This is a genomic window from Streptomyces sp. NPDC007896 (assembly GCF_042959425.1).
Lineage (GTDB): Bacteria > Actinomycetota > Actinomycetes > Streptomycetales > Streptomycetaceae > Streptomyces.
Genome location: NZ_JBIBKX010000013.1, coordinates 170,788 through 225,778 on the forward strand (window position 1 = coordinate 170,788; position 54,991 = coordinate 225,778).

General features: G+C 70.7%; 53 protein-coding genes, 2 pseudogenes and 1 riboswitch (2 of these 56 running past the window's edge). Of the genes and pseudogenes, 24 read left to right on the forward strand and 31 right to left on the reverse strand.

The annotated features are described in order from the left end of the window. A protein-coding gene (locus tag ACFZDJ_RS35665; RefSeq protein WP_391065417.1) for a glycosyltransferase 87 family protein crosses the window boundary here: on the reverse strand, positions 1 to 509 show its 5' portion. 580 nt of this gene lie to the left of the window's left edge; 509 of the gene's 1,089 nt are visible here — the first part of the coding sequence; the start codon lies at positions 507 to 509; the stop codon falls past the left edge of the window. 162 nt (positions 510 to 671) lie between these two features. After that, positions 672 to 866, reverse strand: coding sequence for a hypothetical protein (locus ACFZDJ_RS35670; RefSeq protein WP_384917187.1), 195 nt, complete (start codon positions 864 to 866; stop codon positions 672 to 674). A 431-nt stretch (positions 867 to 1,297) separates the two neighbouring features. Here ACFZDJ_RS35670 and ACFZDJ_RS35675 point away from each other — a divergent pair, with 431 nt between their 5' ends. Beyond that, positions 1,298 to 3,262 carry a HelD family protein gene (locus tag ACFZDJ_RS35675; protein WP_391065419.1) on the forward strand — a complete coding sequence of 655 codons (1,965 nt, stop codon included), beginning with the start codon at positions 1,298 to 1,300 and terminating at the stop codon, positions 3,260 to 3,262. A 78-nt stretch (positions 3,263 to 3,340) separates the two neighbouring features. On the opposite strand, the gene ACFZDJ_RS35680 is transcribed toward ACFZDJ_RS35675, so the two are convergent. Further along, positions 3,341 to 4,045 carry a copper homeostasis protein CutC gene (locus tag ACFZDJ_RS35680; protein WP_391065184.1) on the reverse strand — a complete coding sequence of 235 codons (705 nt, stop codon included), beginning with the start codon at positions 4,043 to 4,045 and terminating at the stop codon, positions 3,341 to 3,343. A gap of 437 nt (positions 4,046 to 4,482) precedes the next feature. Between ACFZDJ_RS35680 and ACFZDJ_RS35685 the strand changes: the two genes are divergently transcribed. Genes ACFZDJ_RS35685 through ACFZDJ_RS35695 form a run of 3 tightly spaced genes read left to right on the forward strand, consistent with a single transcriptional unit; the run spans position 4,483 to position 7,549 of the window. Beyond that, a complete protein-coding gene (locus ACFZDJ_RS35685) occupies positions 4,483 to 5,166 on the forward strand; it encodes a hypothetical protein (RefSeq protein ID WP_390930637.1) in 684 nt (227 codons plus the stop codon). 29 nt (positions 5,167 to 5,195) lie between these two features. After that, on the forward strand, positions 5,196 to 6,425 hold the full coding sequence (locus ACFZDJ_RS35690; RefSeq protein WP_390930932.1) for a Cmx/CmrA family chloramphenicol efflux MFS transporter: 1,230 nt from the start codon (positions 5,196 to 5,198) through the stop codon (positions 6,423 to 6,425). Between the two features lie 20 nt (positions 6,426 to 6,445). Beyond that, entirely contained in the window at positions 6,446 to 7,549 is a 1,104-nt protein-coding gene (locus ACFZDJ_RS35695) for a GNAT family N-acetyltransferase (protein ID WP_391065187.1), read from the forward strand. Positions 7,550 to 7,582: 33 nt separating this feature from the next. Here ACFZDJ_RS35695 and ACFZDJ_RS35700 read toward each other — a convergent pair whose 3' ends face one another. Both ACFZDJ_RS35700 and ACFZDJ_RS35705 read right to left on the reverse strand, forming a co-directional pair. Then, positions 7,583 to 7,849 carry a DUF4031 domain-containing protein gene (locus ACFZDJ_RS35700; RefSeq protein ID WP_391065190.1) on the reverse strand — a complete coding sequence of 89 codons (267 nt, stop codon included), beginning with the start codon at positions 7,847 to 7,849 and terminating at the stop codon, positions 7,583 to 7,585. Further along, positions 7,846 to 8,241 carry a hypothetical protein gene (locus ACFZDJ_RS35705; RefSeq protein ID WP_319748735.1) on the reverse strand — a complete coding sequence of 132 codons (396 nt, stop codon included), beginning with the start codon at positions 8,239 to 8,241 and terminating at the stop codon, positions 7,846 to 7,848. The genes ACFZDJ_RS35700 and ACFZDJ_RS35705 overlap by 4 nt, the downstream gene beginning before the upstream one ends. Before the next feature lie 55 nt (positions 8,242 to 8,296). On the opposite strand from ACFZDJ_RS35705, the gene ACFZDJ_RS35710 reads away from it, so the two are divergent. The 4 genes from ACFZDJ_RS35710 to ACFZDJ_RS35725 all read left to right on the forward strand — a co-directional run bounded on the left by ACFZDJ_RS35710 (position 8,297) and on the right by ACFZDJ_RS35725 (position 12,403). Next, entirely contained in the window at positions 8,297 to 9,220 is a 924-nt protein-coding gene (locus ACFZDJ_RS35710) for an SIS domain-containing protein (protein WP_390930645.1), read from the forward strand. Positions 9,221 to 9,391: 171 nt separating this feature from the next. Beyond that, on the forward strand, positions 9,392 to 10,342 hold the full coding sequence (murQ, locus tag ACFZDJ_RS35715; protein ID WP_391065193.1) for an N-acetylmuramic acid 6-phosphate etherase: 951 nt from the start codon (positions 9,392 to 9,394) through the stop codon (positions 10,340 to 10,342). A gap of 16 nt (positions 10,343 to 10,358) precedes the next feature. After that, a complete protein-coding gene (locus ACFZDJ_RS35720; protein ID WP_391065196.1) occupies positions 10,359 to 11,819 on the forward strand; it encodes a PTS transporter subunit EIIC in 1,461 nt (486 codons plus the stop codon). After that, positions 11,816 to 12,403, forward strand: a complete 588-nt coding sequence (locus ACFZDJ_RS35725; protein WP_384917167.1) for a hypothetical protein — start codon at positions 11,816 to 11,818, stop codon at positions 12,401 to 12,403. Before ACFZDJ_RS35720 ends, ACFZDJ_RS35725 begins: the two co-directional genes overlap by 4 nt. 4 nt (positions 12,404 to 12,407) lie before the next feature. Here the strand turns inward: ACFZDJ_RS35725 and ACFZDJ_RS35730 are convergent, their stop codons facing one another. The 4 genes and pseudogenes from ACFZDJ_RS35730 to ACFZDJ_RS35745 form a co-directional block, all read right to left on the reverse strand. Further along, a complete protein-coding gene (locus ACFZDJ_RS35730) occupies positions 12,408 to 13,766 on the reverse strand; it encodes a phosphoribosyltransferase family protein (RefSeq protein ID WP_391065199.1) in 1,359 nt (452 codons plus the stop codon). Further along, positions 13,753 to 14,941 (reverse strand): annotated as a pseudogene (locus ACFZDJ_RS35735) (CapA family protein). Before ACFZDJ_RS35735 ends, ACFZDJ_RS35730 begins: the two are co-directional and overlap by 14 nt. A 9-nt stretch (positions 14,942 to 14,950) precedes the next feature. After that, a complete protein-coding gene (locus ACFZDJ_RS35740; RefSeq protein WP_391065422.1) occupies positions 14,951 to 16,492 on the reverse strand; it encodes a subtype B tannase in 1,542 nt (513 codons plus the stop codon). Positions 16,493 to 16,755: 263 nt separating this feature from the next. Further along, a pseudogene (locus ACFZDJ_RS35745) lies at positions 16,756 to 16,950 on the reverse strand (hypothetical protein); the annotation flags it as partial. A 119-nt stretch (positions 16,951 to 17,069) separates the two neighbouring features. Between ACFZDJ_RS35745 and ACFZDJ_RS35750 the strand changes: the two are divergent. Continuing rightward, positions 17,070 to 17,909 (forward strand): Scr1 family TA system antitoxin-like transcriptional regulator, encoded by an 840-nt coding sequence (locus ACFZDJ_RS35750; protein WP_391065202.1) that lies wholly within the window; start codon positions 17,070 to 17,072, stop codon positions 17,907 to 17,909. Beyond that, a complete protein-coding gene (locus tag ACFZDJ_RS35755) occupies positions 17,893 to 18,096 on the forward strand; it encodes a DUF397 domain-containing protein (protein ID WP_391065205.1) in 204 nt (67 codons plus the stop codon). Before ACFZDJ_RS35750 ends, ACFZDJ_RS35755 begins: the two co-directional genes overlap by 17 nt. On the opposite strand, the gene ACFZDJ_RS35760 is transcribed toward ACFZDJ_RS35755, so the two are convergent. The 7 genes from ACFZDJ_RS35760 to thrC all read right to left on the reverse strand — a co-directional run bounded on the left by ACFZDJ_RS35760 (position 18,093) and on the right by thrC (position 26,206). Then, the gene (locus ACFZDJ_RS35760; protein WP_390930654.1) at positions 18,093 to 18,443 is read right to left on the reverse strand and encodes a MerR family transcriptional regulator; all 351 of its coding nucleotides are present in this window, start codon (positions 18,441 to 18,443) and stop codon (positions 18,093 to 18,095) included. The genes ACFZDJ_RS35755 and ACFZDJ_RS35760 overlap by 4 nt on opposite strands. 321 nt (positions 18,444 to 18,764) lie before the next feature. Further along, entirely contained in the window at positions 18,765 to 20,333 is a 1,569-nt protein-coding gene (locus ACFZDJ_RS35765) for a carboxylesterase family protein (RefSeq protein WP_391065208.1), read from the reverse strand. A gap of 155 nt (positions 20,334 to 20,488) precedes the next feature. Then, positions 20,489 to 21,613, reverse strand: coding sequence for an NADH:flavin oxidoreductase (locus tag ACFZDJ_RS35770; RefSeq protein ID WP_391065211.1), 1,125 nt, complete (start codon positions 21,611 to 21,613; stop codon positions 20,489 to 20,491). A gap of 190 nt (positions 21,614 to 21,803) precedes the next feature. Continuing rightward, complete coding sequence (groL, locus tag ACFZDJ_RS35775) at positions 21,804 to 23,426, reverse strand: chaperonin GroEL (protein WP_384914414.1); 1,623 nt, start codon at positions 23,424 to 23,426, stop codon at positions 21,804 to 21,806. Positions 23,427 to 23,832: 406 nt separating this feature from the next. Continuing rightward, on the reverse strand, positions 23,833 to 24,039 hold the full coding sequence (locus ACFZDJ_RS35780) for a cold-shock protein (RefSeq protein ID WP_019057200.1): 207 nt from the start codon (positions 24,037 to 24,039) through the stop codon (positions 23,833 to 23,835). Between the two features lie 460 nt (positions 24,040 to 24,499). Beyond that, positions 24,500 to 24,775 carry a MoaD/ThiS family protein gene (locus tag ACFZDJ_RS35785; RefSeq protein WP_168492915.1) on the reverse strand — a complete coding sequence of 92 codons (276 nt, stop codon included), beginning with the start codon at positions 24,773 to 24,775 and terminating at the stop codon, positions 24,500 to 24,502. Between the two features lie 102 nt (positions 24,776 to 24,877). Then, positions 24,878 to 26,206, reverse strand: a complete 1,329-nt coding sequence (gene thrC, locus ACFZDJ_RS35790; RefSeq protein ID WP_390930661.1) for a threonine synthase — start codon at positions 26,204 to 26,206, stop codon at positions 24,878 to 24,880. A gap of 17 nt (positions 26,207 to 26,223) precedes the next feature. Further along, positions 26,224 to 26,371, reverse strand: a riboswitch (SAM riboswitch). 179 nt (positions 26,372 to 26,550) lie between these two features. Between thrC and ACFZDJ_RS35795 the strand changes: the two genes are divergently transcribed. Further along, positions 26,551 to 27,495 carry a glucosyl-3-phosphoglycerate synthase gene (locus ACFZDJ_RS35795; RefSeq protein WP_101404345.1) on the forward strand — a complete coding sequence of 315 codons (945 nt, stop codon included), beginning with the start codon at positions 26,551 to 26,553 and terminating at the stop codon, positions 27,493 to 27,495. 113 nt (positions 27,496 to 27,608) lie between these two features. Then, positions 27,609 to 29,006, forward strand: a complete 1,398-nt coding sequence (locus ACFZDJ_RS35800; protein ID WP_391065214.1) for a trehalose-6-phosphate synthase — start codon at positions 27,609 to 27,611, stop codon at positions 29,004 to 29,006. Between the two features lie 109 nt (positions 29,007 to 29,115). On the opposite strand, the gene otsB is transcribed toward ACFZDJ_RS35800, so the two are convergent. The 3 genes from otsB to ACFZDJ_RS35815 form a co-directional block, all read right to left on the reverse strand. Next, on the reverse strand, positions 29,116 to 29,991 hold the full coding sequence (otsB, locus tag ACFZDJ_RS35805; protein ID WP_391065217.1) for a trehalose-phosphatase: 876 nt from the start codon (positions 29,989 to 29,991) through the stop codon (positions 29,116 to 29,118). A 94-nt stretch (positions 29,992 to 30,085) separates the two neighbouring features. Continuing rightward, on the reverse strand, positions 30,086 to 30,313 hold the full coding sequence (locus ACFZDJ_RS35810; RefSeq protein WP_101404342.1) for a DUF3263 domain-containing protein: 228 nt from the start codon (positions 30,311 to 30,313) through the stop codon (positions 30,086 to 30,088). Between the two features lie 34 nt (positions 30,314 to 30,347). Next, complete coding sequence (locus ACFZDJ_RS35815; RefSeq protein ID WP_391065220.1) at positions 30,348 to 31,565, reverse strand: extracellular solute-binding protein; 1,218 nt, start codon at positions 31,563 to 31,565, stop codon at positions 30,348 to 30,350. 209 nt (positions 31,566 to 31,774) lie between these two features. Here ACFZDJ_RS35815 and ACFZDJ_RS35820 point away from each other — a divergent pair, with 209 nt between their 5' ends. The 3 genes from ACFZDJ_RS35820 (at position 31,775) to ACFZDJ_RS35830 (ending at position 34,953) form a co-directional block, all read left to right on the forward strand. Beyond that, on the forward strand, positions 31,775 to 32,731 hold the full coding sequence (locus ACFZDJ_RS35820) for an ROK family protein (protein ID WP_391065223.1): 957 nt from the start codon (positions 31,775 to 31,777) through the stop codon (positions 32,729 to 32,731). Then, complete coding sequence (gene nagA / locus ACFZDJ_RS35825; RefSeq protein WP_391065226.1) at positions 32,731 to 33,876, forward strand: N-acetylglucosamine-6-phosphate deacetylase; 1,146 nt, start codon at positions 32,731 to 32,733, stop codon at positions 33,874 to 33,876. The genes ACFZDJ_RS35820 and nagA overlap by 1 nt, the downstream gene beginning before the upstream one ends. A gap of 147 nt (positions 33,877 to 34,023) precedes the next feature. Continuing rightward, positions 34,024 to 34,953 (forward strand): hexose kinase, encoded by a 930-nt coding sequence (locus tag ACFZDJ_RS35830; protein WP_391065229.1) that lies wholly within the window; start codon positions 34,024 to 34,026, stop codon positions 34,951 to 34,953. A 77-nt stretch (positions 34,954 to 35,030) separates the two neighbouring features. Here the strand turns inward: ACFZDJ_RS35830 and ACFZDJ_RS35835 are convergent, their stop codons facing one another. From ACFZDJ_RS35835 to cdgB, 3 genes are all read right to left on the reverse strand, one after another. Further along, complete coding sequence (locus tag ACFZDJ_RS35835; RefSeq protein WP_391065232.1) at positions 35,031 to 36,011, reverse strand: CBM35 domain-containing protein; 981 nt, start codon at positions 36,009 to 36,011, stop codon at positions 35,031 to 35,033. After that, a complete protein-coding gene (gene iscB, locus ACFZDJ_RS35840) occupies positions 36,008 to 37,471 on the reverse strand; it encodes an RNA-guided endonuclease IscB (protein WP_391065234.1) in 1,464 nt (487 codons plus the stop codon). The genes ACFZDJ_RS35835 and iscB overlap by 4 nt, the downstream gene beginning before the upstream one ends. 457 nt (positions 37,472 to 37,928) lie before the next feature. Continuing rightward, the gene (gene cdgB / locus ACFZDJ_RS35845) at positions 37,929 to 39,650 is read right to left on the reverse strand and encodes a diguanylate cyclase CdgB (protein WP_390930676.1); all 1,722 of its coding nucleotides are present in this window, start codon (positions 39,648 to 39,650) and stop codon (positions 37,929 to 37,931) included. Between the two features lie 418 nt (positions 39,651 to 40,068). Here cdgB and ACFZDJ_RS35850 point away from each other — a divergent pair, with 418 nt between their 5' ends. Next, a complete protein-coding gene (locus ACFZDJ_RS35850) occupies positions 40,069 to 40,578 on the forward strand; it encodes a flavin reductase (protein ID WP_390930678.1) in 510 nt (169 codons plus the stop codon). 32 nt (positions 40,579 to 40,610) lie between these two features. On the opposite strand, the gene ACFZDJ_RS35855 is transcribed toward ACFZDJ_RS35850, so the two are convergent. From ACFZDJ_RS35855 to arfB, 3 genes are all read right to left on the reverse strand, one after another. After that, on the reverse strand, positions 40,611 to 41,585 hold the full coding sequence (locus ACFZDJ_RS35855) for a sigma-70 family RNA polymerase sigma factor (RefSeq protein ID WP_390930680.1): 975 nt from the start codon (positions 41,583 to 41,585) through the stop codon (positions 40,611 to 40,613). Positions 41,586 to 41,669: 84 nt separating this feature from the next. After that, positions 41,670 to 41,957: a hypothetical protein gene (locus ACFZDJ_RS35860; protein WP_054235132.1), complete on the reverse strand. Its 288-nt coding sequence runs from the start codon at positions 41,955 to 41,957 to the stop codon at positions 41,670 to 41,672. A 97-nt stretch (positions 41,958 to 42,054) separates the two neighbouring features. Beyond that, positions 42,055 to 42,483 (reverse strand): alternative ribosome rescue aminoacyl-tRNA hydrolase ArfB, encoded by a 429-nt coding sequence (arfB, locus tag ACFZDJ_RS35865; RefSeq protein ID WP_391065237.1) that lies wholly within the window; start codon positions 42,481 to 42,483, stop codon positions 42,055 to 42,057. A 204-nt stretch (positions 42,484 to 42,687) separates the two neighbouring features. Between arfB and ACFZDJ_RS35870 the strand changes: the two genes are divergently transcribed. The 4 genes from ACFZDJ_RS35870 to ACFZDJ_RS35885 all read left to right on the forward strand — a co-directional run bounded on the left by ACFZDJ_RS35870 (position 42,688) and on the right by ACFZDJ_RS35885 (position 45,169). Next, on the forward strand, positions 42,688 to 43,263 hold the full coding sequence (locus tag ACFZDJ_RS35870; protein ID WP_101404331.1) for a TerD family protein: 576 nt from the start codon (positions 42,688 to 42,690) through the stop codon (positions 43,261 to 43,263). Positions 43,264 to 43,467: 204 nt separating this feature from the next. Next, positions 43,468 to 44,103: a hypothetical protein gene (locus ACFZDJ_RS35875; RefSeq protein WP_391065240.1), complete on the forward strand. Its 636-nt coding sequence runs from the start codon at positions 43,468 to 43,470 to the stop codon at positions 44,101 to 44,103. Between the two features lie 4 nt (positions 44,104 to 44,107). Beyond that, positions 44,108 to 44,929 carry an SgcJ/EcaC family oxidoreductase gene (locus tag ACFZDJ_RS35880; RefSeq protein ID WP_391065243.1) on the forward strand — a complete coding sequence of 274 codons (822 nt, stop codon included), beginning with the start codon at positions 44,108 to 44,110 and terminating at the stop codon, positions 44,927 to 44,929. 24 nt (positions 44,930 to 44,953) lie between these two features. Then, positions 44,954 to 45,169, forward strand: a complete 216-nt coding sequence (locus tag ACFZDJ_RS35885) for a hypothetical protein (RefSeq protein WP_391065246.1) — start codon at positions 44,954 to 44,956, stop codon at positions 45,167 to 45,169. Position 45,170: 1 nt separating this feature from the next. On the opposite strand, the gene ACFZDJ_RS35890 is transcribed toward ACFZDJ_RS35885, so the two are convergent. Continuing rightward, positions 45,171 to 46,589: a M1 family aminopeptidase gene (locus ACFZDJ_RS35890; protein ID WP_391065249.1), complete on the reverse strand. Its 1,419-nt coding sequence runs from the start codon at positions 46,587 to 46,589 to the stop codon at positions 45,171 to 45,173. Between the two features lie 196 nt (positions 46,590 to 46,785). On the opposite strand from ACFZDJ_RS35890, the gene ACFZDJ_RS35895 reads away from it, so the two are divergent. Further along, entirely contained in the window at positions 46,786 to 47,286 is a 501-nt protein-coding gene (locus ACFZDJ_RS35895) for a hypothetical protein (RefSeq protein WP_075027404.1), read from the forward strand. A 32-nt stretch (positions 47,287 to 47,318) separates the two neighbouring features. Here ACFZDJ_RS35895 and ACFZDJ_RS35900 read toward each other — a convergent pair whose 3' ends face one another. Then, a complete protein-coding gene (locus ACFZDJ_RS35900) occupies positions 47,319 to 48,020 on the reverse strand; it encodes a pentapeptide repeat-containing protein (protein WP_391065252.1) in 702 nt (233 codons plus the stop codon). Positions 48,021 to 48,200: 180 nt separating this feature from the next. Here ACFZDJ_RS35900 and ACFZDJ_RS35905 point away from each other — a divergent pair, with 180 nt between their 5' ends. Next, positions 48,201 to 49,181, forward strand: coding sequence for a zinc-binding dehydrogenase (locus tag ACFZDJ_RS35905; protein ID WP_391065255.1), 981 nt, complete (start codon positions 48,201 to 48,203; stop codon positions 49,179 to 49,181). A 57-nt stretch (positions 49,182 to 49,238) separates the two neighbouring features. Further along, a complete protein-coding gene (locus tag ACFZDJ_RS35910) occupies positions 49,239 to 50,747 on the forward strand; it encodes a DHA2 family efflux MFS transporter permease subunit (RefSeq protein WP_391065258.1) in 1,509 nt (502 codons plus the stop codon). Here the strand turns inward: ACFZDJ_RS35910 and ACFZDJ_RS35915 are convergent. The 3 genes from ACFZDJ_RS35915 to ACFZDJ_RS35925 all read right to left on the reverse strand — a co-directional run bounded on the left by ACFZDJ_RS35915 (position 50,736) and on the right by ACFZDJ_RS35925 (position 53,350). After that, on the reverse strand, positions 50,736 to 51,218 hold the full coding sequence (locus ACFZDJ_RS35915; RefSeq protein WP_390930696.1) for a GNAT family N-acetyltransferase: 483 nt from the start codon (positions 51,216 to 51,218) through the stop codon (positions 50,736 to 50,738). The genes ACFZDJ_RS35910 and ACFZDJ_RS35915 overlap by 12 nt on opposite strands. 61 nt (positions 51,219 to 51,279) lie before the next feature. After that, complete coding sequence (locus tag ACFZDJ_RS35920) at positions 51,280 to 52,686, reverse strand: FAD-dependent oxidoreductase (protein ID WP_390930697.1); 1,407 nt, start codon at positions 52,684 to 52,686, stop codon at positions 51,280 to 51,282. 10 nt (positions 52,687 to 52,696) lie between these two features. Next, the gene (locus ACFZDJ_RS35925; RefSeq protein WP_390930699.1) at positions 52,697 to 53,350 is read right to left on the reverse strand and encodes a rhomboid-like protein; all 654 of its coding nucleotides are present in this window, start codon (positions 53,348 to 53,350) and stop codon (positions 52,697 to 52,699) included. A 35-nt stretch (positions 53,351 to 53,385) separates the two neighbouring features. Between ACFZDJ_RS35925 and ACFZDJ_RS35930 the strand changes: the two genes are divergently transcribed. Continuing rightward, the gene (locus ACFZDJ_RS35930) at positions 53,386 to 54,327 is read left to right on the forward strand and encodes an aminoglycoside phosphotransferase family protein (protein WP_391065261.1); all 942 of its coding nucleotides are present in this window, start codon (positions 53,386 to 53,388) and stop codon (positions 54,325 to 54,327) included. Positions 54,328 to 54,350: 23 nt separating this feature from the next. Here the strand turns inward: ACFZDJ_RS35930 and ACFZDJ_RS35935 are convergent, their stop codons facing one another. Continuing rightward, positions 54,351 to 54,991, reverse strand: the 3' end of a protein-coding gene (locus ACFZDJ_RS35935) for an aKG-HExxH-type peptide beta-hydroxylase (protein WP_391065264.1). It continues 1,087 nt past the right edge of the window; 641 of the gene's 1,728 nt are visible here — the last part of the coding sequence; its start codon lies beyond the right edge, outside the window; it ends in the stop codon at positions 54,351 to 54,353.

Consider the following 54,991-nt stretch of genomic DNA (forward strand, 5'->3'; position numbering starts at 1 on the left):
AGCAGCAGATACGCCACGAAGACGGCGGGAGTCAGTTTCACCCCGGCCGCGATGCCGAGGGCGATGCCCTTGCCCGGGGCGCCGGGCGGCCGTGTCAGGTCCCAGAGGATCAGGCAGGCGACGGCGAGGTTGATCTGGCCGAAGAGCACGGTCTGGAAGACGGGTTCGAGCCACAGGGCGAGCGCGGTGGCGGCGCAGAGCGTGGGCAGCCGTGTCGGCAGGCCCGCGAGACGGCAGGAGAGCCGGACCAGCACGGCCAGCAGGGCCACGTTCCCGGCGACGAAGGCCGCCTTGAGGACGGCAGGCGGGAGCCAGGCCAGCGGGACGAAGAGGACCGCCGCGAAGGGCGGGTACGTGGCGGGCAGCTGCCACTCGGTGACGGTGAACCCGTAGAGATCCGTGCCGTGGACGACGGCCGCACCCTCGGCCCGGTAGACGAGCGCGTCGGCCATCGGGGTGCGCCGGAGGAGACACAGCGCGGCGAACGCGGCGAGGGAAGTGGCAAGCAGAAGGAAGGGAAGAAGCGACGCGGGGAAGCGGGAGCCGGAGAAACGGAGGACGGAGAAACGAGGGACGGAGAACGGGAGGACTTCGTCGAGTGAGCGATCGGTCACGTTCCGCTGAAGCACGGAGTGACCCTAGTGCCGGGACAGTTCAACCCGGCGAACGGCTCACCGGCGTCGTACGCCCGCCTCCTCCTCGTACTCACCGAGGAGCACCACGCCGAACGCCGCGCCCACGAAGACCTTGACGGCGCGCAGGGCGTCGCCGACACGGTGGTGGTGGTGAACGGGGGAGAAGGCGGTTGCGCCACGAGCGGCGGGACCGCGCCCGGAAGGGCCTGGGGTGAAGGTTGCTGCGCTCATGTATCCATCATGGAATCCGTGACCCCATATGGCGTCGGCCTATGGACCGAACCTCGGCGACCCCTCGTACGCCTGCAGGCCTCTGCGTGTACGCCTCACGACGGACGGCGACCCCTAGGGATATGGGGGTCGCATCCCTGATGCCGCGCATGACGCCGCGCACGACGCGGCGAACGACGCGGCGAACGACGCCGCGGAAAAGGGTTGGCCCGGACCTCCTCCCCTGACCTAGAATCTCCGCTCTTGCCCGCCTCCCTCGACGGAGTGCCGCCGCCCGGACGGAAACCGGACGGCATCCAACGGCTCGACCGCCGTACCCACTCACACGCAGCAGGTCTTCCGGAGGCTCCACGTTGTCCACTCCACCCGCCCAGGACCCCCTCTCCCGCGAGCGCGCCCACCTCGGCGAGTCCCGCGCGGCACTGCGCGCGATGCGCGAGGACGTGGAGAACCTCGACATCAAAGACGTCACCGCGAACTGGGTGAACGCCGCGGTCCTCCAGCACCAGATCGACGAGCGGATCAAGGCCCTCGCCGACCTCAGCCACACCCCGCTGTTCTTCGGCCGCCTCGACTATCTGCACGCACCCGGCGCCGACAAGGCGGAGGGCGCGGACGGCGAGCGTTTCTACATCGGGCGCCGGCATGTGCACGACGCCGAGGGCGACCCGATGGTCATCGACTGGCGCGCGCCGGTGTCACAGCCGTTCTACCGGGCCTCGAAGAAGGACCCGATGGACGTCGGGCTGCGGCGCCGCTTCGGGTACACCGGCGGCGACCTCACGGCGTACGAGGACGAGCACCTGTCCGACCCCTCCGAGGCCGCGGCGACCAGCAAGCTGCTCCAGCAGGAGATCGAGCGCCCGCGCGTCGGCCCGATGCGGGACATCGTGGCGACCATCCAGCCCGAGCAGGACGAGATCGTACGGTCGGGTCTCGCGGGCTCCGTCTGCGTGCAGGGCGGCCCCGGCACCGGAAAGACGGCCGTCGGCCTGCACCGCGTCGCCTACCTCCTCTACGCCCACCGGGAGCGGCTGGCCCGCACCGGCACCCTGGTCATCGGGCCGAACAAGTCCTTCCTGCACTACATCGAGCAGGTGCTGCCCGCGCTGGGCGAGCTAGAGGTCAAGCAGGCGACGGTCGACGACCTCGTCGCGCATGTGGAGGTACGCGGGACGGACGACGCGACCGCCGCCGTCGTCAAGGGCGACGCCCGGATGGCCGAGGTGCTGCGCCGGGCCGTCCGCTCGCATGTGACGCTCCCGACCGAGGGCGTCGTGGTCGTGCGCGGCTCGCGGCGCTGGCGCGTCCCGGCGTACGAACTCGAGACGATCGTCGGTGAGTTGCTGGACCGCGACATCCGCTACGGCGCCGCCCGCGAGGCCCTTCCGCAGCGGATCGCGCACGCCGTGCTGGTCCAGATGGAGCGCTCGGGCGAGGCACCGGACGACCGGGTGCAGGACGCCGTGGCCCGCAACACCGCGGTGAAGGCGGCCGTCAAGGCGATCTGGCCGCCGGTCGACCCCGCCAAACTGGTCCTGCGGCTGCTCACCGACGCCGACTTCCTCGCCGTCCACGCGGAGGGGCTCCTCGACGAGGACGAGCAGAAGGAGATCCTCTGGGCGAAGCCGGTGCGGTCGGTGAAGTCGGCCAAGTGGTCGCCCGCCGACGCCGTGCTGATCGACGAGGCCACCGATCTCGTCCAGCGCACCCACTCCCTCGGGCATGTCGTGCTCGACGAGGCGCAGGATCTGTCGCCGATGCAGTACCGGGCGGTGGGGCGGCGCTGCACGACGGGTTCGGCGACCGTGCTCGGTGATCTCGCACAGGGCACGACCCCCTGGGCGACGCGGAGTTGGGACCAGGCGCTCGCCCACCTCGGCAAGGGGGAAGCGGTGATCGAGGAGCTGACCGCCGGTTTCCGCGTCCCCACCGATGTCATCACCTACGCCTCCCGGCTGCTGCCGCACATCGCGCCGGGCCTGACCCCGGTGGCGTCGGTCCGTGAGAACCCCGGTTTCTTCGAGGTGCGCCCGACGACCGCCGACGAGCAGGTCATCGGCGCCTGCGAGGAGTTGCTGCGCAACGAGGGTTCGATCGGTCTCATCGCCGCCGACGCCCGGATCCCGGCGCTGACCGAGGCGCTGACGGCGGCGGGCCTGACGTACCTGGGCCCCGGCGAGGAGACGACGGCACAGACCCGCCTCACCCTCGTCCCCGCCTCCCTCGCCAAGGGCCTGGAGTACGACTACGTGGTCCTGGACGAGCCGCAGGCCGTGGTCGACGGCGAACCGGACGAGCGGACCGGCCTGCGCCGCCTGTACGTGGCCCTGACCCGGGCGGTCTCGGGCCTGACCGTCACCCACGCGGCTCCACTGCCGCAGCAACTGGGGTAGGACCTGGCCCAGCCGGGCGGGCCCTGCGACGGCGGCGCCGCACGCGTGCGGCCGGGTTGTTCAGGCCGCGGCCGGCCGTTACGCGTCCAGGGCCTGCCGCCACTCCCGTACGGCCGCCACCGTCACCGGGCCGTTCCACCCGCCGGGCCGAGCCGCCCCGCCGATGTGGAAGGCGTCGATCCCCGCGGCCCGCAACCGAGGAACGTGATCGAGACGCAGTCCGCCGCCCACCATGATCCTGGGCTCGTAACCGGGTTCGGTGCGGCGGGTGGCCTCGGCGAGGAGGGTCGGCAACCCGTCGTCCACGCCGTCCGGGGAACCCGCCGTGAGGTACGCGTCCAGGCCCGGCAGGTCCGCGAGCTGCTTGCGCAGGGAGTCGCGGTCGGCGGCGCGGTCGATCGCGCGGTGGAACGTCCAGGGGCAGCCGTCCAGTTCCGCGACGATCCGCTCCACGGCGGACAGGTCGGGACCGCCGTGCTCGTCGAGGAAGCCGAGCACGAACTCGTCCGCTCCGGCGGCCAGCATCTCCCCCGCGAGACGTACGAGCGCGTCGACGCCCTCGGCGCCGCCCGCCGCGAAGCCGTCCGCCCGCCTCAGCATCACGCGCAGCGAGATGTCGACGGCGGCGCGGATCCCGACGAAGGTCTCCACCGCCGGGGTGAGCCCGTCGGCGGCCATGTCGGTGACCAACTCCAGCCGGTCGGCACCTCCGGCCTGGGCGGCGACCGCGTCCTCCACGCCGAGGGCGATCACCTCCAGAACTGCACGCTTGCGGTCGCTCATGGGGCCTCTTCCTCTGGGGCGGCTACAGGTCTAGTCCAATCCCAGCGTACGCCGCGGCCACCGACCACCGCGAGAAGGCCTCGCCGTTTACCGGGGCACACCATCGGGGCTCCGCCCCGAAACCCCGTCCACTCGGATTCGTTCGCCTGCGGGCGCGTGGGGGCCGATCGCGCCGTTCCCCGCGCCCCCAGGACGGGACTCCGCCCCGATCACCCCTCCGCCCGAATTCGTTCGCCTGCGGGCGAGTGGGGGCCGATCGCGCCGTTCCCCGCGCCCCCAGGACGGGGCTCCGCCCCGATCACCCGTCCACTCGGATTCGTTCGTCTGCGGGCGGGTGGGGGCTGGGCGCGCAGTTCCCGCGGCCCTGGAAGCCCCGGGGCGAGGGACGGCTGTCCTCCGCGCTAGGACCCAAGGAACGCAACCGGGAGAATCGACGCATGCCCGACCTCGACGCGCTGCGCACCCGCTGGTCCCATGCCCTCGACGGCGCCCGCTCCCCCGGCGGCCCCGACCCGGCCCCGTACGCGGACAACCTCCTCACCCGCTGGCAGGAGCCACAGCGCCGCTATCACACGGTCGCGCACCTCACCGCGGTCCTCGACCACATCGACGTACTGGCGGAGTACGCGGACGACCCCGCCCTCGTCCGCCTCGCCGCCTGGTTCCACGACGCCGTCTACCTCCCCGACCGCTCCGAGAACGAGGAACGCTCCGCCCGCCTCGCCGAACGCGCCCTCCGCGAGGCCGGGGTAGGGGAGGAGAAGACGGCCGAGGTCGGGCGTCTTGTCCGGCTCACCGTCACCCACGCCCCGAGCGACGACGACCGCAACGGCCAGGTCCTCTGCGACGCCGACCTGGCGATCCTCGCCTCGCCCCCGGACACCTACGCCGCCTACACCGCCGCCGTCCGCGAGGAGTACGCCTTCGTCCCGGACGAGGCGTTCCGAGCGGGCCGGGCGGCCGTACTGCGTCAACTCCTCGACCTGCCGAGGCTGTTCAGAACGCCGTACGGAACACGGGAATGGGAGGAGCGGGCCCGGGAGAACATCCGGCGCGAGCTCGCCCACCTCACCGAACCCACCCCGGGCCCACCGAACCCACCCCGGAAGGCCGCCAAGTGACCCGCACCGGTCCGCCGTCCGGCCCCCGCATGCCCCTCGCCGTCTACATCCTCGCCCTCTCCGTCTTCGCCCTCGGGACCAGCGAGTTCATGCTCTCGGGGCTCCTGCCGCCCATCGCGGACGACATGGGTGTCACGATTCCGCAGGCGGGTCTGCTCATATCGGCGTTCGCCATAGGCATGGTCGTCGGGGCGCCGCTGCTCGCCGTGGCCACCCTCCGCCTCCCCCGCCGTACCACCCTCGTCTCGCTCATCGCCGTCTTCGGGTTCGGCCAGATCGCCGGCGCGCTCGCGCCGACGTACGCCGTGCTCTTCGCCTCCAGGATCGTCAGCGCCCTCGCCTGTGCGGGCTTCTGGGCGGTGGGCGCGGCGGTGGCGATCGCGATGGTCCCGGTGACGTCCCGGGCCCGCGCGCTCGCGGTGATGATCGGCGGGCTGTCGATCGCGAACGTGCTCGGGGTCCCGGCCGGTGCCTTCCTCGGCGAGCATCTCGGCTGGCGGTCCGCGTTCTGGGCCGTCGGCGCGGCCTCCGCGATCGCCCTGGTCGGGGTCGTCACCCTCATCCCGCGCATCCCGCTCCCCGACGAGAAGCCACAGCTCAGGCGGGAAGTCACCATCTACCGTGACCCACAGGTCTGGCTCACCGTCGCTGTCGTGATGCTCGCCGCGGGCGGGGTCTTCTGCACGTTCAGCTACCTCTCGCCGCTGCTCACGGATGTCGCGGGGCTCGACGGCGGCTGGGTGCCGAGCGTGCTCGCGCTCTTCGGGGTCGGGGCGCTGATCGGTACGACGATCGGCGGGCGGGTCGCCGACGCGCACCTCTTCGGGGTGCTCCTCTCCGGTACCGCGGCCTCGACCACCGTCCTCGTGGCGCTCGCCCTCCTCGGGCAGTACGCGATCGCGGCCGTGGCTCTTTCCTTCCTCCTCGGCGTCACCTGCTTCTTCACCGCCCCGGCGCTCAACGCCCGGCTCTTCAACGTCGCCGGGGCCGCCCCCACCCTGGCCGGTGCCACCACCACGGCCGCCTTCAACCTCGGCAACACCGGCGGCCCCTGGGTCGGCGGCACGGTCATCGACGCGGGTCTCGGCTACGCGGCGACGGCCTGGGCGGGCGCGGCCATGACGGTGACGGGCATGGGGGTGGCCGCGGTCTCGCTGCGCCTCCAGCGCCGTACCCGGGCCTCCCGTGTGGTGGTGTCCATGAACAAGAAGGCCGAAAAGGCCGACAGGACCAACAATCCAGTACGTAACGACGTCTGACCGCGCCTATCCTCAGCCGCATGCGATCCATGGGTGGGGACCAGGTGGAGGAAGCCGTCGCGGGCGCCGTCTCGCTGTTGCGAGCGGTGGCCGGGCGGGACTGGGACGCGGTCGGGGCGGGCCGCCTCGAGTGGAGCTGCCGAAAGACCGCCGAGCACATCGCGGACGATCTCCTCGCGTACGCGGGGCAGTTGGCGGGGCGGGCCACCACGGCGTATGTGCCCTTCGGGATCGTCCTGGACGACGGCACCGACAACGCGGGCGTCGTCGACGTGATCGAGACGACCGGCGCCCTGCTCGCCGCCGCCGTGCGCACCACGCCGCGCGAGGTGCGCGCCTTCCACCCGTATCCGTTCCGCAGCGCGAACCGCGAGGGCTTCGCCGCGATGGGTGTCACCGAGGTACTGCTGCACACGCATGACATCGCGCAGGGTCTCGGGATCGCCTACGAGCCGCCGGCAGAGCTCTGTGCGGACGTCCTCACCCGGATCTTTCCGCACGTCAGGCCGGGGTCCGACCCGTGGCCCACTCTCCTGTGGGCGACCGGCCGCGGCGAGCTGCCCGGCCGCGCCCCGCTCACCGAGTGGCACTGGAGCAACAACCTGGTGATCGAGGCGGACCGGCTCACGCTGCAAGGAGTCACCCCGGCGGCCGCCGCCGATCTGCGCGCGGGTGGCACCGGCGGCTTCGAGTGGATCGAGGGCGGCCCCTTCGACGGCACTCGGGACGCCGCCGGGATGGTCATGAAGGCGTACGAGAGCGGGACGCACCGCCCGGAGTGGGGCATGTTCGTGCTCGTACGGAGCGAGGACGGCCGGGCGGTCGGCGCGATGGGCTTCCACGGCGCCCCCGGCGAGGACGGCCGCGCGGAAGTCGGCTACGACCTCGCCGAGAACGCCCGCGGCCACGGCTATGCGACCGAGGCCCTGCGCACCCTCTCCGCCTGGGCCCTCGCCCGCGACGAGCTCGACATCCTCTTCGCGGCCATAGAGCGGACCAACGCGCCCTCCCAGCGGGTCATCGCGCGCGCCGGCTTCACCCGGGTGAGCGAGGACGAGGAGGAGTACGCGTACGAGCTGCGCGCGCAGGACCCGTCGCTGCGGCTGTACGCCCGTACGGACTGACCTCCGCCCACCGCGGTGGGCCGACCGGTCCTCCTATCGGCCGGCGTACTTGCGCCGTCGCAGCCCCGCCCCGTACAGCAGCCGCACCACCTCGCGGCTGCTGACCTCCACCGCCCCGGAGCGCACGGCGTCCGCGTACCGGTGGGAGGGAAGGTCGTAGTGATCGCGCTCGAAGGCGCGCGGGGGTAGCCCCAAGTCCGCGGCGAACAGGTGCAGTTCCTCGTACGAGACGTCGCTGACCAGATGGGACCAGAGCCGCCCGTGGCCCGGCCAGGTGGGCGGGTCGATGTAGACGGTCACGAGGACGGCGTCTCGCCGGTCGCCGACCCCAGGCACCCCACGGACGCGACCTTCACGCCCGCCTTGTGGCAGACCCAGTGCGGGTCGGGCCCGAGTTCCGGCTCGACATCGAGGGCGTGCGGGTCGCCCGAGCCGCAGACCGGACACAGCGGCCACCGCCCGTACCGCTCCAGCAACGCGTCCTGTACGTCCTGGGCGACGAGCCCGGCCACATAGCCGACGCCCTCCGGCCACTGTTCGACCCACCATCGGCGCTGCACCACCGAGTCCTCGACGAGCGAGACGACATCCGCCTCGGCGACCTCGCGCGCGACGAGATCGGCGAGAACGAGGGCGCGGGCCGCGTGCAGCGCCTGCTCCAAGGGGCTGACGGGATGGCTGGTGGGGTCCATGCACCCATTGTGCGCACCCTTGACCGCATACCCCAGCAGAAAATATCTTTCACAAGTGACCCAAGACGTGAAGGAAATTTTCGCCGGTGAGGCTCCGCCCGCTCCCGCCGCCCTCGCGGCCAAGGTGCGGACGCTCGCCCCGTCGATGACCCGCTCCATGCAACGGGTCGCCGAGGCCGTCGCCGGCGACCCGGCCGGCTGCGCGGCCCTCACGGTCACCGGCCTCGCCGAGCTCACCGGCACCAGCGAGGCCACGGTCGTGCGCACCGCCCGCCTGCTGGGCTACCCCGGCTACCGCGACCTGCGCCTCGCGCTCGCCGGCCTCGCCGCCCAGCAGCAGTCGGGCCGCGCGCCCGCCGTCACCGCGGACATCGCGGTCGACGACCCCATCGCGGACGTCGTCGCGAAACTCGCGTACGACGAGCAGCAGACCCTCGCCGACACCGCGGCGGGGCTCGACACGGTCCAGCTGGGCGCGGCCGTCACCGCGCTCGCCGCCGCCCGCCGGATCGACATCTACGGCGTCGGCGCGTCCGGGCTCGTCGCCCAGGACCTGGCCCAGAAGCTGCTGCGCATCGGACTCATAGCCCACCCGCACAGCGATCCGCACCTCGCCGTCACCAACGCGGTGCAGCTGCGGGCCAAGGACGTGGCGATAGCGATCACCCACTCCGGCTCGACGGGCGACGTCATCGAGCCGCTGCGGGTCGCCTTCGAACGAGGGGCGACGACGGTCGCGATCACCGGCCGCCCGGACGGGCCCGTCACGCAGTACGCCGACCACATACTCACCACGTCCACGGCCCGCGAGAGCGAGCTGCGTCCCGCGGCGATGTCGTCGCGCACCAGTCAGTTGCTGGTCGTGGACTGTCTGTTCGTGGGGGTCGCCCAGCGGACGTACGAGACGGCGGCGCCGGCGCTGTCCGCGTCGTACGAGGCGCTGGCGCACCGCCATAGTCCTCGGCGCCGTATGCGGTAGCGCTCCGCGGGAAGCCGTGGCTGGATGTAGTCGCCGAGACTGGATGTAGTCGTAACGCTGCGGGCCCGTTGTGGCTGGTCGCGCCCACGCGGCGGAGCCGCACATGTTCGCAGCCCCGCGCCCCTTAGGACGCGCGCCTTCACCACCCCGCGTTGAAAAGAGCCGTTCGTCATGACCTCCTCCACCGCCGACGCCTCCTCCAACTACGGCTCCCTGCGTGCCGAGTTGGAGACGTTGACCACTGAGGCGTTCCGTCCCGAGCTGTCCGAGATCGACCGGCTGTCGACGCTGGAGATCGCGAAGATCATGAACGCCGAGGACGCGACCGTGCCGACGGCCGTCGCGGCCCAGCTGCCCCGTATCGCCGCCGCGATCGACGCCGTCGCCGAGCGCATGTCCCGCGGCGGCCGGCTGATCTACGCGGGCGCGGGCACCGCGGGCCGCCTCGGGGTGCTGGACGCCTCCGAGTGCCCGCCCACCTTCAACACCGACCCGTCCGAGGTCGTGGGCCTGATCGCGGGCGGCCCGAGCGCCATGGTCACCTCGGTCGAGGGCGCCGAGGACTCCAAGGAGCTGGCCGAGGCGGACCTGAAGGAGCTCTCCCTGACCCCCGACGACACGGTGGTCGGCGTCTCCGCCTCCGGCCGCACCCCGTACGCCGTCGGCGCGGTCGAACACGCCCGCGCGCGCGGCGCGTTGACGATCGGCCTGTCCTGCAACGCGCACAGCGCGCTGGCCGCCGCGTCCGAGCACGGCATCGAGATCGTCGTCGGGCCCGAGCTGTTGACCGGCTCCACCCGTCTCAAGGCGGGCACGGCACAGAAACTCGTCCTGAACATGCTCTCGACGATCACGATGATCCGTCTCGGCAAGACGTACGGGAACCTGATGGTCGACGTCCGCGCCTCGAACGAGAAGCTGCGGGCCCGCTCCCGCCGTATCGTCGCCCTCGCCACCGGCGCCTCGGACGAGGAGATCGAACAGGCCCTCGCGGCCACCGACGGCGAGGTGAAGAACGCCATCCTCACCATCCTCGGCGGCGTGGACGGGCCCACCGCGGCCCGCCTTCTGGAGGAGAGCGACGGCCATCTGCGCGCGGCGCTCGCGGCATCGACGGGCTGACCAGCACCCTCGTGGAGTGCGCACAACGAACGACCTCACCCCCCATGCCGCCACGGCCGCCGCGATCCTCCCCCTGGTCGGCGGCGCCGCGAACGTCACCTCCGTCGCCCACTGCATGACCCGCCTGCGCCTGGGCCTGCGGGACCGGACGCTCGTACGCGAGGACGCACTCAGGTCCCTGCCCGCCGTACTCGGCGTGGTCGCGGACGACGACAGCTACCAGATCGTCCTGGGACCGGGCACGGTCACGCGGGTGACCCCCGAGTTCGAGGCACTCGTCACCAACACGGCCGACGCGCTGGCCGCACGCGGCGCCCAGTGGAAGGCGGCCCGGCAACAGCGCAACGCCACCCCCCTCAAACTCCTCCTGCGCCGGATCGCGAACATCTTCGTCCCCCTGATCCCGGCCCTGATCGGCTGCGGAGTCATCGCGGGCCTGGGCGGCCTGCTGGTCAATCTGGGGTGGCTCCCCTCCCTCACCCCCGCCCTCGCCGCGATCGCCTCCGGCTTCATGGCCCTCATCGCGGTCTTCGTCGGCCACAACACGGCGAAGGAGTTCGGCGGCACCCCGGTCCTGGGCGGGGCGGTGGCGGCGATCGTCGTGTACGCGGGGGTCGCGAAGGTGACGGCCTTCGGCATGACCCTGGCACCGGGCCAGGGCGGGGTACTCGGCGCACTGGCCGCCGCGCTCCTGGGAACGTACGTGGAGAAGTGGTGCCGCCGCTGGGTCCCCGAGGCCCTCGACGTCCTCGTCACCCCCACCCTCACCGTCCTGATCACCGGCCTGGTGACGCTCTACGTCCTGATGTACACGGCGGGCGAGCTGTCGACGGCCACCGGGGCGGGCGCGAACTGGCTCCTCGACCACACGGGCGTCTTCGCGGGCCTGGTCCTGGGCGGCCTGTTCCTCCCCCTGGTGATGCTGGGCCTGCACCAGGCCCTGATCCCGCTGCACACCACCCTCATCCAGCAGCAGGGCTACACGGTCCTGCTCCCCGTCCTGGCGATGGCGGGCGCCGGGCAGGTCGGCGCGGCACTCGCGGTCTACGTCCGCCTCCACCACGACCAGTCCCTGCGTACGACGATCAGGTCGGCGCTGCCCGCGGGCCTCCTGGGCGTCGGCGAACCCCTGATCTACGGCGTCTCGCTCCCCCTCGGCCGCCCCTTCGTCACCGCCTGCGCGGGCGGGGCGGCGGGCGGGGCGTTCGTCGGCTTCTTCTCGATGCTCGGCGACAAGATCGGCTCCACGGCGATCGGTCCCTCGGGCTGGGCGCTGTTCCCCCTGCTCAAGGGCACGGGCGGACTGGCCCTGACGGCGGCGATCTACGCGGGCGGGCTGCTCACCGGGTATGTGGTGGGGTTCGCGGCGACGTACTTCTTCGGCCTCGGGAGGACGGTCGGGGGCACTGTCAGTGGTGTGTGCGATTCTTCGAAGGAGGGGCAGGACACCGACCCGGGAGGGAATCCACCACCGTGAACCACGCACAGCTGACCGCCCTCGGCCGCGCCCTGCGCGTGCTCGGCGAGCACGGCGACGCGCTGAACGCCGACACGCCCGACGCGAAGCTGCACGAGGTGAAGGCCGACCTGAAGCGGGCGCTGGACCTGCTGGAGGAGACGGTGACGACGGCGGTGCCCACCACGCGCTGCGCCGAGCATCCGAACGGCCCGGTGGACGAGGGCGCCGTCGACCTCTGTCTGCTCTGCGAGACGCGGCGGCGCACCGCCCGCCGCACCGAGGTCAACGACGCCTTCCCGCAGGGCCGCCCCAGCGACGCCGACGAGGCACCCGAGCGCACGATGTCCCGGTACGGCGTGCGGGCCGACCGCCCCCAGCCCCAGCAGCGCTGGCTGCCGGAGGTGTGGACCGGCCAGGCGTGGCAGCTGTGCGGCACCCCGCGCCGCGACCGCGTCGAGGCGGAGCGGTATCTCGCCGCGGAGCGCCGCACCCCGCGCCCCGGCATGGCCTACCGCCTGGTCCACGAGTTCACGGACTACGAGGTGCTGCGCATCTGGGGCACACCGGTGAAGGTGGACATCGAACCGATGGGCAACCTGTAGCCGGTCATCTGTGGGCTCCCGCGCTCGGGACGGCAGAGGCGAGATGCCCGGTGAACCACTCCGTGGCCAGCTCGGCGGCCGATTCCAGGGTGCCGGGTTCCTCGAAGAGATGGGTGGCACCGGGGACGACGGCCAGCTGATGCTCGCAGCTCAGGCGCGCCGCGGCCTGCCGGTTGAGGTCCAGTACGACATGGTCACGGCCCCCGACGATGAGCAGCGTCGGAGCCTTCACCTCCGGCAGCCTGGCGCCGGCCAGGTCCGGCCTGCCCCCGCGGGAGACGACTGCCGCGACGTCCGCCGCGGGCTCCGCCGCGGCCCACAGCGCGGCGGCGGCGCCTGTGCTGGCACCGAAGTAGCCGAACTCCATGCCCTGGGTGCCGGGCTGCTCGCGCAGCCATGCGGTCGCCTGGATCAGGCGGCGGGCGAGCAGCGCCGTGTCGAACACGTTGTCCCGGTTCACCGCCTCGGCCTCGGTGAGCAGATCGAACAGAAGGGTGCCGAGACCTGCGCGGTTCAGCCCGGTGGCGACGAAGCGGTTGCGTGGGCTCTTCCTGCTGCTGCCGCTGCCGTGGGCGAAGAGGACGATCCCGGGGGCGCCGCGGGGTACCGTCAGCCGCCCGTCGAGCGCGGCGCTCGTGGCCGGTATCCGGACCTCCCTGTCATAGGGCGGGGGAGCGTCCTCCGGGGTGGCACTGCCCGCGGCCTGCGGTGCGTCGGACGGGGCGTGCGCCGCGCGGTTGCGCTCCAGGCAGGCGATGACCTCCTCGTCGCTCGTCTGCCCGAAGTCCGTGTAGAACTGGCCGATCGCGTAGAACAGCCGGGGGGTGTGCAGACAGACGCCTTCGTCCGCCGCGCCTCCGAGGCGGGCCGACCAGTCGTGCGGCGCCACGGGAACCGCCAGCACGATCCGCGACGCGCCGCGGGCGCGCGCGATCCGGCAGGCCGCGAGCGCCGTGGAGCCGGTCGCCAGCCCGTCGTCCACCACCAGGACCGTCCGTCCCTCGTACCGGGCAGGCGGCCGCTCGCCCCGGTAGCGGCGGGCCCGCTGCTTCAGGACGCCGCGCTCGTGTTCCTCCACCGCCGCCAGGGCACGGTCCGTCACACCCGTCCCCCGCAGCACCTCTTCGTTGATGACGCGGACGCCTTCCTCGCCGATGGCGCCCATGGCCAGCTCCGGCTGGAAGGGCACCCCCAGCTTGCGCACGAGGCAGACGTCGAGCGGAGCGCCGAGGGCCTCGGCGACCTGCGCGGCGACCGGGACGCCGCCGCGGGGAAGTCCCACGACCACGAGGTCCTGGCCCTTGAGGTGGTGCAGTCGGGCGGCGAGCCGCCGGCCCGCGTCGGTTCTGTCAGCGAAAATCATGGTCGCCTCCCGGGGTGAGGTGAGGTCCTCGAATCCCGAGTGAAGTCCGGTCCGAACGGTCCGGAGCCGGCCGGACGGTGAGGGTGCCGTCCGGGTTGAGTTCGACGCGTGAGCCGTAGGCCCTGCTGATCCGGCTCAGAACGTCCCGCGTCCACCGCGAGTCCTCCGTCGTCGCGCGCTCCAGCCGCATCCGCCGGGACCGCATCGGGACGATGCGCACGTCGTGGAACCTGCCGTCGGCCGGGTCCACGGTGACGAAGTACAGCAACCGGAGATCGTCCCGGTACTCCTCGTAGCCGCCGATGCCCTCGTAGTCGTTGATCAGATCGCCGCAGCCGTGGGTGATGAGCTTTCCCCGGTACGACTCCAACGGCCGCGGATGGTGCGAGGAGTGCCCGTGCACGACGTCCGCGCCGCCGTCGACGAGCGCATGGCCGAAAGCGGACCTGGTCACGCGGGACGAGGTAGCCCCAGTTGGATCCCCAATGGACCGAGACGACCACGATGTCGCCCGGCCGCTTGGCCGGACGCAGCCGGGTCGCGATCCCGGCCGCGGCGGCGTCCGACGGCTCGGCGACGAAGTCGACCCCGCCGCGCCGAGCCGTGGCGGCCCAGCCGCGGGGTATGCCGCTCGAGGCCATCCCCATGGAGAAGACCAGGACGCGCCGGCCGCCTGTGACGGGGACGGTCGCGGGACGCCGGGCCTCGTCGGCGTCCCGCCCCGCTCCCGGCGCGCGAAGACCCGCGTCCGCCAGGGCGTCGAGGGTCTCCTCCAGCCCGCGGCGGCCGTAGTCCAGCACATGGTTGTTGGCCAGGGCGCAGACGTGCGGACGGGCGGCGGCCAGGGCGGGCAGATTGGCCGGGTGCATCCGGTAGTGGATCTCTTTGCCGGGCGCCGCCTCGTCGTTCCGCGTGACGGCGGTCTCCAGGTTGAGGATCCGGGCGTCGGGCGCCGCCGCGGCGAGCACGTCCAGCGCGTCGCCCCAGGGCCAGGAGAAGCCGGCCGCCCGGGGAATCGCGCCGTTCGCCGCCTCGGCCAGCTCCACATAGGCGCGGGCATCCTTGACGTACGACTCCCGCAGCTTCGGATCGCCGGGGTGCGGAAGGATCTGGTCGACTCCCCGGCCGAGCATCACATCACCGGCCAGGAACAGCGTGACAAGGTCACCGCCCATTCCTCCAGGCTAGAACCTGTAGCCCGACACCGTCGCGATCCACTTGATGAAGTCGCCCGGGTCGTTGTCCGCGCCGTGGCCGGCGTCCCAGTAGTACGAGGTGTCGACGTCGTCGCCGAGGTTCTTCAGGCGGGCGGCGAGGTTGCTCGCGACGGTGAGCGCGGTGTCGCTGTCCTTGGTGCCGAGGCGGATCCACCAGTGCTTCGACCGGTTCCCGTTGACCTTGTCCACGAGGTGGTGCATCGGGTTCATCAGGTGGAGCTTCGCGGGGATGTCACTGTCGAGGCGCGCACTGGCGCCCTCTTCGTGGCGCAGGCTGTAGAGGGTGAAGTGCCGGTTGGCGGTGGTCCCCGTACCGAACTCGTTGTTCTCACCGGCGGACAGGTCGAAGGCGTCGAACGCCGGGGTGTCCTTCTTGCGGGCGCCCACGTGGGTGAGGAAGTCGGCCCAGGAGAAGGTCGCCCTGCCGCCGGACCACGTGAGGAACGAGTTCGCGGCCAGGTAGGCCGAGCGGTCCGCGTCCGAGAGCGCCGCGAGGTACCGGGTGGCCGACGGCTCCAGGTGGGTCTTGACCAGGTACTCGTCGAGGTTGCGCGCCGTGAGGGTGCCGAAGCCCTTCGCCGTCAGCCTGAGGGAGGCGAGATAGTCGCCGTACGCGCCGCTCAGCGCCTTGGAGACGGTCTGGTCGACGACCGAGCCGCTGCCGAGCAGGTTGGCGCCCCAGTTCCACTCGTACGCCATGTCGGCGTGTTCGAGGTCGGTGATCGGGCACCAGGCACCGGTGGCGAAGACGGCGTCGCTCGCGTCGGCCGCGCCCAGCTCCTTCAGGTAGGAGTCGTAGGCCGGACTGTCGCCGGACGCGCCGAGCAGCGAGGACAGCGCGCCGCCGGCGCTGACTCCGGCGGAGACGATCCGGTTCACGTTGCCCGGGATACGCCCCCTGTTGAACCTCACGTACCGCACCGCTGCCTTGAGGTCGACGATGGCGGCGGGCGCGGTGCCGTAGTACGTCCCGCTGGAGTCGACCAGCGACCGCCCTCGCGCGCCCGGCTCCACGACGACGTACCCGGCGGCGAGCGCCAGCTGCTGGCGGCTCGCGGCGGAGTCGGCGGCGGGAGCGGGCCCGCCCGGGCCGCCGGGGCCCATCCCGCCGCCCGCGCCGACGCCCGTGGCGTTCGCGACGGACGAGGGCATGTAGCCGCCGATCTGGTTGGCGAAGAGGATGGGGGCGCCGGACGCGTCCACGACGCTTCCGTCGATCTTCACCGGCACGCTGACGTTGAGGGACTGGTAGGTGGCGTCCACCGGGTCGGCCACGTACGAGGCCACTTTGTAGAAGTGGTAGACGACCTCGTGGGCGGTGCCGGTGGTGTCCGTGATGCTGGTGGTCAACTCCGTGTAGCTGCTCGGATCGAAGACCAGGGAGGAGTCCGTGGACGCCGCGGACGACGCCGCGGTCGTTCGGCTCGCCGCCCGCGCACCGGAGGCGAACCCGACCGCCGGCACCGCGGCACCCGCGGTGAGCCCCATGACCACTGTCCTGCGCTTCACTGACTTCACTACCGTCTCCTGTCTTCGCGGCTCGTTCGAACAACGAGGCTCCAGGACAACAGCCGTTCCTTAAGCCCTCCTTTGTGTCTCCAGTGACAGCACCGGAACCGGCCACCGCCCTGACCAGCCACAACCACGGTCACCCTGCCGCGGCGGCCTCCAAACCGAAGCAATCGCCCACAAAATTGTCAGCAATTTTGGCGCGATCTCGCACGCTCGGACTCCCGGTTGACCTCCCTGACCCGCGCCCGCAGCGCCTCCTCGGGCGCGCACGCGCGCAACACGTCCGCCAGCCGCACCGCGGTACGCACGTTGCACCGCCCGAGCGCGACCAGCGCGAACGGCTCCTCGCTCGCACCGGTCACCGGATCGACCCGCAGCGAGGGCAGGACGATGCCGACGCCTTCCAGGGCCGCCTGGAGTTGTGCCACCACTTCTTCTGTCGACGTCGCGTCCATGATCCCGCCTTCTCCACTCTGAGTGTCCACGTTCACCACACAGAGTGGCCAACCTGCCTCTAACCTGGCCAGAGACGGCGCCCCAACAACCCAGCGTGTGTGACAGGGAGTTGTTGTCCATGGCAGGTCCGAAGGATCTCGACCCCTCTTCGTCCCCCCGTGCCCTTCTGGGCGCCGAGCTGCGCCACGCCCGCGAGAAAGAGGGCCTCAGCCAGGAGGAGCTGGGCGGGCGGCTGTTCGTCAGCGGTTCGTTCATCGGCCAGTTGGAGGCGGGCACACGGCGGATGCAGCCGGAGTACGCGCGGATGCTTGACGAGGTCCTGGGTATGGAGGACTTCTTCACGCGCAACTGCAGGGCAGCGGCGAAGTCCCGTTATCCGGAGCACTTCGCGGAAGTGGCCGAGACGGAGGCACTTGCGACAGCGATCCGGGAGTACGCGCCGCTGCTGATCCCGGGGCTGTTCCAGACACCCGCATACGCACGAGCCGTGAACCGCGCGTACGCACCGACTGCTCCGGAGGAGGTGATCGAGGAGTGGGTGGCAGGCCGGATGGAGCGAACCCGGATTCTCGACGACCCAACAACGCCTTTGTTGTGGACGGTGCTTGACGAGGCAGCGCTGCGCCGAGAGACGGGTGGCCGCACGGTGATGGCCGAGGCTCTGGGTCACATCGCCGATCTGGCGCGCCGAAACCGGGTCATCGTGCAGGTGCTGCCGTTCAGCGCCGGAGCGCACACGGCGATGCAGGGCTCTCTGAAGCTGATGGAGTACGAGGACGCCCCACCGCTGGTCTACCTCGAAGGGGTCGCCACCGGACGGCTGGAGGACGACCCTGCCACCGTCAGGCACCACAAGCTGGCCTACGAACTCCTCGCCGCCTCAGCCCTCTCCCAGGAGAAGACCCTGGCCCTGATCGAGGCGCTGGCGCAGGATTACACCCATGAGGAACTTCCCTGACTACGACCTGAGCACGGCCATATGGCACAAGTCCAGCTACAGCGGGGGCGGTGGCGACAACTGCCTCGAAGTCGCCTCCGGTCACCCCACCCTCATCCCCGTCCGCGACTCCAAGAACCCCCTCGGCCCGACACTCACGTTCCGGTCCGAGGCATGGACGGCCTTCGTCGCGGAGCTCAAGCGCTAGAGAGGGCGGCCGACGAGGGAGTCGAGGATGTCACGCGCGGCGGTCAGGTCGTCGATCGCCGCCGTGATCCGCCCGCGCTCCTGCGCGAGTCCTTCGAGGAGCTCCGGGCACTTTCCCGCCAGGACGACGGTGTCGTCCTCCACGCAGGGCACGATCTCCGCGATGGCGGACGTGCCGAGTCCGGCGGAGAGCAGGACCCGGATGCGCCGCACGGTCGTCACGTCCCGCTCCCCGTACTCGCGGTATCCGCTCGGCAGTCTGGTCGGCGACAGCAGCCCCTGCTCCTCGTAGTAGCGCAGGCCTCGCGGGCTCACACCCGTACGCAGTGAGAGTTCACCGATTCTCATGTGGCCGAGTCCAACAGGGACTTGACTCTCACGTCAACGTGAATGTCTAGCGTCGAAGCATGACCTCATCCACGCAGGACACCACCCGGCCGCACCCCGATCCGTCAGCCCCGTCCGCCCCGCCCGCAAAGGTCACCCATTCGACACAAGAACATCGGTTCCCTCTTGGAATGTGGCGCGACACAGACCACCGGGCACTCGCTCCCGCTCACCAGAACAGACTTGAGCACACTCCAGCGGCAGCAGCTCCAGACCCCACCACGACCGTCGTCGAGCTCCCCGCCCCCGCGCACATCACCTTCGAACCGAGAAACTCAAGGACTACGCCGACTGACCGATCAGTGGCAACGCCCCGAAGTCATGGTGCTCCCAGAGCCGGCGCGAGGTCTCGTGCGGATACGCGGTGACGACCGACTCCGTGTCGAAGACCTGGGTCGGCCGCCGCTCGGTGTCGTACGCGGGCCAGCCCGGGTCTCCGGTCGTGGCGAACGCCGTCCAGGCCGCGCGGAAGCGGGACGACAGGGCCTCGGCCTCCGGGGACGACCCGACCCCCGCGAACAGCATCAGGCCGAGGTCGGCGGCGAAGGTTCCGAACAGCAGCGGTACGTCGAGGCCGTGACAGGCACCCAGCGCGCCTCCGTAGGCGGGCGCGGGCCAGGCCAGCTCGTAGACGTGCGCGCGGCCGCCGCCCGCGAGCTGCGCATCGGCCAGGCGCAACGAGGGCATACGGAACACCGCGTCGGAGTGCACCCACTCGTAGAGCTCCTCGGGAGAGGCGTCGGGGAAGGCGGCGCGGTAGGCCCGCTCACCGTCAGCCCCGGAGCCCGGCCCCGGTCCAGCTCCCGGTCCCGGTCCCGGTCCGAAGGTGCGCAGTGCCTCCGTCGCCTGCTCATCCGTGATCGTCCCGAGTTGGCCGCCCAGCGCGGCGAACAGCCGGTACTCGTTACGCGTGTGCCCCACGATCAGTTCCACGTCCCGTGCCGAGCCGGCCGCCAGCGCCTGCCAGGGGGCGGTCGGCAGTACCTCTCCGTCGACGACGGGCGAGAAGGCGGTCAGCGTGTGGGCGACCATGCCCCACCTGTCCTCGAAATCCCGCATCTTGGGCGCCAACGCCTCGCCCACGGCGGTCAGTCGGCGGGGATCCACCGAGGACAGGTCGGCGGCCGTCGGGCGCAGGCCCGCCTCGGTGGCGATGGCGGCGGCGATGTCACGGGCGAGGTCGTCGGAGAAGAAGGGGCCGGGCACGCTCTGCGCGATCGCCCGACCGAACAGCCCGGCCGCGCTCGGCATGGCCAGCAGCGAGGCGATTGACCCGGCGCCCGCGGACTCGCCGAAGACGGTGACCCGGCCGGGGTCACCGCCGAAGGCCGCGATGTTCTCCCGTACCCATTCCAGGGCCGCGACCTGGTCGAGCAGCCCCCGGTTGGCGGGGGCTCCGTCGATCCGGGCGAAACCCTCCACGCCGAGGCGGTAGTTGAGGGTGACGACGACCAGGTCCCCGTCGCGGGCGATACGGCGGGCGTCGTATCCGGGACTGCCGGAGTGGCCGAGCTTGTAGGCGCCGCCGTAGATCCAGACCATCACCGGACGGCGGGCGACCGGGTCCGGGTCGGGCGTCCAGACGTTGACGGTCAGCCAGTCGTCGCCCATGGGGGCGTCGATCACCCCGGTACGGCCCTGGAATCCCGACTCCTGCGGGGGCGGCGGCCCGAAGGCGAACGCGTCCCGGGTGCCGTCCCAGGCGGCCACCGGAAGCGGGGCGGCGAACCGCGCGTCCCCCACCGGCGGTTGGGCGAACGGAATACCCCGGAAGACCACCAGCCCGTCCTCCCGACGGCCACGCACCGCACCGGCATGGGTGCGCACCACGCTCGCTCCTGCTGACGTCACGACGGCTCCCTCGGTACGGGTGGAACGGAACGGGTCCTTGAGGGAACAGCGTGCTACGAAACAGCCAGGCGATCACCCCCCGGGGATGGGGAGGTGATCGCCTGGATGCGATTTCGGACAGGGTCGGGTCACGTCCGGTCCGACCGGCCCGAGGTTCAGCTGAGCGTGCTCAGCGCCTTCGGGTCGTACGACCCCAGCTCCTCGAGCCGTCCGTCCAGTACCTTCGCCGCCCACTCCGGGTCCTGGAGGAGGGCGCGGCCCACGGCGACGAGGTCGAACTCGTCGCGCTCCAGGCGGTCGAGGAGGTTGTCGAGGGAGGCCACCTTGGAGCTCTCGCCCATGAAGGCCTTGATGAAGTCGCCGTCGAGGCCGACCGAGCCGACGGTGATGGTGGGCTTGCCCGTGAGCTTCTTGGTCCAGCCCGCGAGGTTCAGGTCGGAACCGTCGAACTCGGGGAGCCAGTAGCGGCGGGTGGAGGCGTGGAAGGCGTCGACGCCGGCGGCGGCGAGCGGGGTCAGGATGGCCTCCAGCTCCTCCGGGGTCTCGGCGAGCCGGGCGTCGTAGTTGTCCGACTTCCACTGCGAGTAGCGGAAGAGGACGGGGAAGTCGGCCGAGACCGAGTCACGGACCGCGGCGACGATCTCCGCCGCGAACTTCGTACGGGCGACGGGGTCACCGCCGTACGCGTCCGTACGCCGGTTGGTGCCCGCCCACAGGAACTGGTCGAGCAGATAGCCGTGCGCGCCGTGCAGTTCGACGCCGTCGAAGCCGATGCGTTCGGCGGCGGCGGCGGCCTCGGCGAACGCGGCGATGACCTCGTCCAGGTCGGCCTGGGTCATGGCCTTGCCGGTGCCCTCGGTGCCGTCGAGACGGATGCCGGAGGGGCCGACCGCGGGGGCGTCGGCGTACGGCGGCCGTCCCGCCTTGCGCACCATGCCGATGTGCCACAGCTGCGGAACGATCGTGCCGCCCGCCGCGTGCACCGCGTCGGCGACCTTCGTCCAGCCCGCGAGCTGCTCCGTGCCGTGGAAGCGCGGGACGCGGTCGCTCTCGCCTGCCGAGTCGTGGCCGACGTACGTGCCCTCGGTGACGATGAGGCCCACGCCCGCGGCGGCGCGGCGGGCGTAGTACTCCGCCACGTCCTCACCGGGGACGCCGCCCGGGGAGAACTGCCGGGTCATCGGTGCCATCGCGATCCGGTTCGGGACGGTCAGGCCGTTCAGCGAGACGGGGCGGGACAGGATCTCGGCCGCGCGGGAGGCGGGGGCAGTCGTAGACACGTGTGGGGACTCCTCGGGTACCGGATGGTATGTGCGCATGCATCGATGGTGCGTCAACCACAACTCCCCGGCCGGTCGTGTCATTCCGGCCGCCCGGCACCTCGCCCTGTGACCCCGGACACGCCCGAGGGCGGCACCCCCTGTTTCCAGGGAGTACCGCCCTCGGCAGGAAAACCGATCCTCGCAGGGATCAGAAGTCCATGTCACCGCCCGGCATGCCGCCGCCGGCCGGCGCGGAGGCCTTCTCCGGCTTGTCGGCGATGACGGCCTCGGTGGTCAGGAACAGCGCGGCGATGGAGGCGGCGTTCTGCAGAGCAGAGCGGGTCACCTTCGCCGGGTCGATGATGCCCTCGGCGATCATGTCGACGTACTCACCGGTCGCGGCGTTCAGGCCGTGGCCGACGGGCAGGTTGCGCACCTTCTCGACGATGACGCCACCCTCGAGACCACCGTTGACGGCGATCTGCTTGAGCGGGGCCTCCAGGGCGAGTCGCACGGCGTTGGCGCCGGTCGCCTCGTCACCCGAGAGCTCAAGCTTCTCGAAGACCGAGGAGGCCTGGATGAGGGCCACGCCACCACCGGCGACGATGCCCTCCTCGACGGCCGCCTTCGCGTTGCGAACGGCGTCCTCGATGCGGTGCTTGCGCTCCTTGAGCTCGACCTCGGTGGCGGCACCGGCCTTGATGACGGCCACGCCGCCGGCCAGCTTCGCCAGGCGCTCCTGGAGCTTCTCGCGGTCGTAGTCCGAGTCGGAGTTCTCGATCTCGGCACGGATCTGGTTGACCCGTCCCTGGACCTGGTCGGCGGAGCCGGAGCCGTCCACGATCGTGGTCTCGTCCTTGGTGATGACGACCTTGCGGGCACGGCCCAGCAGGTCCAGACCCGCGTTCTCCAGCTTGAGGCCGACCTCCTCGGAGATGACCTCGCCGCCCGTGAGGATGGCGATGTCGCCGAGCATGGCCTTGCGGCGGTCACCGAAGCCCGGAGCCTTGACGGCGACGGACTTGAAGGTGCCACGGATCTTGTTGACGACCAGGGTCGACAGGGCCTCGCCCTCGACGTCCTCGGCGATGATCAGCAGCGGCTTGCCGGACTGCATGACCTTCTCGAGGAGCGGCAGCAGGTCCTTGACGTTGCTGATCTTCGAGTTGGCGATCAGGATGTACGGGTCGTCGAGGACGGCCTCCATACGCTCCATGTCGGTGGCGAAGTACGCCGAGATGTAGCCCTTGTCGAAGCGCATACCCTCGGTGAGCTCAAGCTCCAGACCGAAGGTCTGGGACTCCTCGACGGTGATGACGCCTTCCTTGCCGACCTTGTCCATCGCCTCGGCGATGAGCTCGCCGATCTGGGTGTCGGCGGCGGAGATGGAGGCCGTGGAAGCGATCTGCTCCTTGGTCTCGACATCCTTGGCCTGCTCAAGGAGGGCACCGGAGACGGCCTCGACGGCCTTCTCGATACCGCGCTTGAGAGCCATCGGGTTGGCGCCGGCCGCCACGTTGCGCAGGCCCTCGCGGACGAGCGCCTGGGCGAGAACGGTCGCGGTGGTCGTACCGTCACCGGCGACGTCGTCCGTCTTCTTGGCGACTTCCTTGACCAGCTCGGCGCCGATCTTCTCGTACGGGTCCTCGAGCTCGATCTCCTTGGCGATGGAAACACCATCGTTGGTGATCGTGGGGGCGCCCCACTTCTTCTCGAGGACGACGTTGCGGCCCTTGGGGCCAAGGGTGACCTTGACGGCGTCGGCGAGCTGGTTCATCCCGCGCTCGAGACCGCGCCGTGCCTCCTCGTCGAACGCGATGATCTTGGCCATGTGAAGTGGTCCTCCCGGACTGGGGTGGATTGCTCCGGACCGCGCTGGCGCCCGCGACGGACGGCCTGCCTGCCCCGTGGTTCCTTGCACCACCTGGCCTGCGGGCCTCGCCGACCCGGTCCTTCGTTATCACTCTCACCTTCAGAGTGCTAACGCCAATGATTAGCACTCGCCCCTGCCGAGTGCAAGCTCCTCCCCTTGATCCGCAGGTGAGAAGGGGCGCGCAACCCGCGCGTCGCGCCGGTGCGCGAGCGGGCCCGCACCGACGGAGCAGACAGCCACCCCGACGGTGCAGACGGCCACCCCGATGGACAGACAGCCACATCTGCGGACAGACAGACCGAAGGGCTCGCACCCCATGGGATACGAGCCCTTCGTCACGTCGAACAGTCAGTCGGCGCGTGCTTCAGCTGGTCGCGAGCCGGACCATGTCCGCCTGCGGCCCTTTCTGGCCCTGCGAGATCTCGAAATCGACCCGCTGACCCTCTTCCAGGGTGCGGTAGCCGTCCATCTGAATCGCGCTGTAGTGGACGAATACATCCGCACCACCGTCGACCGCGATGAAGCCGTACCCCTTCTCCGCGTTGAACCACTTGACGGTGCCCTGAGCCATGCCTAACTCCCCTATTACTGGCCCTTGCACAGGACCGCACTTCGCGGACCCGGGTCAGACCTCACCCCCCAACGGTTGGGGGTGTGCGCCGGAACGCGTCGACCGCGGCTGAATGTATCTGTCCAACTGCCGTCTGCAACAGGTCAATCGGACGAGAATTCCGGGCATGACCGATCGGGAATATACGGAGAATTTGCGAAGATTCAGGGCAAGTCGGGCCCCATAAATGCCATATAAGGCTCAAAAGTGCGGGACACTTTGGCTACTTCTTGCCGGACTTCGGGCGCGAACTCATATGCGCCCGGCATGCAAAGTGGAGCGGCTTCCCCAACTGTACCGCGCTCAACCATGCAGAATTGCCCCCTCCGCTTCTCTCGCGGAGGGGGCAATTCGATGAACTCTCGGTAATTGGCATTACCAAGGGTAACAATCTCACCCTGAGTAACGGCCCACGAGGTGGTCAGCCGCCGGCGACGGCGGGAATGATCGAGACGCCCGCGCCGTCCGGCGTCGCCGTCTCCAGGCCCTGCTCGAAGCGGACGTCGTCGTCGTTCACGTAGACGTTGACGAACCGGCGCAGCTTGCCCTGGTCGTCGAGAACGCGGGCGGAGATACCGGCGTGGTTCTTCTCCAGATCGGCGATGACCTCGCCGAGGGTCCCGCCCTCGGCCGTCACCTCGGCCTGACCACCGGTGTAGGTGCGCAGGATGGTGGGGATGCGGACGTTGACGCTCATTCCTTGTGACCTCCGGTCAGGTAGCGCCCCAAAGGGGCGCGGGGAACTGCGCGACCGGCCCCCACCGGCCCGCAGCGAACAAACAACCCTGCGAGCCAAGCCCTAAGCGAGCCCGGCCTCTCGGAAAGAGTCCAGGTTGGGACGAATGGTCGCCGTCAGCCCCGTACCGGCCACCGCATCCAGCGTCTTCAGACCATCACCGGTGTTCAGAACGACGGTGGTCAGCGTCGGGTCCAGCAGCCCGTTCTCGATCAGCTTCTTCGTCACGCCCACCGTCACACCACCGGCGGTCTCCGCGAAGATGCCCTCCGTGCGCGCGAGCAGCTTGATCGCGTCCACGATCTGCTCGTCGTTCACGTCCTCCACGGCCCCACCCGTGCGCCGCGCGATGTCCAGCACGTACGGCCCGTCCGCCGGGTTGCCGATCGCCAGCGACTTGGCGATGGTGTTCGGCTTCTGGGGCCGTACGACGTCGTGGCCGGCCTTGTAGGCGACGGACACCGGCGAGCAGCCCTCGGCCTGGGCGCCGAAGATCTTGTACGGCTTGTCCTCGACCAGTCCGAGCTTGATCAGCTCCTGAAGACCCTTGTCGATCTTCGTGAGCTGGGAGCCCGAGGCGATGGGCACCACGAGCTGGTCGGGGAGCTTCCACCCCAGCTGCTCGCAGATCTCGTACGCCAGGGTCTTGGAGCCCTCCGCGTAGTACGGCCGCAGGTTGACGTTGACGAAGCCCCAGCCCTCGCCGGCCGGGTCGCCGATCAGCTCGGAGCAGAAGCGGTTCACGTCGTCGTAGTTGCCCTCGATGCCGACGAGCTCGCCGCCGTAGATCGCGGCCATGACGACCTTGCCCTGCTCCAGGTCGTGCGGGATGAACACGCAGGAGCGGAAGCCGGCGCGGGCGGCGGCGGCACCCACGGCGCCGGCGAGGTTGCCGGTGGAGGAGCAGGAGAGGGTGGTGAAGCCGAACGCGCGGGCGGCCTCGATGGCCTGCGCCACGACGCGGTCCTTGAAGGAGTGCGTCGGGTTGCCGGAGTCGTCCTTGACGAAGAGCTTGCCGGCCTCGACACCCAGCTCGCGGGCGAGGTTGTCGGCCTTGACGAGCTTGGTCCAGCCGGGGTTGATGTTCGGCTTGTCGGCGACGTCGGCCGGGACGGGCAGCAGCGGCGCGTAGCGCCAGATGTTCGCGGGGCCCGCTTCGATGCGCGCCCGGAGCTCTTCGGTTTCGTAGGCCGAGAAGTCGTACGCGATCTCCAGCGGGCCGAAACACTCCTCGCAGGCGAAGACCGGGCCGAGCGGCACGCGGTGCCCGCACTCGCGGCAGGAAAGCGCGGCGGCGGGTCCGAGATCCACACCGACTACGGTGGTGGTGTCGCCCGCGACAGGGTTCGTGGTGCTTGCAACAGTCGAACGTGCAACAGTCTGCGCAGCCATGGAGGCGAGGCCCTTTCTCCTCATCTTCCTCACGACGCACTTCGCCGTGAGACGGATTTGGCACCTTCCCTAGCCGGGAGCCTCGCCACATCAATGTGACAGGAACCAGCTGGAGGGTTGCCGGGGCTTCATCGGGCCGTATCCCTCTGCCCCTCTGGATGAGCGGTATTCGGTTGTGTCGTGCGGGTGGTGCGGTGGTCCGCAAATGATCTACGACATGCGATGGTCATCCGCGTTGTTCAAGACTGTAACCGAAGGCCAGGACAGTTGAGATAGTCGTCCGAACCGCGAGATGGATCACACCGTGAGACACCGGGTGATCAGACAGTGAGGAGCCGCAGACTGTGCTGAAGGAAACTGAGCGCTGGCTGAGCAATCGCTCCTGGTCCGTGACCGATCGCCCGCTCCACAGACTCATGTCCGCCAAACGGGCCACGGGCTCCTCGGTGAGCGTCGTCCTGCCGGCGCTGAACGAGGAGGAGACGGTCGGCGAGATCGTCGCCATCATCCGCCACGACCTGATGCAGCAGGTGCCCCTCGTCGACGAGATCGTCGTCATCGACTCGGGCTCGACCGACCGCACCTCGGAGGTGGCCGCCGCGGCGGGCGCGCGCGTGGTGCACCGGGACGAGATCCTGCCGCGCATCCCGACCGTGCCCGGCAAGGGCGAGGTGCTGTGGCGTTCCCTCCTCGTGACGAGCGGGGACATCATCTGTTTCATCGACGCGGATCTGAAGGAGTTCTCCTCGGACTTCGTCTCCGGGATCGTGGGGCCGCTGCTCACCGAGCCCGGTGTGGACCTCGTCAAGGCGATGTACGACCGTCCGCTCGGCGGTGCGGCGGGGCAGGGCGGCCGGGTCACTGAACTCATGGCCCGCCCCCTCCTCAACATGCACTGGCCGCAGCTGGCCGGCTTCGTGCAGCCGCTCGGCGGGGAGTACGCGGCCCGCCGCTCGCTGCTCGAACAGCTCCCCTTCCCCGTCGGGTACGGGATCGAGCTGGGCATGCTGGTCGACGCCCTGCATCTGGTGGGCCTGGACGCGCTGGCCCAGGTCGACGTGGGCGTGCGCAAGCACCGCCACCAGGACGGGCAGGCGCTGGGGCGGATGTCCGCCGCGATCTACCGCACGGCCCAGCTCCGGCTGGCCCGCGGCCACCTGATCCGCCCGGCCCTCACCCAGTTCGAACGGAGCAGGGACGGTTTCGAGCCGCGGACGTACTCGGTGGACACGGAGGAACGTCCGCCGATGGTCGAAATCTCCGAATACCAGAAACGAAGGGCGGCGTAGCAGCGCCTCGTCAGGGGCACGGGGAACTGCGCGACGAGCCCCCACCGGCCCGCGGACGGCATACGGCTGAAGGGAACGTTTGAGCGTTTCGACGCCGGGCTAGGTTTCGATGCATGGCTTCCCCCGCTTCAACGCAAGGCGCCCACAACATCCTCGTCGCATCCAACCGCGGCCCGGTCACCTACGAGGTCCGGGAGGACGGCTCGCTGCGCGCCAGGCGCGGTGGCGGCGGGCTGGTCTCGGGCCTCTCCGCGATCGGGCCGGACGCGGGGGCCCTGTGGGTGTGTTCGGCGCTCGGCGACGGCGACCGCGAGGCGGTCCGGCGCGGGGTCGCCGAGGACGGCGTACGGATGCTGGACATCGCCGCCGACGTGCACGCGGACGCGTACAACGGCATCGCGAACTCCGTGCTGTGGTTCGTCCACCACATGCTGTACCAGACCCCGCTGGAGCCGGTCTTCGACGCGGAGTTCCGGCGCCAGTGGGCGTCGTACGAGGCGTACAACCGCGCGTTCGCCGAAGCTCTGGCCGCGGAGGCGGCGCAGGGTGCGGTGGTGATCGTCCAGGACTACCACCTGGCCCTCGTCCCCGGGATGCTGCGCGAGCTCCGCCCCGACCTGCGGATCGGCCACTTCTCGCACACCCCCTGGGCGCCGGTCGACTACTTCCGGATGCTGCCGGACGACATCGCCGAACAGGTGCTGCGCGGCATGCTCGGCGCGGACCGGCTCGGCTTCCTCACCCAGCGCTGGGCGGACGCGTTCACCGCCTGCTGCGACGCGCTCGTCGGCGGGCTCGGCGACACCCGGATCGGTGTGCACGGGCTCGGCGCGGACGCGGACTTCCTGCGCAGGCGCTCGCACGAGGCGGACGTCGCGGACCGCATGGCCGCGCTGCGCGAGCAGATCGGCGAGGGCCGCAGGACGATCGTGCGGGTCGACCGGACCGAGCTGTCGAAGAACATCGTGCGGGGCCTGCTGGCGTACCGGCAGCTGTTGGAGGACCACCCGGAGTGGCGCGAGCGCGTCGTCCACGTGGCCTTCGCCTACCCCTCCCGCCAGGACCTGGCCGTCTACCGCGACTACACGGCCGAGGTGCAGCGCGTGGCGACCGAGATCAACGCCCGCTACGGCACACCGGGATGGACCCCGGTCGTCCTCCACGTCAAGGACGACTTCGCCCGCTCCCTGGCCGCGTACCGGCTCGCCGACGTCGCCCTCGTCAACCCCATCCGCGACGGCATGAACCTCGTCGCCAAGGAGGTACCGGTCGTCTCCGACGAGGGATGCGTGCTGGTGCTCTCACGGGAGGCGGGGGCGTACGAGGAGCTGGGCGAGGACGCGGTGGTGGTGAACCCGTACGACGTGGTCGGCACCGCGCGGGCGCTGGACGCGGCGCTGACCATGCCGGTGGGGGAACGGGCGGAACGTACGAAGCGGTTGGCTGCCGCCGGGACGGCGTTGCCCCCGGCGCAGTGGTTTCTCGAGCAGTTGCGGGAGTTGGAGGGCTGAGTCGGGAGTCTGTCGGCTGCGGGTGCGTTGTGGCTGGTCGCACCCACGCGGCGGAGCCGCGTATGTCACAGCCTCGCGCCCCTGACGGGGCGCTGTAGTCGGCCGGGGATCAACGCTCCAGGCGAGTCGCCAATGCCTTGAGCAGGCCTACGACTCCCGCCGGGCCGTCGACCACAAGATCCGCCCGTTCGGCCAGTTCGGTGACTTCCGCGCTGCCGCTGCACACCAGCAGGCCCGGGACACCGTCCGAGCGGAGTTTGTCGACGGCGGCGAAGGCGGGGAGGTCGCCCAGGTCGTCGCCGGCGTACATGACGGCTTCGGCGCGGACCTCGCGGACGTACTCCAGGAGGGCGACGCCCTTGTCCATGCCCGGGGGACGGAGTTCGAGGACCATCCGACCGGGTTCGACGATCAGGCCGTGGCGGGTGGCGAGGTCGGTGAGGGGTTCGCGCAGTGCCTCGAACGCGGCCTGGGGGTCCTCGGCGCGGCGGGTGTGGACGGCGACCGCGCGGCCCTTCTCCTCGATCCAGGTGCCGTGCCAGGCGCCGATCCTGTCGAGGACCCCGGGCAGCTCGGCACGGACGGCGGCGACGCCGGGGTGCGGGGCGGGGGCGTTGACGGTTCCGGTGCGGGCGTCCCAGCGTTCGGCGCCGTAGTGGCCGAGGACGACGAGGTGGTCGAGGCCCGGGACGCCCGCGAAGCCGCCGTGGCGGACCGCTACGCCGGCCGGGCGGCCGGTGACCACGGCCACGGAGGCGACCTTCGGGGCGAGGGCCGCGAGGGCGGGGACCGCGTCGGGGTGAGCGCGGGCCTGCTCCGGGTCGGCGACGATGGGGGCGAGTGTTCCGTCGAAGTCGAGCGCGATGACGGCCCGGTCGGGCCGGGTGAGGATGGCGTCGAGGCCGTCGCGTCCGGCGGGGGTCACGGGGGTCGGCAAGGGTTCCGTGACGTCCGGGGATTCCGGGATTTCCGAGTGGCTGCCCATGCTCCGACCCTATCCGCGCACCCCCGGGCGCACCCACGGCTCACCGAGTCACAGTCCTCGAACGCCGGACGGCCACCCCCGGCCGGTGCCGCTGTCAGCGGTCCGCGCGGCGGCTGTCCCGGATGCGGCGGAGGCGGTTCACCGTGATCGGGTCGTGGGCGAGGGCGCGGGGGTCGTCGAGGAGGGCGTTGAGGAGTTGGTAGTAGCGGACGGGGGCGAGGCCGAGTTGCTCGCGTATCGCTCGTTCCTTCGCGCCGGGTCCCGCGAAGGAACGGCGCTCCATGGCGAGGATCCCCCGCTCCCTCCCGCTCAGTTCGTCCATGACCGCACCGTAGCGCCCGCCACCGACAGCGGGGCTACCCCGCGGAGTCCCTCGTGGTCGCCCTCTGCTGGAGCGAGGCGAGGGTCCCGGCCGGGCTGCCGTCCGGGGAGACCGCCTTGCCGATCTGCTGCTTGATGTCGGCGCTGACGGCGGCCCAGGACGTCTTGCCGACCGGATAGAGCTGGGAGGAGGGGAGCTCGTTCAGGAACGGGGTGAGGTCCGCGTCGTCGCTGTCCGCCGCCATCGCCTCGGACGCGGACGTCGTGACCGGCAGCAGGTCGTACTCGTGCGAGAAGGCGAGCACGTTCTTCTCGCTGTAGACGTAGTCGAGGAACGTACCGATCTGATCCCGGTGGCCGTTCTTCTTGAAGGCCATCATCCAGTCGGCGACACCCATCGTGGCCCGGCTCTTCCCGCTGACGCCGGGCATCGGCACCATCCCGAACTTCACGCCCTTGTCGGCGGCCATCTTCATCAGCGTGGGGTGCCCGTTGAGCATCCCGACCTCGCCGCGCGCGAACGCCGCGAAGGCGTCCGCGCGATTGAGCTTCGCGGGCGCTACCGGTCCGGTCAACCCCTTGCCGACCAGGTCGTCCTTGAGCCAGGTCAGGGTGGCGACGTTCTGGGCGGAGTCGAGGCTGTAGGTGCCGACGTCGTCGGTGTAGCCGTCGCCGCCGCTCAGCAGCCACTGCATGGTCTCGGCCTGCGCCTCCTCGGGACCGAGGGGCAGCGCGTACGGGATCTTCACACCCCGGGCCTTCAGCGCCTGCGCGTCGGCGGCCAGTTCGCTCCAGGTCGTCGGCGCGCTGAGACCCGCGGCGGAGAACAGCTTCTTGTTGTAGAAGAGCAGCCGGGTGGAGGCGGCGAACGGCATGCCGTACTGCACCCGGTTCATCTTCCCCGCATCGGTGAGCTGCGCGACGAAGTCGGCCTGGACAGGTATGGAGAGCACCTCTTCGGCCTTGTACAGCTCGCCCTTGTCGGCGTAGTCGGCGTACGCGCCGATCTGCGCCATGTCGGGGGCGTCGCCCCGCGCGACCATCTCCTTGACCTCGCGGTCGACGTCCGTCCACGGGTAGACGCTGACCTCGACCTTGGTCCCGGGGTGGTCGGCCTCGTACGCCTTGACGAGCGTGTCCCAGTACTTCTGGGAGCTGTTGGCCTTGGAGTCCCCGTAGTCGGCGGCCACGAGTCTGAGGGTCACGTCCCCGGAACCGGCCGAGCCGCCGCAGCCCGCGAGGGTCGCCGTCATACCCAGCGCGGACGCCGCCGCGATCAGTACTGTCCTACGTCCTGTCCTACGCCGCTGCACCGCACTTCTCCCAACCCCCGGCCGCCCCTGTCCAGAGGCTGTCCGTCTTTGCTTCTGCGTCCGTTGCATCCGTCTCGGAATGCGGATACAAGGTCTACACCACGCGAGTGGACTAGACCTCTCCTGGGGTAAGGGGCGACACTGTCCCCGTGAGACATGTCATCGCCCTCGATGTGGGCGGCACCGGGATGAAGGCCGCCCTGGTCGGGTCGGAGGGCGAGCTCCTCCACCAGGCCCGCCGCGCCACCGGCCGCGAGCGCGGTCCGGACGCCGTGGTCGACGCGATCCTCGACTTCGCGGCCGAGCTGCGCGCGTACGGCGAGCACCACCTCGGCGAGCCGGCGGCAGCGGCCGGAGTCGCCGTCCCCGGCATCGTCGACGCCGACCGGGGCGTGGCGGTGTACTCGGCCAACCTGGGCTGGCGCGACGTCCCGATGCGCCGGCTGCTCGGCGACCGGCTGGGCGGGGTGCCGGTGGCGCTCGGACACGACGTGCGCACCGGCGGGCTCGCGGAGGGCCGGATCGGCGCGGGGCAGGGGGCCGACCGTTTCCTGTTCGTCCCCCTCGGTACCGGCATCGCGGGCGCGATCGGCATCGACGGCGGCGTCGAGGCGGGCGCGCACGGTTTCGCGGGCGAGATCGGCCATGTCGTCGTACGCCCCGGCGGGACCCCGTGTCCGTGCGGGCAGCACGGCTGTCTGGAGCGGTACGCGTCCGCCGCCGCCGTCAGCCAGGCCTGGGCCGAGGCCTGCGGGGACCCGGAGGCTGACGCCGCAGACTGCGCGAAGGCCGTCGAGTCCGGGGACGCGCGGGCGCGCGAGGTCTGGCAGGACGCCATCGACGCGCTCGCCGACGGGCTCGTCACCGCGCTCACCCTGCTGGACCCGCGCACTCTGATCATCGGTGGCGGTCTCGCCGAGGCCGGGGAAACCTTGTTCACACCGCTACGGGCCGCCGTCGAGCGGCGCGTCACCTTCCAGAAACTGCCGTCCCTCGTCCCCGCGGCCCTCGGGGACACGGCCGGCTGCCTGGGCGCGGGCCTGCTGGCCTGGGACCTGCTGAATCAGCCGACCACTTCCCAACCGACTTCGGAGGTATCCACCTGATGGCCCCTAGAACGGTTCTCGCCGGTGCCAGGGTGGTACTGCCCACCGGAGTCGTCGACGACGGTCGTGTGATCGTCGACGGCACACGCATCGCCGGCAGCGCGCCCTCGTCGGCGCGGACACTGGACCTGTCGGGCCACTGGCTCGTCCCCGGCTTCGTGGACCTCCACAACCACGGCGGCGGCGGCGCCTCCTTCACCTCCGGGACCGTCGAGGAGGTCCTGCGGGGCGTCCACACCCACCGGCTGCACGGCACCACCACCCTCGTCGCCTCGACCGTGACCGGCGACATGGACGGCCTCGCCCAGCGCGCCGGGCTGCTCTCCGAGCTGGCCGAGCAGGGCGACATCGCGGGCATCCACTTCGAGGGCCCGTTCATCTCGCCGTGCCGCAAGGGCGCGCACTCCGAGGACCTGCTGCGCGACCCGGACCCGGCCGAGGTCCGCAAGCTGATCGACGCGGCACGCGGCCGGGCCAGCATGGTCACCCTCGCCACCGAACTGCCGGGCGGCATCGACTCCGTACGCCTGCTGGCCGAGCACGGGGTGATCGCGGCGATCGGGCACACGGACGCGACGTACGAGCAGACGGTGGAGGCCATCGACGCGGGCGCGACCGTCGCCACGCACCTGTTCAACGCCATGCCCGCGCTCGGACACCGCACGCCCGGCCCCATCGCCGCCCTCCTGGAGGACGAGCGGATCACCGTCGAGCTGATCAACGACGGCACCCACCTCCACCCCGCCGCGCTCCAGCTGGCGTTCCATCACGCGGGCGCGGACCGGGTGGCGTTCATCACGGACGCCATGGACGCGGCGGGCTTCGGCGACGGCCGCTATCGGCTCGGCCCGCTGGAGGTCGAGGTCAGCGAAGGGGTCGCCCGGCTGGTGGAGGGCGGCTCGATCGCGGGCTCCACGCTCACCCTCGACCGCGCCTTCCAGCGGGCGGTGACCGTCGACCGGCTGCCGGTCGAGGACATCGTCGCGGCCCTGTCCGCCAACCCGGCCCGCCTGCTCGGCCTGTACGACACGGTGGGCTCGCTGGAACCGGGCAAGGACGCCGACCTGGTGGTCCTGGACGCGGAGTTCACCCTCAAGGGCGTGATGCGCCGGGGCGAATGGGTGGTTGACCCACAACTGGGCTGATTCGCCCTCCGGTTGGAGCGCGATGTGACGTACGGCGGTCGTCCCGGGACTGGGCCGACCGCCGTTGTCTTTGGCATGATCGAGCCTCCGGATTCTCCGGAACTCGAAACTGTCGGCCAGCGCATTCATCGAGGGAGGTCGGTTCGGATGATCCTCACGGTCACACTGAACACCGCTCTCGACATCACCTACCGCGTACGGTCCCTGCGCCCGCACACCGCGCACCAGGTGACCGAGGTGACCGAACGCCCCGGCGGCAAGGGCCTGAACGTGGCCCGGGTGCTGGCCGCCCTCGGCCACGACGTGACGGTCACGGGTTTCACGGGCGGCGCGACGGGCCGCGCCCTGCGGGACCAACTCACGGACACCCCCGGGGTGGTGGACGCGCTGATCCCGGTCGAGGGGCCGACGCGCCGCACGATAGCCGTGGTCGACACGACGACGGGTGACACCACTCAACTCAACGAACCAGGACCGGAGATCACCCCCGCCGAGTGGGCGGCCTTCCAGGAGGCCTACGAGGTGCTGCTGCGCTCCGCATCGGCGGTGGCCCTGTGCGGCAGCCTGCCGCCGGGGGTGCCGGTGGGCGCGTACGCGGGGCTGATCCGCGCGGCCCGTGCGGCGGCCGTCCCGGTCCTCCTGGACACCAGCGGCGAACCCCTGCGCCGGGGCGTCGCCGCGCGTCCCGACATCGTCAAGCCGAACGCCGACGAGCTGGCCGAACTCACCGGCTCCCACGAGCCGTTGCAGGCGACCCGGGACGCCCGCAGACGCGGCGCGCACGCCGTCGTGGCCTCACTGGGCGCCCAGGGCCTGCTGGCCCACACTCCGGACGGCCTCTGGCGCGCCACCCCACCACGCCGCGTCCACGGCAACCCGACCGGCGCGGGCGACTCGGCGGTCGCGGGCCTGCTGTCGGGACTGGTGGAGCACCTGCCATGGCCGGAGCGCCTCGCCCGGGCCGTCGCCCTGTCCGCGGCGACCGTACTGGCGCCGGTGGCGGGCGAGTTCGACCACCTGGCGTACGCGACCCTGCTCGACCAGATCGCGGTGACGGGGGACGCGACGGCGGCGTGACGCCACGGCGTGGGAACCGTAGAAGCGTCCGTGCCCGCCTCATGAGGCGGGCACGGACGCTTCACTGACGTCTCGGACTACTTCCACCCTGCTTCCAACCAGAGTTGGTCGAAGTTCGCGTCGCACTGGTTGCCCTGCTCGCAGGAGATCTTGATGGTGTTGGTCCCCTTGTTGAGGGTGATGTCCCCCCAGGTGTTGGTCCAGCCCTTCTCGTAGTCGCCCTCTGCGGCTTTGGCAAAGTTCTTCAGGTTGAGCGGGCGGCTCTGGACCGTGCCATTGATCGTGAGCGTGGCGTCGGCGTCCTTGCCGGGCACTCCGTAGTTGACGTTCAGCGTGTATTTGCCGGCCTTGGCGATGCCGCTGACGTTCCAGGTGACGGCCGCACCGACCTGATTGAAGCCCGTGACGTAGACGCCGCCGTCCGCCTTCGCGCCCTTGACGTCCGACGCCGTCGTGACGTTCGTCCCCAGGCTCAGCGCCTTCGCGTCGATCTTCGGGAGCTCACCGGCGACCGCCGATGGCGAGGCCGACGCGCTCGGGGACGCGCTCTCGGAGGCCGTCGGGGTCGAGCCGCCGCCCGCGGTGTCCTTGCTGCCGTCGTTCGAGTTGTCGTTCATCATGGCGATGCCGATGCCGATGATGACGGCGGCGACCACGGCGATGGCACCGATCAGCAGGCCCTTGGTGTTCGGGCCACGGCCGCGACCGCCGCCCCCCGACGACTGCCGGCCGGTCGGGGCCCCGCCGGGGACCGTCTCGGGTGCCGCGTAGTGCGCGTTCGGCTGGCCGTAGGCGCCCTGCTGCGGCACCTGGCCGTACGGTGCGGTCGGGGCGCCCTGCTGGCCGTACTGCGCGGTAGGGGCCTGCTGGCCGTAACCGGGCTGCTGCTGTCCGTACTGGCGTTCGCCGACCGCCCGCACCCGGTTGACCGAGCCGGGGTAGCCGTAGCCGCCGCCTCCGCTGGGCGGAGTTGCGCCGTTGGCCTGACCGTCGGCGTACAGATAGCCGAACGGGTCGTCGTCCTCGGGCGTGCTCGCGCCGTTGTTGCCGGTGGTCATCGAGCTCCTCCTTCGTGGATACCGGCGACTCCGGCCGGGAACTGTGCGTTCTGTTCTTCTGCACGAATGACATAGCCGTAGCCATCCGCGCGTTGGAGTAGACGCACATATTGATGACCGATGCCTTGCACGATGCCGTGCTGGGTGCGGATGTTGAAGCGTCCCGATGCTCGCACAGCGACCCGGCCGGTATGCGTACCGGCCTTTGCACCCACCGGCACGGTAGCGCGCACGAGATCGCCCGTCTGGAAGCCGTGATGTGACTTCGTACGAGGCAACGCGAGACGGGGAAATCCGTGCTTGCCACTTCGGGTGCGCGCGTATCCGCCGCGTCCGGTAGCGGCAGCGACCAGTACGCCAGACGGGTAGCGCACGATGCCGCAATCGGGCCCTACCTCACCAACCGCCAGCGCGTCGAGCGTGTGCGACTTAGTCAGCCCGCAGAGGACACGGTTGTACTTCGTCCTCCCTCCGGACCAGCACGAAACCGGGCGTCCAAGGTCGTGAAGCCGCTCAGAGAGCCGGTAGCGAGTCGCGTTCATCGCGGCCGCGTCTCGCAGGGGGGCCTTGGCCTGTCGCTTGAGCTGTATGACGACAGCGGGCCTGCCTTTCAAGAAGTCCTCAACAGAACGGGACCCCTTGGTCTGATTGCACGGCGCACAGGACAGGGTGAGGTTCGAAACGCGGTCTGAGCCACCGCTCGCCTTGGGGTGAATGTGCTCGATCTGAAGGGGAACGCCGCTCTTGCCGCAGTAGACGCAACGTCGCCCCCACTTCTCAAGCAAGTAATGGCGCACTTCATATCCGGCCAAGGTTCCCCGCTGGTACTCAACCCCAGCGAGCTCTCGTCCGGCCGAAATGGCCTGGGTATCGAAAGCGACTCGCTCGACGTGCACCTCGGTCACCGGAGCCAGCCGCGCCAGACGCTCCACCTGGGACCAAGTGGTGTCCACCCTGTGCTGCAGAGAAGGCGGCAGCCACCCCTCCGAACGGCACCGGTTGTCGAAGCGAGGGGCGCGGTAACGCGTGTTGGCCACTCGACGCCGCCGCCGGTGGCTCGCACGCTGTTCCATGCTCTTGCGGATGGCCGAGCCCCGGTGCATAAGCTCCACCGCGTACAGCCCCCGCCGCAGCACAGCCACTTCACCGGTACTGGCAGACACCCGTGTGATGTCGTCGGTCAGCGCGATGCCTGTCGCCTTCGATCCCGGGTCGATCCGAACAGCGATGCCGCTCACTTCCGAGTTCTCCAGAAGCCGATCCTTGATACGGATCGTGAAGGGAGTGTGCCGGGCGACAACGGCCCTGCTCTTTCGCAGGAGTTCGCGAGCACGGGCGGGATGGCAAGGCATCATCGGGCGCCCCTTGCGGTCCAGAACGAACACTCGGGGCGCACCTGCGCCGGGCTCCGGTAGCTCGCGCAGCCCTGGTCTGTCCAGCGCCTCGTTGTCGTGCGGCATGTGTTCCTCGCTGATGATGCTGCCGTCACCGGCAGCGCGTTCTCCCGCACTCAGCCACAAGAGTGAGTGCTGTGTGACTCCCGCTTGCGAAGGTGATCGCTCACGGGTATCCCCTCGCCCATGTCCCGTACCGGCTTTCTTGCCCTACTCGGACAAGATCCTGTACCCCGTTTCGTCTCTGCTCCCGGAGGTGTCTGCAGGTACAGGTTCCAGAGCAGGCCGCTGAGGAAGCACGGCCAGGTGGGTCGGCGCACCCGCACGGAACGTAGCCATCAAGGTCACCCCCTCATCGGCGACGGCTCGGGCTGGTCACTCAGGCACCGCCCACGGATGGACGAGCCCCGGCCGTCCGGCCGTGGAGCGAGTGACCCCTTGGTCTCCTCAATGCGAGCGAGCCTACCCGCTCCCAGGGGGCCAAACGGGTGGGCTTCCTCGCATCAACCCACTGACCGGTGACTTATCCGGCACGCCGATGCTGTTTGGGACGAGACCGTTTCTCGACGTACATACGTTCGTCAGCGGATTTCAAGACCTCGTCCGCCGTCATGCCACAGTGTGCCCACCCGATGCCGAAGCTGGCGCCCACCCGGACGGCCCGGCCGTCCACACGGATCGGCGGGATGATCGCGTTCCGCAGTCGTACGGCGAGGTCGGCCGCGTCCGCCCGGCCGAGCCCGTCGGCCAGCACCACGAACTCGTCGCCGCCGAGTCTGGCCACTGTATCGCCGTCCCGGACGCCGTTGGTCAGGCGTCTGGCAACCTCGATGAGCACCGCGTCGCCCGCGTTGTGCCCGAAGCGGTCGTTGATCGACTTGAAGCCGTCGAGGTCGCAGAAGAGCACCGCGAGCCCCTTGGCGCCGTCGTCCGTCTCACCCTCGGGCGCGATGGTGTGCACATGGTGGTCGAAGGCGTCGTACGCGTCGAAGCCCGCGGCGAGGTCGAACCCGTGCCCGCTCCCGTTGCCCGCGGTGCCTGCGGCGCCGGGGTGGCCGTCGTAGGAGTTGTGCTCGGCCGCCTGGTCCGCGAACGGACCGTGACCGTACGCCGCGTCCAGCGACTCGACCGCGCCCGGCTGAAGGGCCCCGGGGCGCCGACAGAGGCGGGAGCCGAGGCGGGAGCGCAGCTCGGCCGAGTTCGGCAGGCCGGTGAGCGAGTCGTGCGAGGCGCGGTGGGCGAGCTGGAGCTCGCGGCGCTTGCGTTCCTCTATGTCCTCGACGTGCGTGAGCAGGAAGCGGGGGCCGTCGGCGGCGTCCGCGACGACGGAGTTGCGCAGCGAGACCCAGACGTAGGTGCCGTCACGGCGGCCGAGTCTGAGCTCGGCGCGCCCGCCCTCGGCGGACGTCCGGAGCAGGGTGCCGATGTCCTCGGGGTGCACGAGGTCGGAGAAGGAGTAGCGGCGCATCGCGGAGGCGGGGCGGCCCAGGAGGCGGCACAGGGCGTCGTTGGTGCGCAGGATGCGGCCGTGCTGGTCGCCGCCCATCTCGGCGATGGCCATGCCGGAGGGGGCGTACTCGAAGGCCTGCCGGAAGCTCTCCTCGCTGGCGCGCAGGGCCTGCTGCTCGCGCTCCAGGCGGACCAGGGCGCGCTGCATATTGGCACGTAGACGCGCGTTGCTGATGGCGATGGCGGCCTGGAAGGCGTACATCTGGAGCGCTTCGCGCCCCCACGCGCCGGGTCGCCGTCCGTTGCGCGGCCGGTCCACGGACAGGACGCCGATCAGCTCACCGGTGCTGGCGCCGGAGATTCCCGGGGTGTACATCGGCGCGAAGAGGCGGTCGGAGGGGTGCCACTCGTCCTCGAAGCGGGGCGCGGGCCCGTCGGTGTACCACTGCGGTACGTCGTCGTCGTCGAGGACCCAGCCCTCGGTGTGCGGTATGAAGCGCAGATCGCCCCAGGCCTCACCCATGTTCAACCGGCGGTCCCAGGAGGCGCGGGAGCCGACCCGGCCGGTGATCAGCGCTTCGGCGGCGGAGTTGCCGGCGAGCGCGGCGACCACGAGGTCGCCGTCGGGGCGTACGAGATTGACACACGCCAGCTCGTAGCCGAGGCCCGTGACCACGCCGTCGGCGACGGTCTGCAGCGTGTCCGCCAGGCTCCGCGCGGTGTTCATGTCCGCCATCACCTGATGCAGCTGCCGCAGGGTCGCAAGACGGACATAGGGCTCCGACTCGGTCTCCATTCGCCCTCCCCTCGAGACCTCGCAGCAACTCCAGGGTTGTCTTCGGCGTACCTGGTTCTCTTACTGTTCTCTCGCGTACTACTTGGTAGCTTCGTGCATAGCTTCCCCGCCACTGAATCACAGCGCGCTGCCCACTCGGTACACAGGGTCAACAAAATATGGCTCCTGTGACTCAAGTCACAGCGGAAGATGAGCAATTGAGTGGGGTTTCTGCATTTCCCCGTGTGTTTACTGAACGCTTATTTGGACGCTGTGTAGACACTGTGAGCAGTTGTGTCCGTCCCGAGACCTAGGACCCGGCTTAGGACCAGGCTCGGACCGAGGCCCGATGTGGCTCCCCGGGGTCGGAGACTAGCGTTTCGGCGTGCTGAACACTCCCTCTGCCGCTCCACTCACCCCCTCCGTGCATGCTGAGGGGGTGAGCAACGACGAGTTCCGTGCCGCCATGTCCCGGCTGGCCGCGGGTGTGGTCCTGGTGACCGCGCACGAGCCCGCGCTGGACCCGGAAGGCCCCGGCGGCGAGGACGTCGGCATGACGGCGACGGCCTTCCTGTCCGTCTCCCTGGACCCGCCCCTCGTCATGGTCAGCCTGCGCGAGGGCTCCCGTATGGACGACCTGCTCGACGAACAGCCCCTGTGGGCCGTCTCCGTGCTCTCCGAGAGCCAGCGCCACATCGCGGGCCGCTTCGCCATGAAGGGCCGCATCAGCGACCGTCTGCTCTTCGAGGACATCCCGTACGTCCGTGGCGAGACGTCCGGGGCACTCCTGGTGGGCGGCGCCCTGGCGACCCTGGAGTGCCGCACCGAGCAGCGGGTCGCCGCCGGTGACCACACCCTCGTCATCGGGCGGGTGCTGAGCGCGTCGGTACCGAGCGGGGACGGCGGACCGCTGCTGTACTTCAAGGGGCGCTACCGGCAGTTGGGCTGACGCCCTTTCTTCGAGGGCCTGAAGACGGGGAACTACCGGTCGAGGACGGTGACGTCCAGCCCGGCCAGCCGCTCCGGGTCGTTGAGGATGTCGATGACGGCGATCCTGCCGTGCACGACCGTGAAGGCGAGGACACCGACGAGGCGTCCCTCCGCGACCACGACCACACCCGCGGCGCCGTTGACGAGGGCGGGCCGCGCGATCCGGGCCAGGTGCGCGTACCCGCTCGCCCCCGAGGCCACGGCGATCGCACCCGCCGTCACCCCGCCCTCGCTCCGCGCCACCACGTCCGGGTCGAGCACGGCGACGAGCGCGTCGAGGTCGCCGTCCCGCGCCGCCGCGAGGAACGCGTCCACGACCGCCCGCTGCCGCGCCAGGTCGGGATCGGGCACGGGCGCGCCGCCCTGGACCCTGCGCCGGGCCCGGCTGGCGAGCTGACGGGACGCCGTCGGCGTACGGCCCACGATGGGCGCGATCTCCTCGAAGGGCACCGCGAACAGGTCGTGCAGCACGAAGGCGAGCCGTTCGGCGGGCGTCAGCGTCTCCAGTACGACCAACAGGGCGAGGCCCACCGAGTCGGCGAGCAGCGCCTCCTGTTCGGGGTCGATGCCCGAGACGGGGCTGAGCACCGGCTCCGGCATCCGGACGCCGGGCCCCTCCGCCAGGGGGCCGAGCGGCTCCTCACCGCGACTTCGGCGGGAGCGCAGCATGTCGAGACAGACCCGGCCGACGACGGTCGTCAGCCAGCCGCCGAGGTTGTCGACCCGGTCGGCGTCGACACGGCTGAGCTTGAGCCAGGCCTCCTGGACGGCGTCGTCGGCCTCCGCGAGGGAGCCGAGCATGCGATAGGCGACAGCGCGGAGATGATCGCGGTGGGATTCGAATCGCGCGGCGAGAAATTCGTTCGCGTTCGCGCCGTTCTTCGCGTTCTCGGCCTTCTTCGCGTTCGCGTTCTTCGCATTCTTGTCGTCATTCCCGTTCTCTCCGGGAAATTCGCTGTCGCTCATACGTCACATCTCCTGGTCGCCGCCGCGGTCCGGCTCGGACTTGCCCGTCATGGCATTGACGGACCGCGGCCTCCTGATGTGACGTCACGTCTCTGGGACGGCGCTCAGTCGCAGCCGGCCGCCGTCCCCGGAGCGCTCCACTTCGACCTCGTTCACGGAATCGTCCGCGAAGCGGAGGGTGAAGTAGGGACTGGCCTCGATCAGGAACTGCATGTCCTCCCGCGCGCCGCTGTCCAGCGGCGCGGAGACGACGGCGTCCCACGCACGGGCGTCGGGCACGGCGGCCTGCCGCAGCCGGACGGGGATCCGCGCCAGGCAGGTCGATCGATTGGCCCACCACTCCAGGTGCGCCCTGTCCTCGTATCCGTCCATTCCATGAGATTAGCGACAACTCGCCACAAAGGCCTGTCGCCTCATGGCGTCTCATGCCCATGGCAGTGGCCGACACGCCCACTGAAGACTCTCGGGCCTAGCCCCAGTCGCGTCCGGAGCGGCCCCGCTTGGTGTCGGAGCGCTGCTTCTTCTCGCGCAGCCGCCGTTCGTTGATCCCCCGGGGGATGCGAGTGGCCCGGCGGGGCTTGGGCGGTGGCGCGGTGGCCTCGGCGAGCAGGGAGGCGAGTCGTACGGCCGCCGTCTCCCGGTTGCGCCACTGCGACCGGTGCTCGGACGCGCGGACGCTGATGACGCCGTCGACGAGCCGCCCGGCGAGCTTGACGAGGGCGCGCTCCTTCCAGACCGGGGGCAGCGCCTCGGTCTTCGCGAGGTCGAACCTCAGCTCGACCTGCGAGTCAGTGGTGTTGACGTGCTGTCCGCCGGGCCCGCTGGAGCGGGAGAAACGCCACAGGAGCTCGGCCTCGGGCAGGGAGACGGAGCCGCGGATGACGTAAGGACCAGGCATGGGTCCATGGTCGCGTGGATGTCCGGTCCACGTCACCCCGTTTTCGCCGCCACGTGTCCGCCAAGAGGGTAAAGAAAGTAAAGAGGGCAGGAACCTTCGGCACCCCTCTTGGCGTTCTTAGGGGTAGCTGTAGCTTCGTGCCCGTACGAAGCCCATACGTACGGGCACAGCGCACGTACGCAACGAGGGAAGGGACTCCCAACAATGGCTGTAAGCCTGTCCAAGGGTGGCAACGTCTCGCTCACCAAGGAGGCTCCGGGCCTGACCGCCGTCACCGTGGGCCTCGGCTGGGACGTCCGCACCACCACGGGCACCGACTTCGACCTCGACGCCTCGGCCATCGCGGTCAACACCCAGGGCAAGGTCTACTCCGACGCCCACTTCGTCTTCTTCAACAACAAGCAGACCCCGGACCAGACCATCGTCCACACCGGCGACAACCGCACGGGCGAGGGCGCGGGCGACGACGAGGCGATCAACGTCAACCTGGCGGGCCTCCCCGCAGACGTCGACAAGATCGTCTTCCCGGTCTCCATCTACGACGCGGAGAACCGCTCGCAGAACTTCGGCCAGGTCCGCAACGCCTACATCCGCATCCTCAACCAGGCAGGCGGCACCGAGATCGCCCGCTACGACCTGAGCGAGGACGCCGCCACCGAGACCGCCATGGTCTTCGGCGAGCTCTACCGCAACGGCGCGGAGTGGAAGTTCCGCGCGGTCGGCCAGGGTTACGCCTCCGGCCTCGTGGGCATCGCCCAGGACTTCGGCGTCAACGTCTGATCCGTACAAGGCGGTTGAAGGAGCCCCTGGCCCGGGACACCGGGCCGGGGGCTCCTCGCGTTCCGCCGCCCACTGCCCCCGCCCCATAGGGATATCCCCACATTCCGAGCAAGTTACTGAAACCTTCAAGCACTCGCCTCTAGGCTCCCAGGCGTCTCACTCACCCCCCACGGGAAACGGAGCCCCCACCTCATGTCCCACACCATGTCCGACTTATCGGACGAGCACTGTACGAACGACAGCACTCCCCCCACCGTCCTGATGGACAACCAGGCACTCGACGACTTCCTCACCGCCGCGGTCACCGAGTACCAGCTCATCACCCCCCGAACCCCCCTCCCCTGCTTCGCCCTCCTCCTGGGCAACGCCGGCCGGGGCACCCTCCACGTCGAACGCGTCGCCTTCGGCCGCAACGCACGCACCTCGGACCCGGCCGCCCGCCTCGAGTTCAGCGAGACGATCGTGCCCCGCTTCGGACCGGCCTACGAGAACGAGCACCGCGCCTGGTGGATCGACTCCCGGGACCTCCTCAAGGCCTCCAGGGAAGCGGACGCCCTGGGCCTGGAACTGCTGGGCTCCATCCACATGCACCCCGACTGGCACCGCATAGGCCCGCCGCGGGAACGCGCCGTCGTCCTCAGTGAGCGCCCCACCCCCATGGACCGCCACGTCTTCGGGCAGACGGCCTGGCCGATCAACATCATCTGCTATCTGGAGCGCCGGGCCGACGCGTTCTACCACGCGCTCGCGGCCTGGGCCCCGCCCCCGGCCGAACATCTCGACAGCGACTGCACCGAACTCCCCCTGCGCGTCCGTACGAGCACCGCGGTAGGTGTCTGACGTCATGACGACCGCCGAAACGCACGCGATCCACGCCCTGTGGGAAACGATGGCCCGCGCCTGGGCCTCGGCCGACGCCGCGCTCTTCGCCTCCGTCTTCTCCCCGGACTGCGACTTCACCACCGTGCGAGGGGACAAGCCACCGGGCCGGGCGGGCATCGCGGCCGGCCACGACCGCCTGTTCCGCACCCAGTACGCCTCGACGCGGCTGGACGCGAGGATCGTCGCGGTCCGTCACCTGCGCCCCGACCTGGCGGCCGTCGAGGCCGAGTCGACGATCCTCACCGCCGCGGACACGCCCCTGGCGAAGACACACGCCTTGGCGATAGCGGAACGGACCGCCACCGGGGACTGGCACCTCACCGCGTTCCACAACATGATCCCGGCGATCCCCAAGGAGACAGCCGCCGTGCCGCAGCCCACCGAGTCCGAACAGGCCCGTCCCAAACTGCGCCACCTGGCGATCGTCGCCAAGGACCCGGAGAAACTGGCCGCCTTCTACACCTCGGTCTTCGCGATGGAACTCTTCCACCGGGACCCCGACGGCAGTTGCTTCCTCTCCGACGGCTACCTCTCCCTGGCCCTCATCAAGCACCGCCTCGACGGTGACACCCCGCTCGGCATGAACCACTTCGGTTTCCACATCTCCGACACGGAAGCCACCTCGGTGGCCCTGGCCGAAGCGGGCGCGGACAAGCCCGCCGAACGCTTCACCGACCGCCCCTTCGCCGAGTACCGGGCCATGGACCCGGAGGGCAACTGGTTCGACCTCTCCGAACACGGCTTCGGCGGCCCCCGCCCCCCGTCCGCCCCTGACGAGACCTGACCGTCCCCCCGCCCCTCCCCACCCGTGCCCGGCCACCACCGGGCACGGGACCTGCCGACCAGCCTGTTGGCCAGCCTGCACCGCGTCCGAGACGCCGGCCGCCTCGCCGTCCTCGACAACAACCCCCAGGGCCTCGCCTTCTGGACCGCCCTCGGCTACGAGACCATCGGCCACCGCGAGGACCTCCAACTGGGCCGCCCCTGCGCGGTACTGCGCAAGGCGCTGAACGGGAGGACCTGAGTCACGCCCGGGGCGGCTTGCCCTCTCCGTACAGCCAGTCCTTCCAGATGCCGCTGAAGTCCTTGTCCGGCGCCATCTCCTCGACGTAGGCCGTGAAGTCGGCCGTGGACGCGTTGGCGTGGCGATGGGTGGCGGCCCAGCCCTGGATGATGTCGTAGAACGTGTCGTCGCCGACGGTCCGGCGGATCTTGTGCAGGACCATCGCGCCGCGGTCGTAGACGGGCGGGTCGGAGATGTGGGCCGCGCTGGAGGGCTTGGCGGGCGGGAAGGCCCAGATCGCCTTGTTCTTCTCGGGGGTGTCGTAGTAGTCGCCCCGGTAGAGGGAGTTGAAGATCTCGTCGGCGCTCTCGCCGTCGTGGTCCTCCTGGTACAGCCACTCCGCGTACGTGGCGAAGCCCTCGTTGAGCCACATGTCCTGCCAGGACTTGGGCGTGACGGAGTCGCCGTACCACTGGTGGGCCAGTTCGTGGACGAGGATGCCGGTGTCCGGGGCACCGGGGAAGACGGGGCGGGTCTGGGTCTCCAGGGCGTAGCCCGCGTCGTCGCCGCGGTCCACGATCGCGCCCGTCGAGGAGAAGGGGTACGGGCCGAAGTTGTACGCCTCCCAGTCCATGATCTCGGGTATCTCGGACAGCACCTTCTTCGCGGCCGCGGTCTGCGTCGGGTCCACCGCGACGTACACGGGCAGGCCGCTCTTCGTCGTCGAGCGCGTGATGTCGTACCGGCCGATCGCGAGCGTGGCGACATAGCTCGCCATCGGTTCGGCGGTGTGCCAGGTGAAGGTTCTGCGGCCGTCGGCCGCCGTCGTCTCGCTCGTCAACTCGCCGTTGGAGACCGCCTGCAGGTTCTTCGGGACGGTGACGGCGATGTCGTACGTCGCCTTGTCAAAGGGGTGGTGGTTGCCGGGGAACCAGGTCATCGAGCCGGTGGGTTCACCGAGGGCGAGGGCGCCGTCGGCCGTGGGCAGCCAGCCCTCCTGCGAGCCGTCCTGGTCGGTGAGCGTCTCGGGGGTGCCCGAGTAGCGGACCGTCGCGCGGAACGTCTCGCCCTTGTCGAGGTCGGCGTGCGGGCGCACGGTCAGCTCCTGGCCCGCCCGGTTCCAGCGGGCCTCCTTGCCCTCGACGGTGACGGCGGCGACGTCCAGGCCCTTCAGGTCCAGGTCGAAGGCGCTGAGGCTCTGGGTGGCCCGGGCGGTGATCTCGGCGGTGCCGTCGAGATGGTGCGCCTTGGGGTCGTAGGAGAGGGTGAGGGCGTAGTGCGTGACGTCGTAGCCGCCGTTGCCCATCTTCGGGAAGTACGGATCCCGGACCCCGCTGGCACCGGGCTTGCCGTGCACACCTCCTCCGCCGCCGCACGCGGTGAGGGTGAGCGCGAGAGCGAAGGCCGGAGCAAAGCGGACGGTGACGGAAGATCGGGGCACACCAGCGATCCTACGAGGCCCCGACAACCCCACTCCAGGCCGCGCGCCCCGCCCGAGGGGCCCGGCTGCCGGCCGGTGGGGGCCGGTCGCGCACGCGCGGCGCAGCCGCACAGGTCACGGCCCCGCACGTCTCGCGGAGCGCGGCCCCTCCGCGGAGCCGTACCCCCTCCCCCGGGGCCGTGACACCATCACCTACGTGCTCGACATCGGCTACGCCCTCTCCAACCGCTTCCCCGACCCCCCGCAGACCGACTACCGCCGCGCGGACGTCCACGCGCTGCGGCACGACCTGTTCTGCGGTGACGTCTATCTCGCCGACACCAAGGCGGACCGGGAGCTGTCCACAGCCTGGGGATGGGTGCCGGTGCTCGACTTCGCGTGGGCGCTGTGCGACATCGTCGAGCAGCTCGACCGGGACCCGCGCGGCAGCCGGGCCTCGCGCCCCCAGCACGCGGAGCTCGACTTCACCGAGTCGACGGACCGCATGCTCTTCGAGCGGCGCTTCGGCTGGGTGGACATCGAGGCCGACTGGATGCCGGGCGACGAGGAGCCGCTGACCTTCTCCCACTCCGCACTGCGCCGCGAGGCCCGCGACTTCCTGCACGACCTGATCGCCGACCTCACGGACCTGCACGACGACCTCGCCGAGAACCCGGCGATCTGGACCCTCCAGGCCCGCTTCCCCCGAGTGGGCTGAGACCCCCGTACCCCCCACTCGGCCCCGGCTCATCACGCTCCCGGTCCCGGCCCCCCGTCCACCCGCACCCCCAGCGCCGCGGCGAACACGGGCGCCAGGTCGAGCAACTGGCTCGGACTGATCACCGCCCCCGCCAGCCGGTCCACGCCCCGTGCGATGTCCAGCTCCGCCGCGTGGCGCAGGTCCACGTCCGTCAGGGTGGCCGCGGTGAGGTCCGCCCCCTTCAGGACGCAGTCCACGAACTCCACGCGCTCCAGCCGGGCGCCCCCGAAATCCGGCTCGACCAGCACGCATCCCTCGAAGACGACGTCCTTGAGCCGGGCCTTGCGCAGGTTCAGGTAGTCGATCTTGCCGCCGCGGATCAGCACCCGCTCCAGCACCGCCCCGTGCAACTGCACCCCGCCCAGGCGGGCGTCCACCAACTCGACGTCGCGCAAGGTCGACTCGGCGAGATCGGTGCCCACACCCCGTATGCCCGTCAGGACCGAGTCCAGCAGGCGCGCGTGGCGCAGTCGCGTCTCGTCCAGCGCGCACCCCGTCAGGGCGCAGTCCATGAAGGTCGCTCCCGCGCCGTCCTGCCCGACGAAGTCCGCCTCCCGGAACTCCAGCCCGTCATAGTCGCCGTCCGGCTCCAGTTCGGAGCCGTCATGGGGCTCCAGCGGCGGCAGCCGCACCTCCGGCCGCCGTGCCCCCCGGTCCCGCCCGCTCGCCCTGCCCGCCGCTTTTCGCACCATGCCCCCATCGTGCACTCCGCCACTGACAACGCCCCCGACCGGCGCCTTTGACCACGCCCCGCACCCGCGCCTTGACCTCAAGCGCGCTTGAGGCTGAACGCTGAGCCGCACCACCACCGAGCAATCAAGCACGTACCGAGCAATCAAGTACGCCTCAGCACGTCAGCGAGGGAGACCGTCATGCACGCCGTCCGCCTGCACACCTTCGGCCCGGCCGAGAACCTCACCTACGAGAGGACCGAGGATCCCGAGCCGGGCCCGGGCCAGGTGCGTATCGCCGTGGCCGCGGCCGGTGTCCACCTCCTGGACACCGCCCTGCGCGCGGGCGCCCGGGGCCCGGCGCCCGCCCCCACCCCGCTGCCCACGATCCCCGGCCGTGAGGTCGCCGGCACCGTCGAGTCCCTCGGCGCGGGCGTCGAGGGCCACTGGCTCGGCAGGCGCGTCGTCGCCCACCTCGGGTTCGCCCCCGGGGGCTACGCCGAACTGGCCGTCACCGACGTCGACCGCCTGCACGAGATCCCGGAGAACCTGGACTTCGCCCAGGCCGTCGCCATGATCGGCACGGGCCGTACGACGATGGGGATCCTCCGGTTCGCCGAGCTGGGCCCCGACTCCGTCGCTCTGATCCCCGCCGCCGCGGGCGGTATCGGCACCCTGCTCGTGCAGTACGCCCGGCACACGGGTGCCACCGTGATCGGTCTCGCGGGAGGCCCGGAGAAGGTGGCCCGCGTCCACGAGAACGGCGCCGACCTGGCCGTCGACTACAAGGACGGCGGCTGGCCGGACCGGGTCCGCGCCCATCTGGACGGGAAGCCGGTCACCGTCGTCTTCGACGGCGTCGGCGGTGACGTCGCCCGCGCCGCCGTCGACCTCCTCGGCCCCGGCGGGAAACATCTCGTCTTCGGCTGGTCCGGCGAGGGCATCCAGAACGGCGGGCCACTGCTCGTGGAGGGCGTGTCCGAGCAGGTCCTCGGCCCCGTGATGCTGCGCGGGGCGGGCGGTCCCGACCCCCTGCGCACCCTGGAGCTGAGGGCTCTCGCCGAAGCCGCCGCGGGCCGCCTCACCCCGGCCGTGACCCGTTTCCCGCTGGCCGCCGCGGCCGGGGCCCACCGGGCCCTGGAGACCCGCGCCACTCTCGGAAAGGTGGTACTGGAGCCGTGATCAGGATCAGCTGTCCGGAAAGATGCGATACGTACCAATTCATGGTCTTCTGGGCAAGTGAGCGCCACCCGATCAGGTGAACGCGGCACCCCTGGAACCTCCGAAGGCGCCGACTCCCGCCGCTGGTGGGGCCTGGTGATCATCGCCCTCGCGCAGCTGATGGTCGTCCTCGACGCGACCATAGTGAACATCGCGCTTCCCTCCGCACAGCGCGCTCTGGGCATGTCCGACGGCAACCGGCAGTGGGTCATCACCGCGTACACGTTGGCCTTCGGCGGTCTCCTGCTGCTCGGCGGCCGGATCGCGGACCTCGTCGGCCGCAGACACACCTTCGTCTTCGGCCTCATCGGCTTCGCGGCCGCCTCCGCGATCGGCGGCGCGGCCACCAGCTCCGCCATGCTCTACGGCGCCCGCGCCCTCCAAGGCGCCTTCGCCGCCGTCCTGGCCCCCTCCGCGCTCAGCCTGCTGACCACCACCTTCACCCACCCGAAGGAGCGCGGAAAGGCCTTCGGCGTCTACAGCGCCCTCGCGGGCAGCGGCTCGGCGATCGGACTCGTCACGGGCGGGCTGCTGACCGAGTACCTGAACTGGCGCTGGTGCCTGTACGTCAACATCCCCATAGCCGTCGTCGGGGTCTTCGGCGCGTTCGCGCTGCTGCCCGACCCCCCGGGCAACGCCCGCGCCCGGCTCGACATACCCGGTGTGCTGCTCGGCTGCGGCGGACTGGTCACGATCGTCTACGGAGTCAGCGAGGCGGAGTCGCGCGGCTGGACGGACCCGCTGGTGCTGGCCCCCCTCGCGGGCGGAATCGTGCTGCTGACCGCGTTCGTGTACTGGCAGACGAGGGCCCCGAGCCCGCTGCTCCCCCTCCACATCATCAAGGACCGCACACGCGCGGGCTGTTTCCTGACGATGGCCCTCGCCGTCATCGGCATGTTCGGCATTTTCCTGTTCATGACCTACTACCTGCAGGTCGTCCTCGGATACTCGCCCGTGTGGGCGGGCCTGGCCTTCCTGCCCATGACGGCCGCGATCGTCATCTGTACGACGCAGATCTCGGCGCGGCTGCTGCGCCGCGTGGCACCGCGTGTGCTGATGGTCCCCGGAGCGCTCCTCGCGGCCTCCGGGATGCTGTTCTTCACCCACCTCACGGTCGACGCCGACTACGCGGGACGGCTGCTGCCCGGTCTGATCCTGATGGGCCTCGGCATGGGCCTGATCTTCATGCCGGTCTTCGCCACCGCCACCGCCGGGGTCGCCCCACAGGACTCGGGCGTGACCTCCGCGACCGTCAACACCTCACAGCAGGTGGGCGGTTCGATCGGTACGGCCCTGCTGAACACCATCGCCACCACCAGCGGTGCGGCGTACATCACCGCGCACCTCACCAACCCCGCCCAGAAGTCCCTGATCGTCCGCGAGGGCGTCGTGCACGGCTACACGGTCGCCATCTGGTGGGCCGCCGGAATCATGCTCCTGGCCGGTCTGGTCGCGGGCCTCATGGTCACCGCGCGGACCCCCGAACGCGCGACCGCACCGGCACCCGTGCCCGAGTCAGTCCCCTGAACCCGGCTCCCCCAGCTGCCGCAGCGCCCCGTCCGTCAGCCGGTACACCGTCCACTCGTCCTGCGGACGCGCGCCCAACGCCTCGTAGAACTCGATGGAGGGCCGGTTCCAGTTCAGGACCGACCACTCCAGACGCTCGTACCCGCGCTCGACGCAGATCCGTGCCAGCTCGGTGAGCAGCGCCTTGCCGTGCCCGCCGCCGCGCGCCTCGGGCCGGACGTACAGGTCCTCCAGGTAGATCCCGTGGACCCCGCGCCAGGTCGAGAAGTTCAGGAACCACAGCGCGAAGCCGACCGGTTCCCCCGCCGCCTCCGCGATGTGCGCGAACGCGGCCGGCCGCTCCCCGAACAGCGCCTCGTGCAGCTGCCGCCGGGAGGCCTTCGCCTCGTCCGGCGCCTTCTCGTACTCGGCGAGTTCACGGACCATCGCGTGGATGACGGGGATGTCGTCGGGGGTCGCGGTGCGAATCATGGGCGCAGTTTCACACACGCGTGAAGGACCCCTCGAAGCGGGACAGAGGCCCGCTCGGTGGTCAGTGCCGGCCCGCGACGCGGTCCGCCATCCGTGCGAGCCGCGACGACTGCGCACTGTGTGTGGTGAGTTCGCGGCGGTCGGCCTCGCGGTAGGTGGCGTACATGCCCTGCACGCCCAGCCAGCGAAACGGCTCCGGCTCCCACTTGCGGACCTTGTGGTCGACCCACGGGAGGGCGGTCAGGTCGGTCGGGCCCGCCTGGCCCGAGTCCTGCTGGATCAGGTCCCGCAGGGTGCGCGCGGCGAGATTCGTCGTCGCGACGCCGGAACCGACGTAGCCGCCCGCCCAGCCGAGGCCGGTGGAGCGGTCCAGGGTGACGGTGGCGCACCAGTCACGGGGGACGCCGAGGACTCCCGACCAGGCGTGCGCCACCCGTACGCCGGCCAGGGAGGGGAAGAAACGGACCAGGATCTCGTGGAGGGCGTCGATGGTCGCCTGCTGGGTGCGGCCGTCGTTGTCGGTGCGCGAGCCGAAGCGGTACGGGACGCCCCGGCCGCCGAGCGCGATGCGGTCGTCGGCGGTGCGCTGGGCGTACATGTAGGCGTGCGCCATGTCGCCGAGCGTCTCGCGGCCCTCCCAGCCGATCGTCGCCCACTGCTCGGGGGTCAGCCGCTCGGTCGCGATCATGGAGGAGTTCATGGGCAGCCAGGTGCGCTTCTGGCCCTTCAGGGAGGCCGTGAAGCCCTCCGTGCAGCGCAGGACGTAGGGGGCACGCACGGTGCCGTACGGCGTGACCGCGTGCTTCGGGCGGATCTCCGTGACCGGCGTCTTCTCGTGGATCGTGACGCCGAGTGCCTCGGCGGCCGCCGCCAGCCCCTTGATGAGCTTCACCGGGTGCAGACGCGCCCCGTGCGGGGTCCAGGCCGAGCCGACCGCGTCCGCGACCCGGACGCGCTCGACGGTCTCCCGGGCGCCATAGAGCTCGCGGTCCTTCTCGCCGTACGAGAGCTCGTGCTCGTGGAAGGCCTTCAGGCGGGCCAGCTGGGCGGGCGTGTAGGCCACTTCGAGGACGCCGCCCTGGTGGACGTCCGCCTCGATGCCCTCTTCGGCGGCGACCCGGACGACCTCGTCGACCGTCTCGTTCATCGCCTTCTGGAGACGGACCGCCGCCTCGTGGCCATGCAGCTTGGCGTACCGGTCGCGGCCCGCGATGCCGTTGTAGAGCCAGCCGCCGTTGCGCCCGGAGGCGCCGTAGCCGCAGAACTTCTGCTCCAGGACGGTGACGCGCAGGAAGGGGGCCGCCTTCTTGAGGTAGTACGCGGTCCACAGGCCCGTGTAGCCGCCGCCGACGATCACGACATCGGCGGTCGCGTCGCCCGGCAGGGGCTCGCGGGCCTCGGGCAGACCGTCGTCCGCGTACCAGAAGGAGATGCCGCCGTTCACCGTGCCGCTTCCTGCGCTGCTCATGGGCGGGACGTTAACCCCTGAGGGCGGCCAGTGTCTCCTTCGGATTCCATGCTTTTCCGCGGCCTCTGACCAGCGGATAGCAGCAGAGACCTATCAGGATCGATATGAAATGCCCGAAATCGGTGAACGTGCGGCCGGTGAGCAGCGGCATGCCGTAGACGACGAGGATCACCGCCAGATAGAGGTACCGCCACGGCGACGCGACCCGGTACGTGAGGACCCCGATGACGCCCGCCAGCGCGTAGCTCACCCCGATGTCCAGGGTTTCGACCGCCGAGTGCGGCGCCGCCCCGCGCTTGATCGCGCCCAGCAGCGCTCCCTCGCTGATCAGCGTCGCCAGGACGTGCGCGGCCACCGCGACCGCCAGCCAGCGCAGGGTGCCCAGCCAGCGCTCCGCCTGGGCGTGGAAAACGGTGAAGAGGACGGCGTACGGCAGCCAGAGACCACCGTCGATCCACATCGCACTGGTGAACAGCACCCGCGCGGGGTCGTTCGACAGCTCGTGGATGTTGGTGGACCGCTGGCGCAGGAAGTCCGCTTCGAAATCCGGAGACATGTGGTGCAGAGCCACCGTGGTGACGAAGAGGATCGCCAGCCACACATAGGTGCCGGGGGCACTGCTCATATAGCTCCCGGCGCGATGCAGGGCCCCGTCCATTCGCATGAGCCGCTTCACCGCCCGCACGTAGGCTCGGCCCTGTGATCGACGTTCCGGTGGGTCTGGCCGCCTCGCAGGCCAAGTACAACGGAGCGGCGGGGCGCGCCTTCGTCGCCGGGCTGCCCGAGCGCGCCGCGCACTTCCTGGAGCGCTGGGAGCTGCGCCTCGACGGCCCCTCCATGCACGGTGTCACGGCGCTGGTCCTGCCGGTACTGCGGGCCGACGGCACCCCGGCCGTGCTCAAGCTCCAGCTCCTGGACAAGGAGAGCGCGGGTGAGCCGGCCGCCCTGCGGGTCTGGGACGGCGGCGCGGCCGTACGCCTCCTCGCCCACGACGAGGCCACCTGCACCCTGCTGCTCGAACGGCTCGACCACACCCGCACGTTGGCGCATCTCCCCGACACGCGCGAGGCCGCCCTGGTCGTCGCGCGGCTGCTGGCCCGGCTGACGGCCGTGCCGGCGCCGGAGGGGATGCGGCGGCTCGGTGACATCGCGGAGGCCATGCTGGAGCGGGTGCCGGGGGCCCTGAAGCTGATCGCGGACCCGGCCGAGCGTCGTCTCGTCGAGGATTGCGCGGCGGCGGTGCGCGAGGTGGCGACCGAGCCGGGTGACCATCTCCTCCACTGGGACCTCCATTACGACAACGTCCTCCAGGACCTCCGGGACCTCCAGGACCCCGACGGTCTCCAGGACGGGGACGCCCGCTCCGTCGGCCGCGGGCCCTGGGTCGCCATTGACCCCAAGCCGCTCGCGGGCGACCCCGGCTTCGACCTCTGCCCGGCGCTCGGCAACCGCTTCGAGCCCGCCGAGATCCGCTGGCGCTTCGACGCGATGACCGACGTCTTGGGCCTGGATCGCGAGCGGGCCCGTGCCTGGACCCTCGGTCGTGTCCTAGAGAACACTTTGTGGGAAATCGAGGACGGCCGCCCGCTGGAGGCGGTCCAGCTGGAGATCGCGCGTCGGCTGCGGGACGCCCCGCGCTGAGCCCAGGCGGGTCGTCCTTCGGCTCAGGCCCCGTTCACGAGGGCGCGTCCCAGTGCCAGCGGATCGGCCTGCCCGTTCAGTTCGCCGTGCAGGGCCATCGCCAGTTCCGGGCGGGCCAGCAGGCCCTCTCCTGCCGGGTCTCCGGCGGCCCGTGCCGCAAGGCCGAGCCCCACCCAGGTCTCGGGGTCGCCGGCGCCGCGGCCGATGCGCGCACGGAACGCGCCCAGGGCCTCGGCGGTACGGCCTTCCACCAGGGCGATGTCCTCGGGACGCGCGCCGGCGACCACCGCGCCGGGGTCGTCCCGCAGCGCCGCGAAGCCCGCGGGGTCCGCCAGCAGCCATCGCAGCAGCACCGCCCGGGTGTCGATGCCCCGCGCCGGACTGCCCGGGACGGGCACGGGCTCGGGCTCGTCCGCCGTCCTGGGCAGCGGGTTTCCGTCGGACCAGGCTGCCGCGAGGGCGCGGAGGGTGCCCGGCGCGGGCCGCAGATGGCAGGCGCGCCAGGTCGCACGGTGGTCGGCGACCGCCAGGGCCGCCGCGGACCGGGCCCGGGCGTCGACTGGTTCGTCCAGCCAGGGCTCGATGCGCCGCGTCAGCTCGGCCACCAGCCGCCGCCCCAGATCGTTGAGCCCGTCCGCCGAGCCGACGGCGCGCAGCGCGTACG

What these genes read in the sequence shown, in the direction of transcription:
- ACFZDJ_RS35670 (WP_384917187.1), bottom strand. Translation starts at nt 866, where the DNA reads ATGAGCGCAGCAACCTTCACCCCAGGCCCTTCCGGGCGCGGTCCCGCC.
- ACFZDJ_RS35675 (WP_391065419.1), top strand. Translation starts at nt 1,298, where the DNA reads ATGCGCGAGGACGTGGAGAACCTCGACATCAAAGACGTCACCGCGAAC.
- ACFZDJ_RS35680 (WP_391065184.1), bottom strand. Translation starts at nt 4,045, where the DNA reads ATGAGCGACCGCAAGCGTGCAGTTCTGGAGGTGATCGCCCTCGGCGTG.
- ACFZDJ_RS35685 (WP_390930637.1), top strand. Translation starts at nt 4,483, where the DNA reads ATGCCCGACCTCGACGCGCTGCGCACCCGCTGGTCCCATGCCCTCGAC.
- ACFZDJ_RS35690 (WP_390930932.1), top strand. Translation starts at nt 5,196, where the DNA reads ATGCCCCTCGCCGTCTACATCCTCGCCCTCTCCGTCTTCGCCCTCGGG.
- ACFZDJ_RS35695 (WP_391065187.1), top strand. Translation starts at nt 6,446, where the DNA reads ATGCGATCCATGGGTGGGGACCAGGTGGAGGAAGCCGTCGCGGGCGCC.
- ACFZDJ_RS35705 (WP_319748735.1), bottom strand. Translation starts at nt 8,241, where the DNA reads ATGGACCCCACCAGCCATCCCGTCAGCCCCTTGGAGCAGGCGCTGCAC.
- murQ (WP_391065193.1), top strand. Translation starts at nt 9,392, where the DNA reads ATGACCTCCTCCACCGCCGACGCCTCCTCCAACTACGGCTCCCTGCGT.
- ACFZDJ_RS35730 (WP_391065199.1), bottom strand. Translation starts at nt 13,766, where the DNA reads ATGATTTTCGCTGACAGAACCGACGCGGGCCGGCGGCTCGCCGCCCGA.
- ACFZDJ_RS35750 (WP_391065202.1), top strand. Translation starts at nt 17,070, where the DNA reads ATGGCAGGTCCGAAGGATCTCGACCCCTCTTCGTCCCCCCGTGCCCTT.
- ACFZDJ_RS35755 (WP_391065205.1), top strand. Translation starts at nt 17,893, where the DNA reads ATGAGGAACTTCCCTGACTACGACCTGAGCACGGCCATATGGCACAAG.
- ACFZDJ_RS35760 (WP_390930654.1), bottom strand. Translation starts at nt 18,443, where the DNA reads ATGAGAATCGGTGAACTCTCACTGCGTACGGGTGTGAGCCCGCGAGGC.
- groL (WP_384914414.1), bottom strand. Translation starts at nt 23,426, where the DNA reads ATGGCCAAGATCATCGCGTTCGACGAGGAGGCACGGCGCGGTCTCGAG.
- ACFZDJ_RS35780 (WP_019057200.1), bottom strand. Translation starts at nt 24,039, where the DNA reads ATGGCTCAGGGCACCGTCAAGTGGTTCAACGCGGAGAAGGGGTACGGC.
- ACFZDJ_RS35785 (WP_168492915.1), bottom strand. Translation starts at nt 24,775, where the DNA reads ATGAGCGTCAACGTCCGCATCCCCACCATCCTGCGCACCTACACCGGT.
- thrC (WP_390930661.1), bottom strand. Translation starts at nt 26,206, where the DNA reads ATGGCTGCGCAGACTGTTGCACGTTCGACTGTTGCAAGCACCACGAAC.
- ACFZDJ_RS35800 (WP_391065214.1), top strand. Translation starts at nt 27,609, where the DNA reads ATGGCTTCCCCCGCTTCAACGCAAGGCGCCCACAACATCCTCGTCGCA.
- otsB (WP_391065217.1), bottom strand. Translation starts at nt 29,991, where the DNA reads ATGGGCAGCCACTCGGAAATCCCGGAATCCCCGGACGTCACGGAACCC.
- ACFZDJ_RS35810 (WP_101404342.1), bottom strand. Translation starts at nt 30,313, where the DNA reads ATGGACGAACTGAGCGGGAGGGAGCGGGGGATCCTCGCCATGGAGCGC.
- ACFZDJ_RS35815 (WP_391065220.1), bottom strand. Translation starts at nt 31,565, where the DNA reads ATGACGGCGACCCTCGCGGGCTGCGGCGGCTCGGCCGGTTCCGGGGAC.
- nagA (WP_391065226.1), top strand. Translation starts at nt 32,731, where the DNA reads ATGGCCCCTAGAACGGTTCTCGCCGGTGCCAGGGTGGTACTGCCCACC.
- ACFZDJ_RS35830 (WP_391065229.1), top strand. Translation starts at nt 34,024, where the DNA reads ATGATCCTCACGGTCACACTGAACACCGCTCTCGACATCACCTACCGC.
- ACFZDJ_RS35835 (WP_391065232.1), bottom strand. Translation starts at nt 36,011, where the DNA reads ATGACCACCGGCAACAACGGCGCGAGCACGCCCGAGGACGACGACCCG.
- iscB (WP_391065234.1), bottom strand. Translation starts at nt 37,471, where the DNA reads ATGCCGCACGACAACGAGGCGCTGGACAGACCAGGGCTGCGCGAGCTA.
- cdgB (WP_390930676.1), bottom strand. Translation starts at nt 39,650, where the DNA reads ATGGAGACCGAGTCGGAGCCCTATGTCCGTCTTGCGACCCTGCGGCAG.
- ACFZDJ_RS35855 (WP_390930680.1), bottom strand. Translation starts at nt 41,585, where the DNA reads ATGAGCGACAGCGAATTTCCCGGAGAGAACGGGAATGACGACAAGAAT.
- ACFZDJ_RS35860 (WP_054235132.1), bottom strand. Translation starts at nt 41,957, where the DNA reads ATGGACGGATACGAGGACAGGGCGCACCTGGAGTGGTGGGCCAATCGA.
- arfB (WP_391065237.1), bottom strand. Translation starts at nt 42,483, where the DNA reads ATGCCTGGTCCTTACGTCATCCGCGGCTCCGTCTCCCTGCCCGAGGCC.
- ACFZDJ_RS35870 (WP_101404331.1), top strand. Translation starts at nt 42,688, where the DNA reads ATGGCTGTAAGCCTGTCCAAGGGTGGCAACGTCTCGCTCACCAAGGAG.
- ACFZDJ_RS35875 (WP_391065240.1), top strand. Translation starts at nt 43,468, where the DNA reads ATGTCCGACTTATCGGACGAGCACTGTACGAACGACAGCACTCCCCCC.
- ACFZDJ_RS35880 (WP_391065243.1), top strand. Translation starts at nt 44,108, where the DNA reads ATGACGACCGCCGAAACGCACGCGATCCACGCCCTGTGGGAAACGATG.
- ACFZDJ_RS35900 (WP_391065252.1), bottom strand. Translation starts at nt 48,020, where the DNA reads ATGGTGCGAAAAGCGGCGGGCAGGGCGAGCGGGCGGGACCGGGGGGCA.
- ACFZDJ_RS35905 (WP_391065255.1), top strand. Translation starts at nt 48,201, where the DNA reads ATGCACGCCGTCCGCCTGCACACCTTCGGCCCGGCCGAGAACCTCACC.
- ACFZDJ_RS35915 (WP_390930696.1), bottom strand. Translation starts at nt 51,218, where the DNA reads ATGATTCGCACCGCGACCCCCGACGACATCCCCGTCATCCACGCGATG.
- ACFZDJ_RS35920 (WP_390930697.1), bottom strand. Translation starts at nt 52,686, where the DNA reads ATGAGCAGCGCAGGAAGCGGCACGGTGAACGGCGGCATCTCCTTCTGG.
- ACFZDJ_RS35925 (WP_390930699.1), bottom strand. Translation starts at nt 53,350, where the DNA reads ATGCGAATGGACGGGGCCCTGCATCGCGCCGGGAGCTATATGAGCAGT.